Here is a 44,937-nt window from a genome sequence, read left to right as displayed (position 1 = left end):
ATCGGTGTCAGGCGGGCGTTCGGGTGTGTATGCATGGGGGGTGAGGTCTGGGGCTGTTGGGTCGCACCACAACCCTGTCGGCCTCACACCCCTTTGTCAGCCGGAACAACCTGGTGGCACTGCACACCTAGTTGCTCCGCCCAGCCACTGGCGATCGGATCATGCGTGATCAGGCGCAGCGCAGCCGAGGCATCGAGCACCAGCGCCGGTGCCATCAGCGCTCGCGGTCGCTGCGGATCAGGGATTCCGGCGACTCCTCCCACTGCAGCGCCGGTCGCTGCTGCCATCGCTCGGCGATCCTCTCCAGCGCCAGCTGGCGCCGCTGCCTCGGGTCCCCGCCAACGATCGCTTCCAGATCAGCCAGGGCTTGCTGGCTGAGGCTGCGCTTCTGGGCGCTAGCCCGGCGTTGCAACAGTCGATGCAGGGGATCCGGCAGGTCGCGGATCTGCAGGGAAGGCATGGCAGGCTCCGTTCTTCAAGCAGTTTACTTGGAATGCATGCGGATGGCATGCTGCGGAAGCTTGGGCTCCTCCCTCACCCCCCCGCCCCCATCCGCGCCGTCGTTTCGATGCGCTGGGTGCCGCCGCCGGAAGGCTCAAACTCCTGCCGCAGCTGCAGGCGCAGCAGGCCGTCGGGCTCCAGGGCTCCGGCCAGGCCGGGGTCGGCGAGTCCATCCAGCAGCACCCGGTTCTGGGCCGCTCCGGCGCTGGGTTCACCGTGCAGCCCGAAGGCGGGGCCGCAGCGCATCAGCACCCGGCCCCGCCAGATGGCGCTGGGGGCAGCGCCCACCGTGTAGGTGATCGGGCCGGCCGGCGTCTGCAGCTGCAGCACGGGATCCCTGCCGCCCAGGCCGCAGGCGGCCCCGGTGGCCTGGGCGAGGTCCACCCGCTCGGCGCGCAGCAGATCGCCCCGCAGCAGGGCCAGCACCCGCCGCTGCTGGCCCCGCTCCCGCAGCTGGCGCACCATCCGGTCCACCTGACGGCCATCGGCCACCAGCGCCTGCAGCACCACCCCCCACACCAGCAGCCCAAGGCAGGCCGCCACCAGTAGCTCCACCAGCGTGAATCCCGCCCTATTGGGAGCTGGGATCGTCCTGGAACGCTTCAACGCCATGGTTTAACTCCGATGAAAGGGCGGCTCAGGGCCGCGGATCCGGCAGGCAACCGCCCGGCCCCTGCCGGCCCAGGCGGGTCACCCCCAGGGGCAGGGCCACCACCACGCAGCGCACCAGGTCGGTGCCCTCGGTGCTGAGCAGCACGGTGCCGCCATCGATGATCAGCCCGTTGCTGGTGAAGCGCACCGCGGCCGGCAGGTTGTGGCTGAGGCTCACCGCCGGCCCGCCACCGAGGCCCTCACCCAGATCCAGTGCGGCTCCTTCGCAGGGGGGCAGGCTGCTGCCCTGGGGCTCCTGCCAGCCCGTGTCGGTGAGGGACAGGGCGCAGGGTTGGCCCAGACGCAGGGCGGCATCGCGCCCCCGCTCGAGCCCCAGCATCACCCGGCGGCTGGCGCCCTCCAGCCGGGCGGCGGCCAGCTCCGTGCTGGCGGAGGTGAGCCCCAGCTGAGCCAGCAGGCCCACCAGCACCAGGGCCAGCAGGGTTTCGGGCAACGTGAAGCCGCCCGACTCAGGGGTTGCCACCACCGCCTCCCTGCGCCCCTGCGCAGAGCCCCAGCACCGCCGGCACGTAGAGCCGCTGGCGTGGTTCGGTTTCGCCGGCCACCGCCAGGCGCAGCACCACCCCATCGCCGCTGGCCGACACCTCCAGCTGGCGGTCCAGTCCCGGGGCCAGGGGCTGGGCCCCAAGGGCCTGCAGCAGCTGAGTCGTCGCCGCGGTGCAGTCGCCAGCGAAAGGGGCCAGGCCGCGCAGGGAGGTTTCGGCCCGCAACAGGGCGACCTCCGCCTGCTCCATCCGCTCCTGCTGGCGCTGTTCGGCCACGGCCGCCGCGGCCGCTAGACCCCAGAGCTGCAGGGAGGATCCGGCCGAGGCGGCGAAGACCACCGATCCGGTCAGCACTTCGATCAGGTTCATGGCGCCACCCCCTGCAGCCCCACCAGGCGCACGTCGGTGATCTGCGGCTGGGGCTGGGCCGGGGCCAGCTGCACCGCAAAGGCCCCCTGGCGCGCCGGCTGCCCCGCGGCGGCGGCCAGCTCCAGCAGCAGTTCGGCCGGGACCAGCTGCGGGCGCCAGCCCACCAGCCGGTAGGAGCTGCCCAGCACCTGACCGGCCTTGAGGGAGGCGATCGCCTGGGCGGGAGCGCAGGCCAGCCCCTGGGAATCCCAATGCTCCAACGGCAGCGCCAGCAGGCAGGGATGGCTGCGGTGAAGATCGGCCAGCCACTGCTGGCCCGCCGAAGCCAACCGGTCTTCAGCCTGGCGCTGCTGCTGCTCCCGGATCCCTTGCAGGCGCACCTGAAGACTGACGGTATGGGCCGAGAGGCTCCCCAGCAGCAGAACCATGGACGCCCCCATGGCCAGGGGCAGTACGAACCCCGGTGATCGGGGGGGGTAATGGCGGCAAAGCATCGCGGGCATGGCGGTGACAGCAACGTCTGCTCCAGAGTTCCCACCCGAGGACAGCAGCGAAAGTAAGGAATCCTTTTTTCCGGACTCAGCCGGCTGCGTTGATGGTCCTGGCCAAGCGCACCAGCAAAAACCAGCTCACCTTGCCCAAGGCTGTGGTGGAGGCTGTTGGGGTCGCCGATTACTACGACGTGGCCACCGAAAATGGCCGCATCGTGCTCACACCTGTCCATCCGGCTGCTGCCGCCAACGTGCGAGCCCGCCTGACGGAGCTGGGAATCACCGAAGCGGATGTGAGCGACGCCGTGGCCTGGTCTCGCCAGGAGTGACCAGCCGCGTCGTTCTCGACACGAACGTGCTGGTGTCGGCACTGCTGTTCGAGAAGGGCCGCCTGGCCTGGCTGCGCCGGAGCTGGCAGGCAGGCGCGATCAGGCCTGTGCTGGCGGAACCCACCGCCCGCGAACTGATTCGTGTGCTGGCTTACCCCAAGTTTCGGCTCACACGGCCCGCTATCGATCAGCTGCTGGGGGATGTGCTGCCTTGGTGTGAAACGAAGGCGGGCCCCATTGAGCCCTGTCAGCACCAAATACGTGACCCCAAGGATCAGGTGTTTCTCGGTCTGGCCCTGGCTGCTGGCGTGCCGGTGCTCGTCAGCTGAGATGGTGACCTGCTTGCCTTGAAGAACCAGGTGCAGCCCTTGCTGATCCTTACGCCGGATGAGTTTCAGATCTGGCTTGACGCCCCCTGATCAGAACATCGGCAGCGGCTGCAAGCGGATGCCCCGGACCGGGGCCTGCGCCAAAGTTCCCCCCATGACCCACCCCAGGCCCAGGGACAGCCGCGACGAGGTCGACGGCTTCGTGCACCGCCACCAGCTGGACTATTCCGTTGGCCAGTTGCGGCTCGTGGGGCTGCTGCTGCTGGCCCTGGAGCTGAGCACCCTGCTGCTGGCGGGGGTCTTCGCCAGCGCTGAGCCTCCCCTGGCGCGGCTCAGCGGTCTGGTCGGCCTTTCGCCGGCCCTGCCGCTGCTCACCCTGGGCTTTGGTCTCTACCTGCTGGGCGGCGGCCATCGCCGCCACCGACGCGAGCAGCCCTGGACCGGGGCCCTGCATCGCACCCTGCTGCCACTGGGCCTGGTCCTGCTGCTGCTGCTGCCGGCCATCACCATCCATGACGCCGTCAGCCTGGCCAGCCAGGAACAGGGCCTGGGAGCTCTCTCGCCCCTGCACCAGGACCTGCTCAACCCCCTGCGCCTGATCACCACCCTGCTGCTGCAGAGCATCACCGGCGCCGGACTGCTGCTTCTGCGGCGCCAGGGACTGCGCCAGATGCGACGGGTGGGCCTCACCCCGGCCCTGTTCTTCCGCACCGACGCCACCGGACCGGTGCAGCAACAGCGGCGCCGCTCAACGGATGGGGGTTGAACCAGACGGCCGTCAGATGGTTTCCATATCCCGGCCCTTCGGTTCGATGCGATAGAGCCAGGTCACCACGGCGCCAAGCAGGGACGTCAGCACCAGCACTGACAGCAACGTTTCGGTCCCCCAGACCTTGAGGAGCGTGGGGAAGAAAAACGCCGTCAGCACAGCGCCAACCTTGCCACTGGCAGCGGCAAAACCGGCTCCAAGACCTCGGATCTTGGTGGGAAAGAGTTCACCGGCCATGAGATACGTGGTGGCATTGGGGCCCAGATTGGTCATGAACTGAAAGAGCAGGAAACCGGCAACGATCAGGGGCAGATTGTTGGTGGGTCCACTGCTACCAAATCCGGCCAGGGCCAGACCGGCCGCACAACCGATGAAGCCGGTGATCTGGAGCGGGATGCGACCCCAGCGATCCGCAAGCACAATCGCCACGGCGATCCCCACCAGGAAACCCACATCGATCAGTGCCGTGCCGCGCGCAGCAACCACATCGTTCTGAATCAGAGCCGCAACCGTGTTCTCATGGACCTTCGCGCCGAAGGCCAAGGTGATGATCACCGGCGTGAAGATGCCGATGCCATAGGTGGAGAGATCCTGAAGAAACCAGGGCACCGAGGCAAGGATGGTGGAGCGGAGATACTTACCGCGAAACAGCTTCATCACATCATTGCTGCGCTGATCCGCACGGATCTCCTTGAGTCGGTCCACCTTGGCCAGGGTCAGATTCTGGCGGTTGAGAAGCTTGCGCAGCTGTTGCTCCGCCTTCTCCGGGAAGCCCCGGCTGTACAGCCAATGGCTGCTCTCCGGCAGGAACAGCCGGCCCCAGATCACTGCCGCCACCGGCAGAACGGGCACCAGGAAGAAGATCCGCCAGGCCTCCAGAGACGGGCTCGCGCCAAGCACGACTGCGGCGATCGCGGTTCCCAGCACAGCACCGATCGCCTGGAAGCTGAAGGCACCCAACACCAGCCTGCCGCGGATGGCGGAAGGGATGCTTTCGGAGATCACCAGGTGGGCCGTGGGGTAATCGGCCCCCAAAGCCAGTCCAATGACAAACAGACTGCCGATCAGCACCGATTTGTTTGGGGCTGCAGCCGCCACCACCAAGGCAACGAGCAGAAGCACCATCTCACCGATGAAAACCGGTTTGCGCCCCAGTCGATCGGCCAAGCCACCAAGCAGCAGCGCACCGACCAGGATCCCGGCCAATGTGGCTGCCGTCACCAGCCCCTTGTCCAGGTCTGTGAGCGCAAATTCTCTGGCGATCAGGGGCAGGCCGACACCTTGCATGAATACAATCATGCCCTCAAAGAACTTGCCGGCGGTGGCCAGACTCCACAAAAACCACTGCATTCCCGACAGCGGTGGACCGGCGAGTGGCAGACCATCATCCCAGAGAGGCACATCCTCGATGTAGGCCTGGACGGAATGCTTGGCCACAAAGAGGTCGTTCGTTGGGCGCTTGAAATCTACGGCCCTAGGCCATGGCCGCCAGCCCGTCACGGCCTGCAGGTAGAGACACTCCGGAGTCCGCAAAAGACGTGGGCAGAACTGGGCCAGCGCAGCTCTTACCCATTCGATGATCGTGCTGGCAGTAAAGAGTCCCTGCTCACTCAGCAGTCCGCCGAAATGTTCACCGGGTGCGCTTTTCGCGTAGCCGTCGGGATACAGGATGAATCAGATGGCGCATCATCTGGTGCCACAATTGATGCCTGACACCTCGTGGGCTTGGCCGGCCATGCGCACCACCCTGAATCTCGACGACGAACTGCTCTCCGAGGCCCAGCGCCTCAGTGGCATCAGCGAACGGGCGCTGCTGATACGAGAGGCGCTGCGAGCCCTCGTCCAACGGGAAAGTGCCCGCCGCCTAGCGGCTCTTGGCGGCAGCGAGCCCGCACTGGAGGCCGTGCCACGCCGACGCAGCACGCGCCCATGACCCTGGTGGACACGTCGATCTGGATCGAGCACCTCCGCAGCCGTCTCCCGACACTCGCCAAGGCACTCGAGGATGGGACGGTGGCAACCCATCCATGGGTGATCGGCGAACTGGCCTGCGGCCAGCTTCACAACCGCGCAACCCTTCTGGGATTGCTCAACGGCTTACCCCGCGTTTCCGTCGCGGCGGATCATGAGGTGCTGCTCACGATCGAGAACAGACAGCTGTTGGGACGAGGGATCGGCTTCATTGATGCCCATCTGCTTACCTCGGCCATGCTCAGCCAGACCACCATCTGGACAGCAGACCGACGCCTTTCCGCCGTTGCCCACGAGCTCGGGCTGCTTCGTAAGCCAAGTCACTGATTCAGCTTCAGCACTGCCATGAAGGCTTCCTGGGGCACCTCGACACGGCCCATCGCCTTCATGCGTTTCTTGCCCTTGGCCTGCTTCTTGAGCAGCTTCTTCTTGCGGGAGATGTCGCCGCCGTAGCACTTCGCCAGCACATCCTTGCGGATGGCGCTGATGCTTTCGCTGGCGATGATGCGGCTGCCGATCGAGGCCTGGATCGGAATCTTGAACTGTTGCCGGGGAATCAGCTCCTTGAGCTTCTCCACCAGGCTCTTGCCCACGTTGTACGACTTATCGCGATGCACGATCGTGGTGAGCGGATCGGCCCGCTCGCCATTGATCAGCACATCCAGCCGCACCAGCTCGTTGCGGCGATAGCCGATCAGGCTGTACTCCATCGAGGCGTAGCCCTTGGTGCGGCTCTTCATCTGATCGAAGAAGTCGGTCACCACTTCCGCCAGCGGCATCTCGTAGTGCAGCGTCACCCGGTCGGTGGTGATGTACTTCATGTCGATGAACTCACCACGGCGCTCCTGGCACAGCTCCATCAGGGCGCCGTTGTACACATTGGGGGTATAGATCTCCAGCTTCACATAGGGCTCCTCGATCGATTCCCGCTTCTGGGGATCGGGCAGGGTGGCGGGGTTGTCCACCATCAAGGTGCTGCCGTCCACCATGTTCACCTGGTAGATCACCGAGGGAGCGGTGACGATCAGGTCGAGGTCGTACTCCCGCTCCAGCCGCTCCTGCACGATCTCCATGTGCAGCAGGCCGAGGAAACCGCAACGGAAGCCGAAGCCCATGGCGCTGCTGGTCTCCGGCTCGAACTTCAGCGCCGCATCGGAGAGCTGCAACTTGTCGAGCGCCTCGCGCAGATCCGGATATTGGTCGGCATCGGTGGGGAACAGGCCGCAGAACACCATCGGGGTGGCCTCGGCATAGCCGGGCAGCGGCTCAGCCGCCGGATTCGCCGCCAGGGTGATCGTGTCGCCGACGCGGGCATCGGCCACCGCCTTGATCGAGGCGGCCAGATAGCCCACTTCGCCGGCATGCAGGCTGTCCACCTGGCGCTGGTCGGGCGCCATCACGCCCACCTCGTCGAGTTCCACCACCTTGCCGCTGGCCATCAGCAGCACCTTGTCCTTGCGGGCGATCACGCCGCTGATCACCCGGAAGTAGACGATCACACCCCGGTAGGGGTCGTAATAGGAGTCAAAGATCAGGGCCCGCAGCGGTTCATCCGCCTGGTCCGGCGGCGCCGGCACCCGGTCCACCACCGCCTGCAGGATCTCGGGCACCCCCAGGCCGGTTTTGGCGGAGCAATTGATGGCCGTGGAGGTATCCAGGCCGATGATCGCCTCGATCTCCGCCTTGATCCGGTCGGGATCGGCCCCGGGCAGGTCGATCTTGTTGAGCACCGGAATGATCTCCAGATCGTTCTCCAGCGCCAGGTACACATTGGCCAGCGTCTGGGCCTCCACCCCCTGGCTGGCATCCACCACCAGCAAGGCCCCCTCGCAGGCCAGCAGGCTGCGGCTCACCTCATAGGAAAAGTCGACGTGGCCCGGCGTGTCGATCAGGTTGAGGATGTAGGTCTGGCCGTCGGCGGCCTTGTACTCCATGCGAGCGGCCTGGAGCTTGATCGTGATGCCCCGCTCCCGCTCCAGTTCCATGTTGTCCAGGAACTGGGCCTGCATGTCCCGGGCCGCCACGGTGCCGGTGTCCTGCAACAGCCGGTCGGCCAGGGTCGATTTGCCGTGGTCGATGTGGGCGATGATGCAGAAATTACGGATCCGCTGGGCGGGAACGTCGGTCATAAGGAGCAGCGACAGGCGGCCCACAGGGGCCACCGCAAGTTGGGGCGATCCTAGGCAGCGGCGGCAGAGGCGATGCCGAGCCGCCGCAGCACCGGCAGGCGCTCGCTGGAGAAGTTGTCCCAGAACTGCTGCAGCTGTCCCAGGGCCTGCTCCGGATCCTCGATCGGTCGTCCCTCGGGGTCTTTCACAGTGGCGCCGGCCATGCCCATGCCCATCCACACCAGCGGCACGATGTCTTCGGGTGGCAGGTCCGCCTGGGCGACCTGCAGGAAGAAGGCTTCCAGCAGGGTGATGGCGACGGGCTGCAGCAGCACCGGCGAGAGCAGGGCGCCGATCTCCTCACCCGCCGTGATCTGCTCGAGGCAACGTTGATGGAACGCGGCGATGGCAGGCCCTGACGGTTCAGCTCCCTCGCAGACACCCACCCCCACCACTCCCGCACCGGCGAGAACGGCGAGCCGCATCAGCCCGTCCTCGAGGTCCAGCGCGGCCTGATCCAGCAGCCATCCGAAGCTCTCGGGCTGGTCGGCAAGCACATTCTTCAATGTCTGGACGAAGCTGGGATCCACCCCCAGGCGGCCCAGAGACGTGTCGAACGCATCCGCCTCGTCGTCTGATCTTGCGCAGGAATGCAGCAGCAGTTCCGCCAGGGCCTGGCGGCGCCATGGCTTCGATGGCGGGCAGGCCCCCCGGGCGAAGAGATCGCGTCGGAACGTCTGGTTGATCGCCAGATCCAGCAACACCTCGCGCATGGGCAGATCGGCCGCCCCCAGAACCAGGGCACGCCGTTCCGGATCCAGCATCTCGGGGAACATCTCCGGCAGCGTTGCCGAACCAATGTGGGTGAGGCCATGGGCTCCGCAGAGCCGGTGCATGGGGCCCACATAGAGGGGTTGATGGGCCGACTGGTATTCCCCCACCAGGTAGGACTCCGGCATCGGCTGAAGCGCCGTGACCAGGCCGCGGAGCTGCGGCAGTTCCTTGCCGAGGGGCCAGGCGTTGTCCTCCGGGCCCGTGCATCGGGAGAGGGTCTCCGCGGCCCTGCGAATGCCGGCCGTGGAGGTGCTGCCACCGGCGCGCAGGGCCTCCTCCACACTCAGCATCTGCAGGGTGCTTCGCGACAGCCAGCCCGGATAGGTGTTGTAGGAGCAGTAGAAGAGGCCACCCGGCCGCAGCACAGACCCCGCCGCGGCGATCAGGGCCTCCCTCACCTCGGGCCCCACCCAGCTCGCCAGCCCATGGGCCACCACGATGTCGTAGGCCTCCGGCCAGCCGCGGCAGGGGCCGGTGCTGGGCAGGCCGCCAGCGAAGGTCGTCAGATCCGCCAGGGCGAAGTGCACGTTGCCCAGGCCCAGCGCTTCCGCCTTGGCGGTGGCGCCGGCGATGTGGGTGGGGTTCAGGTCGAGCCCGTAGAAGTGGGCCTCGGGGTGGGCGGCGGCGTTGAACAGGAGGTTCAGGCCGTGGCCGCAGCCGAAATCGAGGTAATGGAAGCCCGAGCGGATCAGGCCGGGATCGAGCCGATGGCGGCCGCCCATGAGGGTCGCCAGCACGAGCCAGGACACGGACAGTTCCCGGTGCAGGAAGGCCCCGTAGGTTTTGTCGGTGGGATAGGCGGGCGCGAAATCCATCCCGGCGGTGCAGGCGCAGTGCGCGCAGGATGCCTCAGGAAACGATCTGTGGGAACGCGTCACCCGTCCCCGACCGGCCACCCTGCGCCTCGCCTGAACCGGCCGCGGGCTTACTAAGCTCTTGTCAAGCAATGGAGTACCCATGACCACCGAGACCACCACCGAAACCGGCACCGACCCCCGCGCCCTCACGATCGAGAACGTGGAGCGCACCCTCGATGAGCTGCGCCCCTACCTGATGGCCGATGGCGGCAACGTGGAAGTGGTCGAAATCGACGGGCCAATCGTGAAGGTGCGCCTGCAGGGCGCCTGTGGCTCCTGCCCCAGCAGCACCATGACCCTGAAGATGGGCATCGAGCGCAAGCTGCGCGAAGCGATCCCGGAAGTGAGCGAAGTGGTGCAGGTGCTCTGAAATCCTGCCTTCATCGGTCTGAATGCTCCCTCCTTCTGGAGGGGTTTTTCATGTGGAATTGTCAACCGTTTCTTCCGCAGTAACCAGCGGATTCCGCCCCAGATCTCACGGGTCTGGGCGGATCCAGTGGTGGTCCAGGCCCAGGGCGGCGGCGGTCTGAATCAGCGCCTGGTCAGCCGTGGTGAGGATCAACTGCTCCCGGCTGGCGATGGCCAGGTGGAGGGCGTCGCCACTGCGCAGGGGCAGGCTCCCCACCTCCTGAATCCACTGCCTGGCCAGCAGGAAATCCGTTCCCCGCGGTTCCAGCAATTGCAGGCGCTCGCGGCGGAAGCACTCAAATTCGGCGTGGACGGCCCCGGCGCGATCCGCGCTGAGATCACCCCGGCGCACACACAGAGAGACCACGCCGGCGAATTCCAGCAACACCCAGTGGCTGACCCAGAGAAGCGCATGGCCTTGGTCGAGTAACCACTGCTCCGCCGCAGGAAAGCCGGCGTCGTTCAGAAAAAGGGACAGCACCACGCAGGTGTCCACATACGGAGCCGCCATCGGATTCCGGCGTTGGGGCGTCATCCCCGATCCCGCCGCAGTTCACCAACGAGGGCAACCGCGTTCCCTGCAAAGGGGGGCTGGTTGCCATGAAACCGCCGCAGCCGCTCCGGCCAGGGAAGCGCGGCATCCTTCGATAGCGCCGGGATTTCGCGCACCAGTCGGGCCACCGGTTGGCCGCGGCGGGTGATCACAACCTCATCGCCCAGCTCCACCGCATCCAGCAAGGCGGAGAGCTGCGCTTTCGCCTCCGCCAATCCAACAGATCGCATGGTCAGATGGTCAGATAGTTTTTAGAGCTTAGGGCCGATGCAGCCATGGGCCTCAGCCCCAGCCGCAGCCAGATCTTGAATTCAGGCCTGGAACCCCCGGTCCGTAGGCTGCCCCCAAGACGATGACCCTCCCGTGCTGGATCAGCGCCTGCTGCGCAACGACCCGACGCAGATCACCGCCCCCTTGGCGCGGCGCGGCCTGGCCACCGACCTCTCCGGCCTGCAGCAACTGGCCCTGGAGGCCCGCGACCTGGAGCAGCAGCGCAGTGAGCTGCAGGCGGAGGGCAACCGGATCGGCCGCCAGGTGGGTGAGCGGATCCGGGCCGGCGCCGCCCCCGGCGGCGAGGAGGTGAAGGAGCTGCGCGAGCAGGGCAATCGCATCAAGCAGCAGGTGGCGGAGCTCGAAGAGCAGGAGAAGGGGATCGAGGCCCAGCTGCTGGAGCAGCTGATGGTGCTGCCCAACCTGCCCTCGCCCCTCTGCCCCACGGGCCGCAGCGAGGCCGACAACGTCGAGGTGAAGCGCTGGGGCACGCCACGCCTTCCCACCGGCGGCGAGCAGCTCCAGGAGCACTGGCAGATCGCCGAACGGCTCGGCATCGTCGACACCGAGCGCTCGGTGCGCATCGCCCAGAGCCGCTTCGTGACGCTGCTGGGCCAGGGGGCCCGGCTGGAGCGGGCCCTGATCAGCTTCATGCTCGATCGCCACAGCCAACGGGGGTACACCGAGGTGCTGCCGCCGATCCTGGTGAACACCGCCAGCCTCACCGCCTCGGGCCAGCTGCCCAAGTTCGCCGAGGAGAGCTTCCGCTGCGCCGAGGACGACCTCTGGCTCACCCCCACCGCCGAGGTGCCGGTCACGTCCCTGCACCGCGGCGAGGTGCTGGGCGCCGAGCAGTTGCCGCTGAAGTACGCCGCCTACACCCCCTGCTTCCGCCGCGAGGCCGGCTCCTACGGCCGCGACACCCGCGGCCTGATCCGCCTGCACCAGTTCAACAAGGTGGAGCTCTACTGGTTCTGCCGCCCCGAAGACTCGGAAGCCGCCCACGAGCAGCTCACCGCTGATGCCGAGGCGATTCTCGAGGCCCTGGAGCTGCCCTACCGCCGCATCGAGCTGTGCACGGGCGATCTGGGCTTCTCCGCCGCCCGCACCTACGACCTGGAGGTGTGGCTGGCGGGTGCCGGCACCTACCGGGAGATCTCCAGCTGCAGCACCTGCGGCGACTTCCAGGCCCGGCGGGCCTCGATCCGCTGCCGCGACGGCAAGACCACCCGCCTGCTGCACACCCTCAACGGCAGTGGCCTGGCGGTGGGCCGCACCATGGCCGCCCTGCTGGAGGCGGGCCAGCAGGCCGATGGCAGTGTGAAGCTGCCGGCGGCGCTGGTGCCTTACTTCGGAGCGGAGGCGATCAGCGCCGCTTCGGTTTAGGCAGGCCCCCCAGGCGCTGCAGCAGGGGCAGCCGTTGCTCGCAGAAATCGGCGATGAGGGCCGTCAGACGCGTCAGCTGCGCCTCGGGGTCGTTGATCGGGCTCTTGTCGGAAGCCAGCAGGTGAACGCCCAGCTGCTCCATACCCATCAGCACGCAGGTGCCGAGCATCGGCTCCTCCAGCCCCTGGGACCTGGCCTGGTGGATCAGCACATCGACGACGCTGACCGGGAGGGCCGTCCCCACCTCCGGAAGCATCAGCGAGGCATAGGGCCGGCCCCCAGCGATCAGCTCCATCAGCACGCCATTGCAGCGCTGCACCTGGGCCGCCAGCTTGCCGGCATTGGCCAGGCGGGCGCGATCGAAGCCGATCCAGCCGGCATCGAGAAACAGCGCCAGGATCATCAGCAGTTCCGCGGCCGATCGGCCGCTGTGCTCCTGCAGCTCGGCCACCGTGCAGGCTCCGGCCGCCAGGCGGTCGGCCACCGGGCCGTACACAGCAGGGTCCCCCTGGACCTGGCCGAAGCTGGTGCTGAAGCTGAACGACTCCTCCCCCCAGGCGGTCACCGGGGGGAACTGCAGGGGCCGCAGGCCCAGAACGCCGATCCGCAGCTCCGCATCCTGCAGGGTGAGCGGGTCGAGCCCCTTGACGAAGACATCGCGGCGAAACGCCTTGTTGGTGGCCAGGTCGATCATGGTCTGGCGGATCAGGGGATTGGCCTCCGCGAAGATCGGGCCCTGCAGGGACGGGGCCAGCAACTGCTCGAAAGCCTCAGGCAGGGTGGCCGTGCCGAGGGGATGCAGCTTGTGGGCCTGACACCGCTGGTGCAGGTCGGCCACGTAGAGCGGTTGCCAGCCGTCGTTGGCGAACTCCCCGCACAGGTAATCGAAATGGTCGGGATTGAGGCCGGCGAGATCCTCCCCCAGCTGGGGTATGGCATGCCGCAGGGCCGAGGGCTGGTCGTCGCTGCCGAGCAGGGACTGCATGGCGGCGATGGCCCGACGCAACGGGGCACGGGGATCGGCGGGATCGGCCCGGCGGCGCTCCAGGGAGTAGAGCGTCTGGAAGGTGGTGCGCCCCAGCCAGCCCGGATGGGTGTTGTAGGAGCAGTAGAACAGACCGGCCGGCCGCAGGGCCGCGGACGCCACGGCGAACAGGGCCTGCTGCACCGGCTCGCTCACCCAGGTGGCGATGCCGTGCGCGGCCACGTAGTGGTAGCCACCGCCGTCGGCCCGGCCGGGCCCCAGCAGGTGGGGATCGTCCGCCAGGGAGAGGAAATCGGCTTCAACGAAGCGCACGTTGGTGAGCGCCAGCCGGCGGCGCAGCCCCTCGGCATGGCTGATGTGGGAGGGATTGAAGTCGATGCCGAGAAACGTGCCCTCCGGGTGGAGCGCCGCCAGCAGGCAGAGGCCGAAACCCATGCCGCAGCCCAGTTCGAGGTACTGAAACGGCTGGCCCTCGTCGCTGCGGGGGGGGGAATGGCCCTTGAGCAGGGCGGCGAAATCCAGCCAGCCGGGAGTCAGTTCCCGGAAGAAGCCGCTGGTGTAGGTGGAGTGGGAGTAATAGCCGTGGTCCCAGGCCATGCCGGGGCTCTAAGAGAACATCCGCACACCGGTGGTGAGCGTGATCGACTCCAGGGGGGTGGTGCCGCCGTTGTTGGGGACGTCGAAGCTGAGCTGCAGGGTCACGGTGCGGCAATCGGGCGAGACGGTGGCCGTGAAGGTGTTGACCCCGTCCACCAGCACCGATCCGGTCAGGTTGGTGGTCTGATTGAGCTGGCCAGTGGCGGTGATCGCAGGCCCGTCGCGACGCAGCTCGGTGAGGCCGGTGGTGCCATTCACCGCCGTGTAGAAACGGATCACCCGCGGGGTCGGAGCTGCGTTCACGCCGGTGTTGAACGGGACCAGCAGCCGCACTTCGTTGGCCGCTCCGGTGGTGCAGGCCGTGGTGCAGGGCGAGGGGGTGGGCATCGGCGAGGTGGCCCAGTTCGCCGGGGCCGCCGCACCTGCGGAGAAGGCGCAGGCCTCGCGGGATTCCACCGCCAGAAAGGAATTGATCTTGGCGATGTCGCGCTGCACCTGGGTGTTCCAGGTGACCCGGCTGGTGGTGCGGATGTGGCTCACCGCCACGCTGGCGATCGAAGCCAGGGCGATGCCGCCCAGGACCACCCCCACCAGGAGTTCCACCAGGGTGAACCCGGCGGCGGCGACGTGGGGGCGATGGAGAGGCTTCATGCGCGGTTGAACTGGCTGGCGTCGCAGGCGGTGCCCACGTTGCCGGTGGTGTTGTTGTTCCCCAGCCGCAGCAGCCCCAGCAGGCCGGAGACCTGAACGCAGCGCAGGGGCAGCTGGCCGTCGACGCTGATGCGCACCTGGATGGGGCCTGCGGTGGAAACGGCCCCCCGCGGGGTGAAGGTGATGGTGGTGGACGAAGCCCCCACGTGGTAGGTGGAGGCCCCCAGCACCGTCGCCGGCAGATTGAGCGTGCTCTCGGGGGCACAGGCGACACCGGAGGGGTTCGAAACCACGGTTGCCAGGAGGGCCCCCGCGGCCCGGTTGGTGCCGGTGGTGACGGTGACGGTGCAGCTGGCGCCGGTCTGGTCGGGGGTGCGGGCGATCACCTCCAGCCAGGAGGTGAGCTCGAGGGCGGCCGCATTGACCCGCTCCCGCCGCCACTGCACCTGGTTGGCGGGCACCACCACGGCCGCCACCACCCCGAGCACCGCCACGGTGACCATGATCTCCATGGTGGTGAAGCCTTGGGCCCAGGGCCGGGATCGCGCTGGCGGGAAGGGAACCGTCATGTGCAGAAGTTGGCCATCGGCGGGACGATGCTGATCAGCCGCAGATCCCTGGTGGTGGGCACGGTCTCCCGGTAGATCACCCGCAGCACCTTGTTCGGCTGAATGCTGGCAACCCGGGTGATGTTCTGGGCCGCCAGGGGATTGGGCAGGGCGTTGACGGCCGTCAGCAGTGGGGTCATCACCGGCGAGGTGGTGGTGTTGTTGGCACAGAACTCGGTCACCGCATCCGGCTCCCGGGCCGATGTGGAACCCGGGATGGGGGATGCGGTGGAGAGGTCGTCGCGGGTGGGGAAGAAGAAGGCGCTGCTGCGCGGATTGTTGGTGGCGCAGGAGGAGGTGGCGGTGCCCGAATCCACGGAGGGGAAGGTGGCCAGGCCCGTGGCGGCGTTGAGGGTGGCCACCAGGCAGGTGCCGGAGCAGCAGGTGAGGCGGTCGGCCACGCCACGAACGGTGGCGATGTCCGATTCGATGTCCTCGTTGATCTTGATCTGCAGCCGGGCATTCACCGAGCTGCGATTGATGCTGTCGATCAGCACGGAGGTGCCGGAACTCACGATCAGCAGCATCACCAGCAGGATCAGGGGTTCGACGATGGTGAATCCGCCGGCAGCCGTGGGACGGGAGCGCCTCACGGGCCGTAGTTGCGGGCATTGGTGACGCTGCGGGCCACCCAGTCTTCACCCACCCAGGGAACGAAACTGATGTCGTCAAGCAAGGAACTGGCCGCGACAACAGCACCCAGGTTGTTGGCCGAAGAGGGTGGGACGCGGATGTGGATATCTCCGCAGGGCTTGAACGATTGGGTCCAGATGCGGCCGTTGAAGATCCAGGAATCATCCGCACTGATGCCGGGAGCTGTGCCGGGGGGGTTATAGCCAGCACAACCATAGGATTTGAGCTCGAAATAACCCACAGGCATGTAGAACCAAGCGCCTGAAATACGGCCAAATCCAGATGCGGTGCTGATCACACCGAAATTGACGATCTGCAAGCTGCCGCTGTCGCGCCCGAAGATATTGAGATTATCGGGATCGCCCACCAGGGCCACGTCTGTTTCCGGTACGGCCGTGGTGCAATTGTTGACGGGAGCGCCAGCGCACTTCACCAGCCGCAGGAAGCCCCCATTGCCCACGGAAACCAACGGGTTGGAATCCACGGTGGGGTTCACATCCGTGAAGGAACTGCCGCGCAGGTCATCGGTGCGGGTGTAGTAGAAGGAGAGCGGCCCGCCGACGGTGTCGATATACACCTGTCCACCGGCGACCGTGCCGGTCCAGAGTGAGGTATCAACCGACAGATTGAAGTGGGGACCGAGACAATGAAAACCCGGCGCGGCGGAGGCCGGCGAGCTGGCGGAGTACTCGCACCAGTCACTCAGCCGCAGGTTGACATCGTCGATGGCGTGGGTTTCGTCGATGGCGTGGGTTTCATTGTTGGCGGTTGCCGTGCCGTTGATGATCCGGATCCGAGTATCGGCATTCTGGTAATCGCCCAGGCTGACGACACGGGTCACTTCGTTGGTCTTGATGCCTCCATTCACACCGGGGAACTTGGCAACCGTGACCCAGTTGGTGGTGATGTTGGTGCCGGTGGTGCCGGTGCACTGGGTGGTGGTTGAAGCCGCACCCGTTCGCACCTGAACCCATAGTTGATCGGCGGCATCAACATTGGAGTTGCCCGACTGCTTGAAGGAGAGGGTGGCTCGACCGAGATTGCCGCTGAGATTGGCGGGCCGGCAGATGGCATTCTGAAGCGCGGTCATGGTGCCGCCAACGCCGAGCTGGATGTGACTGTTCCCACTGGTGGAGGCCAGCCGAACACGGCCCCCACCGGCATTGGTGTCGTTTTTGTTCTGATCCATGGCATACCACTGCCAGTTGCTCACGTTCACCCAGTTCGGGTGGGCGATGGGCGTGGTGATGTTGGTGTAGGCCGATTTGTAACGGGTGCTGGCGGTGCTCCCCCCGGTCATTCCCTGGAAGTTCTCCAGATTTTCCACCGTGCCGGCCGTGCCGCTGATCGCACGCCAGGACGTGTTGGTGCAGGGCCCGGTGCCGCCGATGGTGTCGGGAGACTCATTGCACACCTCGACGCGGGGCGGTGAGGTGTCATCGCGGGTGCGGAACCGGAATTTGTAACCGCTGGCACCGGGAGGATTGAGGGTGGCGTATTCCTTTTGACTCGCTAGACGGGTGCTGGGACCACTGCCGCTGGTCCAGGTGAAATTATATTTGCCCGTTGTGATCTGACTACCGATAGCAGGCAGGGTGATCGCCGAAGGAATGATGGGGATTCCGGAAACCGAGCGCCCGAGGATATCGTCCTGAGTGCCGTAGAAAGCACCGGGTTTGGCATTCTTAAGCCCGCCGGGCCAGGTGGAGCTGCAACCTGGCGAACTGCCGATCCAGCGCGCCGGATCGCAGACATCGGGAACCGCCGTGGAGAACTGGTTGGGCACCACCCGATTGGAGGCCCGATCAAACGGATCACCATCTTTGGCGACGACGCCGAGCGCGTTGGAGATGTCGGTGATCTTGGTGCTGGAGACCCGCTTGGTGAAGCGGTCGTTGGCGGCATTGCTCCAGATCGTGCCTCCATTGAGGCCCACGATCATGCCGAACTCCACCCCGCAGAAGCGGCTCTCGCCGCCAAGAGATTGGCTGGGGTCGGATCCCTTGGATGCCACCACCCCACCGGAACCGCCGGAACCGAGGGAAGCCCCGCAGCATTTGGGCAACACTTCAAATTCGCGCGTCACCGTGGCCGTCGATTGCACCACACCGTTTCTGATCACCTGGCCTTCCACCGTCAGGGTGATGTATCCCTTGTTGAAGCCGGGCAGCTTGGTGGAGGGGGTGTCCGCGGGATCCTGCAGGTTGATCAGGTCGCTGCTGAAGGTTCCCTTGTTGACCGTGGTGCCCGAACCGGCCGTCGTGGTGATCGAGTCGCTGCGGCGATCGGCGGCGCCGGGCTGGCCCGCCGCGAATGTCACCGACTTGAGGGCAAACCGACGATCCCCCGTGTTCGCCACCAGGGTATCCAGATTGCGGAACTGGCCATCACCGAGACTGCGGGCCGTGGCCGAGGGAAGGCCGGGGGGATTGTTGGTCTTGTCGCGGCAGGGGCTGGTGAAATCGGCCGAGGACCACTGGGTCATCTTCTGGCCGGACACCAGCATCTTGCGGTTTTCCACCTGGTTGAGCACCGCAATGATCTGGTCGGCGCCGGCTTCGGCAACCGAGAGAGCGTCACTGCGCGTGTCCTGCTTGCGGCTGGCCAGCAGATTGTTGGCGGTGAGTGTGGTGAGCCCCACCGTTCCCGCCACCAGGGCCAGCAGGATCAGGATGCCGGCCAACATCGAAAATCCCGACTCACCACGGCGCCCCCTGGAACGGGCCGCGAGCAGTTGCAGCAGAATTTGAGGTGTCACGGCACGAACCAGCAGCAGACCCTGTGGAAATTCAGTGTTACGACACCACGGGCCCAGGAATCAAGCCTAGATCATTCCCCAGCGATGGCTACAGGTGCCGGGTGGTCACAGCAGCCTTGCGCAAGCCTCGCAGGGCATGGCCGCCTCAACCCTCCACGGAACCGCGGGCCTTCAGGGTCTGGTCGAAGTATTGATCCAGCATCGTGCCCGGCAGCAGGGGCCCCTCAGTGAAGACCAGCCCCACCAGGGTGTTGTAGCTGCGGGTGTTGACCCACTGCACCCGGGCCGCCAGGGAGATGTTCTGGTGCTGCTCGTAATCGCTGATGTCGAGGAGAACGGCTTCGTTGGCCACCACCTCCAGCGAGCCACGCCGGATCACGCAGGCCCCCGTGCGGCTGATGTCACCCACCGTCACGTAGACCGTGCGACCGGTGGACAGCCGGATGCTGGCGGAGACCCCCGGGGGCAGGACATGGCGCAGCGCCGTGCGCATCTCTTCCAGCTGTCCTTGGCCTTCGGCCTCTTCTGGTGACATCCAGGCAGCTGTCAACATCGACACAGTCATGTTATCCGCCGGTCCCGGTGGTGCCATGGCCCAGGCCCCTGGCACGGCGGCGGGGCGGTTCCCGCAGAATGGGACCAACGGAGCCGGGCGACGGAATGGGTGTACTGACGGCGTTGGCGATCCTGGCGGGCCTGATCCTGGTGCACGAAGCCGGCCACTTCTTCGCCGCCACCTGGCAGGGCATCCGGGTCAGCGGCTTCTCGATCGGCTTCGGTCCGGCCCTGATCCAGTGGCGGCGGCGCGGCGTGCTGTTCGCCCTGCGGGCCATTCCCCTGGGGGGGTTCGTGTCCTTCCCCGACGACGAGGAGGACAGCACCATCCCCGCCGATGATCCCGACCTGATGCGCAACCGGCCCCTGGCCCAGCGGGCCCTGGTGATCGCCGCCGGCGTGATCGCCAACCTGCTGCTGGCCTGGAGTGTGCTGCTGGCCCAGGGGCTGGTGCTCGGCATCCCCTCCGGCTTCAGCACCATCCCCGGCGTGGTGGTGGCCGCCGTGCAGCCCGGCCAGGCGGCCGCCGGCTCCGGCCTCCAGCCCGGCGACCGCATCGTGGCGGTGGACGGCACCCCCCTGGCCGGCGGGCAGGAGGCGGTGCTGGCCCTGGTGGGCCGCATCAAGGACGCCCCCGGCCGCACCCTGCGCCTGCAGGCCGACCGCAACGGCACAACAGTCACCCTGCCCCTCACCCCAACCGACAACGGCGGCATCGGCCGCATCGGCGCCCAGCTGCAGCCCAACGGCAGCGAATCCTTCCGCACCCCCACCAGCCCCCTGGAGCCGGTCCTGCAGGCCAACCACGACGTCGTCGCCCTCACCCGCCGCACCGTGGAAGGCTTCGGCACCCTGCTCACCCACTTCGGCGAAACCGCCCCCCAGGTGTCGGGGCCGGTGAAGATCGTCGAGATGGGGGCCTCCCTGGCCAGCCAGGGGGGCAGCAGCCTGTTCCTGTTCACCGCCCTGATCTCGATCAACCTGGCGGTGCTCAACGCCCTGCCCCTGCCCCTGCTCGACGGCGGCCAGTTCGCCCTGCTGCTGCTGGAGGGGGCGCGGGGCCGCCCCCTCTCCGACCGCTACCAGATGGCCTTCATGCAGTCGGGCTTTGTGTTCCTGGTGGGCCTCTCGCTGGTGCTGATCGTCAAGGACACCAGCCAGCTGCCCGCCATCCAGCAGCTGCTCAGCCGCTGAGGTGCCCCGCTTCCCCAGCCCCCGCACCCGGGCGCCGCTGATCCTGGAGCGGCTCGGCATGCTCTACCCCGACGCCACCTGCTCCCTCGACTGGCGCACGCCCTGGGAACTGCTGGTGGCCACGATGTTGTCGGCCCAGTGCACCGACGAGCGGGTCAACAAGGTCACCCCGGCCCTGTTCGAGCGCTTCCCCGATGCCGCCGCCGCCGCCGCCGTTGAGAGCGAGGCGGTGGAGCCCTACGTGCAGTCCACCGGCTTCTACCGCAACAAGGCCAAGCACATCGTGGCCGCCTCCCGCCTGCTGATGGAGCGCCACGGCGGCGCCGTGCCCGCTTCGATGGAGGAGTTGCTGCCCCTGCCGGGGGTGGCCCGCAAGACCGCCAACGTGGTGCTGGCCCACGCCTTCGGCATCAACGCCGGCGTCACGGTGGACACCCACGTGAAACGGCTGGCCAACCGGCTCGGGCTCACCCGCCACAGCGACCCAAAGAAGATCGAACCCGACCTGATGAAGCTGGTGCCCAGACCCGAATGGGAGAACCTCTCGATCCGGCTGATCTTCCACGGCCGGGCCGTCTGCGTCGCCCGCAAGCCCCGTTGCCAGGGCTGCGGTCTGGCCGATCTCTGCCCCAGCCATCCGGCCTCCTGATCAGGGACGGCCAGCCCACGCGGTATGGTGGCAGGCTGAAGTTTCTCCCTCCTCCGGCCGCATGGCGAAGAAGTCGATGATCGCGCGTGACGTCAAGCGCCGCAAGATCGTGGAGCGTTTCGCGACGCGCCGTGCCTCCCTCAAGGAGGCCTTCGATGCGGCCGGCGATCCGATGGAGCGCCTGGAGATCCACCGCAAGCTGCAGTCGCTGCCCCGCAACAGCGCCCCCAACCGCATCCGCAACCGCTGCTGGGCCACCGGCAAGCCCCGCGGCTTCTACCGCGATTTCGGTCTCTGCCGCAACCAGCTGCGCGAGCGGGCCCACAAGGGTGAGCTCCCCGGCGTGGTCAAGTCGAGCTGGTGAGCGGCGGGGCAACCGCCCTGTCCCGCAACGGCTCTCGGCTGCAGCAGGCGCCCCTTGGGGGCGCCTTCTTCATGGCCGGGCGGGGGTGGATGCGAGAATGCCGGGCGACAACAAAACGGACATAACGCCCAGTGCAAGGACACACTCAGTCGATCTCCTTCGATGGTCGGGAGATCCGGCTGACCAGCGGCCGATTTGCGCCCCAGGCCGGGGGCTCGGTGATGGTGGAATGCGGCGATACGTCGATCCTGGTCACCGCCACCCGCTCGAAAGGCCGCGAAGGCATCGATTTCCTGCCCCTGATCTGCGATTACGAAGAACGCCTCTACGCCGCCGGCCGCATCCCCGGCAGTTTCTTCCGTCGTGAGGCCCGCCCCCCCGAGCGGGCCATCCTCACCTGTCGCCTGATCGACCGGCCGATGCGGCCCCTGTTCCCGGGCTGGCTGCGCGACGACCTCCAGATCGTCGCCACCTGCATGTCCCTCGATGAGCGGGTGCCGCCCGATGTGCTCGCCGTCACCGGGGCCTCGATGGCCACCCTGCTGGCGAAAATCCCCTTCATGGGCCCGATGGCCGCCGTGCGCGTCGGCCTGCTGGGTGACGACTTCGTGCTCAACCCCAGCTTCCGCGAGATCGAGCGCAGCGAACTGGATCTGGTCGTCGCCGGCTCGCCGGCCGGCGTGGTGATGGTGGAAGCGGGCGCCAACCAGCTCCCCGAGCAGGACGTGATCGAGGCCATCGATTTCGGCTACGAAGCCGTGGGCGAACTGCTTAGGGCCCAGCTCGAGCTGCTCAAGGAACTCGGCATCGAGCAGGTGCTCCCCGAAGAGCGCAGCGAAGATCCCGCCCTGCCCTCGTTCCTGGAGCAGGAATGCTCCGGTGGCATCGGTGAGGTGCTCAAGCAGTTCAGCCAGACCAAAGGCGAGCGCGACGAGAAGCTCGACGCCATCAAGGCCGAAGTCAGCCACAAGATCGCCGCCCTCAAGGAGGACGATCCGATCCGGGTGGCGGTGAGCAGCAACGGCAAGGTGCTGGGCAACACCTACAAGGGCCTCACCAAGAAGCTGATGCGGCAGCAGATCATCACCGAAGGCAAGCGGGTCGATGGCCGGAGCCTCGACGAGGTGCGCCCGATCCAGGCGGCCGTGGGCGTGCTGCCCAAGCGCGTACATGGCTCGGGCCTGTTCCAGCGTGGGCTCACCCAGGTGCTCTCCTGCGCCACCCTCGGCACCCCGAGCGACGCCCAGGAGATGGACGATCTCAACCCGATCAGCGAGAAGACCTACCTCCACCACTACAACTTCCCCCCCTACTCGGTGGCGGAGACGCGCCCGATGCGCTCCCCCGGTCGCCGCGAGATCGGCCACGGCGCCCTGGCCGAGCGGGCCCTGATTCCCGTGCTGCCCTCCAAGGAGAGCTTCCCCTACGTGCTGCGGGTGGTGTCGGAGTGCCTCAGCTCCAACGGCTCCACCTCAATGGGTTCGGTGTGCGGCAGCACCCTGGCCCTGATGGATGCCGGCGTGCCCCTGGCGGCCCCCGTCAGCGGCGCCGCCATGGGTCTGATCAAGGAGGGCGAGGAAGTGCGGATCCTCACCGACATCCAGGGCATCGAGGACTTCCTCGGTGACATGGACTTCAAGGTGGCCGGCACTGAGAAGGGCATCACCGCCCTGCAGATGGACATGAAGATCTCCGGCCTGGCGGTGAAGACCGTCGCCGAAGCGATCAACCAGGCCCGCCCGGCCCGGCTGCACATCCTCGGCAAGATGCTCGAAGCCATCGACAAGCCCCGCGACGTCCTCTCCCCCCATGCCCCGCGCCTGCTCAGCTTCCGCATCGATCCGGAACTGATCGGCACGGTGATCGGCCCCGGCGGTCGCACCATCAAGGGCATCACCGAGCGCACCAACACCAAGATCGACATCGAGGACGGCGGCATCGTCACGATCGCCAGCCATGACGGCGCCGCCGCCGAGGAGGCCCAGCGCATCATCGAGGGCCTCACCCGTCGCGTCAGCGAAGGGGAAGTGTTCAACGGCTCGGTCACCCGAGTGATCCCGATCGGGGCCTTCGTGGAGATCCTGCCGGGCAAGGAGGGGATGATCCACATCTCCCAGCTGTCCGAATCGCGGGTCGAGAAGGTCGAGGACGTCGTCAACGTCGGCGACCAGGTGACGGTGCGGGTGCGGGAGATCGACAACCGCGGCCGCATCAACCTCACCCTGCGGGGCGTGGAGCAGCAGGAGCCGGCGGCGGTCTGATTGTCACGGGGCCTGGCCGCGCGGCTGGGCCCTCACCCCTAAACTGGTTGACGACTGGTTGGAATGGGGCGATGAAGACGGTCGGTGCCTTCGAAGCCAAGACCCACCTCTCCAGCCTGCTGGAAGAGGTGGCCGGCGGCGAGGAGATTCTGATCACGCGCCACGGCAAACCGTTGGCGCGGCTTGTTCCGATCGCCTCCGATGGGCGCGAGCGACGCCTGGAGGCCATTGACCATCTTCGCAGCTTCGCAACGGGCCGTCGCCTCCATGGCCTCTCCATGAGGGAGTTGCGGGACGAAGGCCGCAGGTGCTGAGCTTCGTCCCTGACGTTTCTGCGGTGTGCGCCTGGTGCTTCGAGGACGAGCGCACGGCGGCTTCGGAGGCGCTCCTGGGCCGATTACCGGAGTGCGAACTCTTCGTTCCAGCGCTGTTTCTGTGGGAGTTGGGGAACGTGCTGCTGATGGCCGAACGGCGCGGCCGGATCACCGCGGCGGATCGGAGCCGCTTCCTTGCCCTGGTGGTTCAGCTCGACCTGCAGATCGATCCTGCGGATCCGCACGTCATCTGGCACGACGTCCTGAGCCTGGCGGCGCAGCATCGCCTCACCAGCTACGACGCGGCCTATCTGGAACTGGCGATGCGTGGAGGACTCCCCCTGGCCAGTCGCGACAACGCGCTTCTGGCGGCCGCAAAGAGCTGCGGGCTGGAGCTGCTCGCCTGCTGATTCAGCCGGCCCTTACTCACACCGCGAAGCCGGGATCGATCCTCGCCATCGCTTCAGCGGCACGGCGGCAGAGTTCGGCATGGGCCGGGCCGTTGCTGGCGATCAGGCAGCCCGCCTGGCGCACGTCGCCGGTGTTGTAGAGCAGCGGCCGGCCATCGGCATGGTCGAACCCGCCCCCGGCGGCGCGCAGCACCGCTTCCGGGGCCGCCATGTCCCAGTCCTTGGGGGCGCTGCGGCCCGACAGCGAGATGTAGAGGTCGGCCTCCCCCCGCAGGATCGTGGCCACCTTGCCGCCGACACTGCCGATCGCCCGGCTGCGGGCGGGCCGCAGCTCAGCCAGCAGCTGCTCCAGGCGGTCGTCGCGGTGGTTGCGGCTGGCCACCAGCACCAGGTCCTCCCTGCGGCCGCTCAGGGCCGGGGCGAAACACTCACCGGCCCGGTTCTCCCGCCAGGCCTCCCCCGCCCCGGTGCCGGCCCCGCCGGCGCCCAGCAACCCGAACCAGAGCTCCTCCGGCTCCGGCAGCAGCACCACCCCCAGCACCGGCCGCTGACCGTGCACCAGGGCCAGATGGACGGCGTACTCGCCGGTGCCCTGCAGGAAATCCTTGGTGCCATCGAGGGGATCGAGGATCCACAGCCATTCGGCGTCCAGGGGCTGGCCCGGCACCAGCACCTCGGCGGCGGTCTCCTCGCTCAGCAGGGTCCAGCCGGCGGCCGGGAAGGCCGCGGCCAGGCCATCGAGCAGCCAGCGGTTCACCGCCAGATCCGCCGCCGACACGGGCCCCTCGCCTCCATGGTCGACGCTCAGGGCCGGCGGGAAGCCATAGGGGGGCTGCTCACCACGGGCGTAGGCCCGCAGGATGTCGGCCGCCCCCCAGGCCAGCCGGCGCAACTCCGCCAGCAGGGGCTCGAGGCCGACGCCGTCGGGCAGGGCGAAGGGAGACGGCATCATGGGGACCGAAAAACGGCATTGTGCAGGACCCGGTGCAGGAGCACGAACCCGCCGCCGGCGTCCTCTATCTGGTGGGCACCCCCATCGGCAACCTCGACGACCTCTCCCCCCGGGCCCGGCGCGTGCTGGCGGGGGCCAGCCGGGTCGCCTGCGAGGACACCCGCCGCAGCGGCCTGCTGCTGCACCACCTCGGCCTGCGGGTGCCCCTGCTGAGCTTCCACCAGCACAACCAGACGGCCCGCATCCCCCAGCTGCTGGCGGCCCTGGAGGCGGGCGAAGCGATCGCCCTGATCAGTGATGCCGGCCTGCCGGGGGTGTCGGATCCCGGCCAGGAGCTGGCGGCCGCCGCCCGCGCCGCCGGCCGCCAGGTGATCTGCATCCCCGGCCCCAGCGCCGTGACCACGGCCCTGGTGAGCAGCGGCCTGCCCACGGGCCGCTTCTGCTTCGAGGGGTTCCTGCCGCCGAAGGGCGGGCCCCGGCGCCAGCGGCTCGAGGCCCTGGCCGGCGAGGAGCGCACGATGGTGCTGTTCGAAGCCCCCCACCGGCTGCTGGCCCTGCTCGAGGACCTGCTGGCGGTGCTGGGGGACCGGCCCCTGCAGGTGGCCCGGGAGCTCACCAAGCGCCACGAGGAACAGGTGGGCCCCAGCGTGGCGGCGGCCCTTGAGCACTTCCGCCGCACCCCGCCCCAGGGGGAATGCACCCTGGTGCTCGGCGGTGCCCCCCCGGCAGCGGCCCCCGTCTGGGACGAAACCGCCCTGCGGCGCGCCCTCGATGAGCTGGTGGCGGGCGGCCTCAGCAACCGGGAGGCCGCCCGCAGCCTGGCTGAGCGGAGCGGCCACAGCCGCCGGGACCTCTATGCCCTGCTGCACCGCGAGCCGTCAGACTGAGGGCCCGGTCCCGCGACGCCCCGATGCTTCTGCGCCTGCGCCTCCTGTGCGGCAGCCTGCTGGGCGGCACCCTGCTGCTGACCCTGCTCTGCCTCGGGGCCCAGAACCTGGAGGAGCGGCCCCAGCTGCGCTTCGGCTTCGCCCGCAGCGCCCCGCTGCCCGCGGGCTTCATCGTGGGGGTGGCCCTGGTGCTGGGGGTGATCAGCGGCGGCGCCACCGCGGCCCTGCTGCTGCCCGGAAACACCCCCGTCGACGAGGGCTGAGGCCTCAGCTGCCGGGCAGGGCGTAGAGGGCACCCTCGATCACCACCCGGCTGATGCCCTGGGCCAGCAGATAGGGGGCCGTGAGTTCGAACACCTTGAGGTCGGGCACCTTGATCACCCGCTGGGTGCGGCCGCACTGGCGCTTGGCCTGGCGGGGGTTGAGGAACACCACCAGCGCCTGGCGCTCCAGCTCCGCGTCGGGGAGCCGGCCCAGCTCGGGAAACTCGCTCAGGGGCCGGGCCTGCAGCTCCACCGTCTTGTCGACCAGCATGTAGGCGCTGGAGGGCAGTGCGGCGGCCACCAGGGGCTGGAGCTGGCCCTCACCACCGGCCGCTGCGCCGTCGTCGAGCCGGACCACAGGGATCACCTGGAACGGGTTGAACTCCCCGTCGGCACCGTCATCGCTGTCGTCGTCGTCACTGGTCAGCAGATCGTCGTCATCGGCGCCGAAGTCGTCGGCATCCTCGATGGCGAGCACCGCGGGGCCGTCCTCCGCCACCGCCTCGGCCCTCACCGGTGCCGCCACGCTCAGCCGGCGGGGGGGATCGGGCAACACCTTGCGGGGGGGCGCGGGCTCAAGCTCAGGCTCGGGCTCCTCGGGAGTGAAGGCCTCGGTGGGCTCCGGGATGAACACCAGGGCTGGCGGTGCTGGGGCTGGCGGTGCTGGGGCTGCCGGTTCCGGAGCGGCTTCGAGGCTGGAGTCGTCGGTGCTGCTGATCGCCAGGGCCGTCTGCAGGGCTTCCGGGGGGGCGGCCCCATCCATTGGCGGCCGGCTGCGGCGACGGGAGCGCTCGGACTTGACACGCTCGTAGGCCTCTTCCCCCAGCTCCGTGCGCACCACCCGGATGACCGTGTTGGGGCTGCAGCCGTAGGTCTCCGCCAGTTCCTGGCTGCTGGAACCCTCCCGGAAGCGCCCAACCAGCTCGGTTTTCTGGCTGTCGCTGAGCCGGGTGGCGGCCATGGAACGGTTCAAGCGCGGTCGCCCACTGTACGGCTGGCTACCGGAGTGGCCTGACCACCGAACGCTGTCACAATGCGCTCCGTGCTCCCTTAGCTCAGCTGGATAGAGCAGCTGCCTTCTAAGCAGCCGGTCGATGGTTCGAATCCATCAGGGGGCGTTGGTGGAAACGGGTGCGGGTCTGGGGTCTGAGTCCATCCGGACAGGCTCAGCCGAGGCGGTCAGCATCCACTCCGCCAGATCCGGCATCGGTTGCAGCGGCCCTAGCTGGGTGCTGCCGCCAATAGGACACGGGGGTAGCTGGCAGTGGGTCGTGGTCACGGCGCTGGTGACGGAGTTCCTGCAGAGCCTGAGCCGTCCAGCCGAGGCGGCAATCAAGCTGCTGCGGCCGCCTGCGATTGAAACGACGTTGCCGCGGGTGATACATCTGGGCGGCCAGCGAGGCGAGCGAACAACCTCGGCTCCCACGGTGGAACAGCCAACGTTTAACAGTGGCGCCTTCCAAAAAGGCCATCCAGCGCAGAGGAGGCTGGCTCATGGCGAAGGTTGGAGGAAAAGCGAGCCATTGAGATAAAGCTTGGGGAAGCTGCCGGTGTTGAAGCTGAAGGAGCGAGGCTTGACAGCCCCCACCTGGCTGGCGTTGTTGCCTTGGCCCGTGACGAAGAAGCTGGAGACTGGGATGCCGGGGTTGTTGATCAGGTCGATATTGAGCAGGCCGTCTGTGCTGCCACTGAAGCCGTTGCCCGACAGGGTGAATTCAGCAAATCCAGGCTGATTGTTGCTGACCGTGTTAGTGAAGCCGAGGTCGATAGCCTCGTCACTAACATCATTAATCTTGTTGTCGGCGATGGTGACCCTGGCATCGGCTTTGCCGCGGATGTCGAAGGTAATGCCATTGTCTCCACCCCTGCTGCCGCCGAGGGTCAAAATAGTGTTTCCGGAGACATTGGCACGCAGGATACTGTTGCTACCAATGTTGAAGTCGATTCCGTCGGCGTCTTGCTTGATGCCGCCGGAGATGGAAGGCAAGCCGATGGTATTGCCGATGACAGAGACATTCATCGTGGTGGGTCCACTGCAATTGCCCGAAAAGTTCGGATCGGCATACAGGTCTTGAGCACGTGGGTAGTTGGCACTTCCGCGGCAAAGGCCAATCTCAATCGGGTCAATGTTATTGAGCTTCAGGTCTCTGGCTGAGGCTACGGCGACACCATTCTGATTGGGGGATGCGACAATCGGATAAACACCAGGGCTGTTGTTACTGATCGAGTTGTTGCTGATGGTCACAGTGCTGGTGCCCCGATTCTGGCCAATGATGATGGCCGTGCCGATGTTGCTATCAGGGCCCATCCGCATGTTGGAGATGGTATTTCTGTCAATCAGCAAGGTGCCTGAGGGATTGTTGATTCGGAAGGCTTCATCGAGAGCACCGATCACCGTATTTCCTGAGATGACGGCATTCGTGCTGTTGTTGAGCCGGATGGCGTTACCGCTGAGACAAAGGCCACTGGTGTTGGCTCCGTTCTGATTGCAGACTGGAGCCATACCGACGCCACCAAGCGTTCCCAGCTGTGATTGGTAGGTCTGAACCTGTGGATAGAGGAAGGTATTGTTGGAGATCACGAGGTTGTCAACACCGTCCAGTTGAATGGCTGGCAGCGCATTGGCTGACACGTTGATGGCGCCAAAGGCCTGGGCCGTTGCCAGGTCTGTCGGCCTGTCGGTGTAGGAGCCTGTAAAGGTGTTGTCGGCGATCAGCACATTGCTGGTGCTGTAATTAGTAATTGAGCTGTTGGTGAAGCTCAAACCTGCAATGGTGGTATTGCTGCCAATGTTGATGATGCCGTTACCGACGGAGGCCTGCGCCCCCACCCTCGCACCGAACACCGGATTAAGATTCACAGGGCCGAATTGCGTGGTCAGGGTGGGCGCATGGCCGCTGCCGGTGAGGCTGGTTCCCGCTGCGAGGCGCAGAGTTCATCCGCCTAGGTCGGAACTGGCGCCACCGCCCACCAACAGCACATCTCCGGGCCCGGCGGCCGCCAGCAGCGCATCGAGACTTGGATTGACGCAGCTCACTTGAGCCGTGCCGGTGTTGGTGGTAGTGCCGGAGCAGCGCACGACCCAGCTCGCGTCGAAATTGCCGGGATTGGTGGCCACGCTATCGGGCAAGTCCTGCTGTGCCGAAACCAGGCGCAGGGATGTCTCCCGTTGCATCGGCAACCCGCGCAAGGCCAAGAAGTTGCGCTCGGCAGCATCCACCGCGTCAGTCGCGCTACCCGCCAATGGTTTGGCGCCATAGCGCAGATACCCCGTGGCCTGGGTCTTGAAGATCGAGTCGTAGGAAATCGTGGCGCCTAGGGCCAGTTGATTGCCGATGCGCAGTTCACCGCGCCCGCGGACCCCTGAACTGGCATTCACATAGTTGCCGTTAAGGTAGTAATAGGAGGCGTAGAGCCAGAGGCTGTCTTTCTTCCAGCGGGCCACCGGGATGCCGGCCTCAAGATTCACTCCACCCAGCGACACCACATAGCGATTCCAGCCATCGATGATCAACTGGTTGTTGCGCAACGAAGCATTGCTGTAACCGGTCTGGTACTGATCGGCTTGGTTGGAGAAGGGGATGTAGCCGTTGAACCGCAATTCCACGTTGCGGCTAAGGGCCTCGGCTCCAACGCCCGCCTGAAAGGCATAGTCGTTAAATGCCTGGCGTGTGTCCACACCGGCGCTGAAACCATACATCCAGCGTTGATCACCACTGAGCCAGCGATAGCCAAGGCGCGTGCTGAAGCCAGCGGAAACATCGGAACCTGGCCCAAGCGCTCCGCCAAGGTTCATGTTTGCCGCCACATCCAAAAACAACACTTGGCCTCGCTCCCCCTGGCTCAGGGGCGCAAAGAGGTAGGCCGTGACGGTGTTGGGGGTGCCACCGCCCTGGCTCTGGAACACCAGACCTCCGGTGGCTTCCACCCGCGGGATGGGCGTCATCGGCTTTGCCAAGCCCTCGCCACTGGCCGCCAGCACAGCCAGTACCACGCCGCTCATCAAAGCGGAAGCCCTTATGGCTCGTGACCGGTGGGTCTTAGCCTGTAGTGGTGGCATGATGATCAACAAACATAGTTTAGATATAGTCGATCCCAGCTCATTACCAAGGTCATTAACGATTCCTATAACGTTGGAATCAACACGACGGTTGTTGCCCAGGCTGTCTCTTGGCCCGGTTCTGATTTGTAACCTGCTTGCACAGCCCTTCCAGCGCGCGGATGGTATAGGCAAGGCACACCACAGGGGCGTGAGCTGTGCCACCGCTGTCGCTGGGCCGATCAAGGCCTATTGGCGTTGATCTTCGGCTTTCAATCCTTGAGCAAGATCCAATAGTTGAAGAGCTCGTCGATGCGGCCTTGGGCCCTTTCGCGGGAGAGCCAGCCGTTAAGGTAGCGGCGAAGGGTGGCATCCTGACCACCGATCAAGAGCACCAATTCGCTGCTCAGATCATCGCTAAAGGGAGTCATCAATGATGTGCGGGGATACAACACCGCCCAGGCTGCTCCCGACTCAGCCGTCGTGAGCAGACCATCAAACTTCTTTTGGCCTGCTGCTGAAAAGAATTCTTGCTTTGATTCGATTGGGATCAACTCCACCTTGGCGCGCTGATGACCGTCACCGAGATACTTTGCGATTTGGGCCTGCAGACCGGGGCTGATCATGGCGGCATCACGCACGGCCAGGGTCACTGTGTGCTCCTGGGGGTTTGCCAATCCGCGCTGCAGTTCCTTGACCTTTGCGTCAGCCACAACCAGGGCCAAGTGCACCGGTAGGTTACCGAGGCTGAGCTCGTGGCGAATCGCGTGGCGTGGGCTGGTCTGAATGCCACCGGCTACGAGATCAATCCTTTCATCCGCGAGCCATTGCTCCAGTTGGGCCATCGGTGCCACCTGCACCTGTAGTCGCACGCCCAGGTTGGAGGCCAGGCTTTTGAGCAGGTCCACGTCAAAGCCCACAATCGTGCCGTCCTGGTTGCGAAAGGCCCAGGGCAGGCCGTCCTGGCGCAAGCCCACCCGCAAAAGACCGCGGGCCCGGATCGCCTCCAAGCTGACGCGTTGGGCTGGCTGTACTCCCTGCAGCTCCTGGGGCTGACCGCCGCTACGCGCCGTGGTGAGAGCCAGCAGGCGGTCGTCATTTCGGTACGAATTCTGCAGGGCCGCCGCCAGGCTGAGCCGGCTGCCCAAGCCCAGGCCAAAGGCCAGGGCCAAGGCCGCACTGAAACTGGCCAGCACCAGCAGCGGCCGCGGTCTCCAAGCCCCTACGCCCCGGGCATAAACGAGCACCGCCAGTACCACCAGGCCCTCGAGTGAGAGCACCTTCTCGATCCGATAAAGCCATTCACCATTGATGTACACCAGCTGCAGCAGGTCTATCGGCAGGCCGAGATGGAGCAATTCCTGCCGGATCACCGCCTTGAGCCCCGAGACCGAAGCTGGAATCGCGCTCAGCAACATGCGGGCGGTGGTGGCGGGCTCCAGGGCCCGGTCCACATACCAGGCGGAGAAAGGAATGAAGATCAAGCTCGCGACCTGGCCCAGGTTGGGCAGGGCAAAGCCAAGCGAAACCAACGGTGCCAGCTCATCACGCATTTCAGCGGCCAGATTCGACCGGGCAGGCGGATTCAGCTGGGCGGGTAACTGCTCCTGCAGGTTGTTCACCAGCATCGGCAGCGAGATCAGCAGGTTGGCACTGCTGGCGGTAAGGACCAAGGGGCCCCGCACGATCCGCCAGAGGACCAAGGGGCTCAAGGGCGTCAAGGCCAATACCGCCATGGCACAGCCGAAACTCAATACCAAGAACGAGATCAGGCTGATGAGAAAGAAACCCTGAATCCGGATCAGCTGCTGCAAATCTAACCTGGATATATTGAGTGCGATGAGTGCAAAGATACCGAAGGGGATCAGACGGACCACAAGCTTATTAAGCTTGCCGAACACCGTGCGCATCACCGCCAGGGGGTTGAGCAGATCATCGCGGCGATCAACCCCCTGCAACAGGATTCCAAGCAGGCAACTGAATAACACCACCGCGGGAAAGTTGTCAGCCGCTAGGGCTCCAAAAATGTTGTCGGGCAGATAGGTGGTGAGCAGATCAGCGGTCTCGCTGGTTTCAAACAGACCGGCGTGGAAGAACTCGGAGGTCACCAGGGGCGGCAGAAACAGGGGCAACCCCACCACCAGCAGCGAGGCGGCCAGCCAGAGCCCCAGGAGCACCACCCCGCCCCTGCTCGCCAGCTCGCTGAGCGATCCTTCGCGCAGCCGCCCAAACCCGACGATCAGCTCGCAGATCAGAAATGGCATCACCACGATCTGTGAGGCCTGCAAAAAGACTGTCGCCAGCGGTTGCAGCCAGGGGGTCTGGGCCGGCGCAAGCAGACCAAACAGGATGCCTGCGGCCATCATCAACAGGCATTGGTTGCCGATTTGCCTGGGCCAGAGACGACCCAAGAAGGCTGGAGCGGACGGTATCAAGGCCAGGGAATGCAATCACTGCCATTCTCCTCTCTGTCCTTGCGGGGTAGCCGTTGAATCTATCTTTGGCGCGCACGGATGAGGTGCGGCTCAGCCAGCCGCAGCAGGATGAATGCAGCCCTGCGAAACCGGGCCATCGCGCCAGCACCGTCGCCCCCTTACGGATTGGCGTCCTCATGGAGCTGGATGCCTGGAGCCCGCGCGAGTCTTCAGTGCTCGAGACCCAGGTCCTGCTCAATCTCTGACACCATTATCCAGCCGCTACTGGACATGACCAATGCCCCCTTGAAGATCGAGAGCCCGTGGATGCCGGTTCCGGTCATCTGATCCAATTTGCTTGGTTTTTGTGCCGTTGTCTCGGCGCTTGATCGACTTCTGGCCGCCCTGATGGGGAGCGGTTCACTCGTTGATGGCGGAGCGACGCCGGGCCTGAATGGTGTGCGCGACATGGGTGTGATGCTGAGGCCCTGAATGGAGCAGAGCCTGAAATGGCCACACCTGAAGGAGTTGCTGAAAATGTCACCGATGGCTGGAGGTATGCACAGCCGTGCTGGTCCTGCCTTCTCTGGGGGTGGTCACCGCCTACCTCGCTGCCAATGAGAATGGCGCCCCGTGGTGTCGGGAGCTCTACGGCTTCGAGAAGCCAAGGGCTCGAGCCGGCTGCAGGGTCCCGGCTCACGCTGGCCTGGTCGTGGGCTTCGATTCATTCATGGGTCCGCTTGCCTTGCTTCTCAGTACGGCAAGCCGAAAGCGGCGCTGAGGGCCCCAACGGCAAAGACGGCCCGTTCAACACTGCAGAAGCAGGGCGCCCTGCACGTCTTGCGCTTGTCGGCCCAGAGTGTCTGGGCCTCGGCTCGGCTCGGCTCTCAGCGTGGTTTCAGCAACGGGATCTCCGGATCGGGACGCCACTCGCCGGTGGTGATCAGCTGCCTTTCATTGGTACGCTCCCAACGGTGTGGGCAAAAGCGCAGCACCTGCCGGTCATGTGGTCGGTCCAACCCTGGCAGCGGCGAGTGAGTACCGGGCTGCAGTTCGCTCCGGTGGGATCAAGAAACCAGTCGCCCGTCAGGCAGACCTTGCTACTTTGGCTGGCCACCAGCACCTCCTGATCGAGAACAGGGCACCTCGGGATGGGCAACTCCACCGATCCGCCGCCTTCCGTGGATCGCGACATCCCCACAAGGGGTGAGTCTTGGGGGGGCGCTACCGGGAACCGGGCCAGCCGTTGATGGACGCGCCCACCATGGCCATGCTGTAAAACACAACCGCAGGGCGCCTGATCGGCCGTCGCGGCCCGGCAGTCACCCGGACGGTCTCAGAGTTGGACCAGCAATACAGCGCAGGCTTCAGGCCCATTGCGGATGCATGGATGGACTTTAATGCTTCTTTAGGGCTTCTTTAGTTCAAGTGAGGCTTTGGTTGCTGTACGGTGAGCGCCGGACAAGAAAAAACTCATGACTAAAGTTTTTAACGGGTTCAGATCTCCTCTGAGCAAGGCATCCAGCCCTTTTGGCGTCCTCGCCTGCATGGCGGTGTCCGCCGGGTCAGCCCTCGCCGTTGGGCTTGCCCCAGCTCCAGTGCAAGCTCAGGTCGTTCTTGACAAAACGACTGGGTCCTGGAGCAACCCTGTTGGCCCAACTACCGCAATTAACACTGTCGAGTATCAAACAGTTGCTGGCCAAAACCAGATCCGTTGGGGTTCCCCTACTAATGTCAACTCCAAGAGTGGCTTGGGGTTCACGGGAGAAGACTATAATCCAAATTTGACAATCCTTCCAGGGACAACAGACTTCCTGATTGGCACACTCCAGCATTTCAATAATCCTATTAGCGCTGGCACGGCTCTGACTTCTGCGCAATTAACTATTGATACATTATTTGAAAACACAAACCCTCTAAGTATTGATTTTATATATACCACCAGCATTGATGAAACTCCCAATTCCACACCCTGCGCTTACCCGAGCACTCCCGGCAACCCTTGCGCTGACAAGATAAGCATCAGCACTATTCCCGCCCAAACGTTCACCTTTGAGGGTCGACAACTAACACTGGCTTCCTTCTTCCTCGATTCCAACAAGAATCCAACGAATTCCTTGATTTCCCAAGAAGGTGGGACCACCACCGCCGAACTCTGGGGGAGACTTACGGACCCCGGGGACAACCCCGTGACAGGCCCTGGGGATGCCGTCCCCGGACCCCTGCCCGTTCTCGGTATTGCTGCAGCTTTCGGATACAGCCGCAAGCTCAGGAAACGTATTCAAGGCAACTGATGCGCGCAGCAACTCAGTCACCTGCAGTGGCTTGAGAGATACCTAGCACTTTTCTTCCCAACAAGCCCCTATGCCTTATTGACATAGGGGCCTTTTTTTACCCTTGATCCCCGGCGTGCCTGCATTTCCTGCCTTCACCGATCATGACTGTCAGCCCTGATTCCTCGCTCGCCGCCAGCCCTTACCTCTCCCGTCTTCTGGCCACCCTGTCGCCTGTGCTGCTGGTGGTTTTCCTCGCCGCCGTAGCCACGGTTGCGCTGCCACCAAGGCTCCTTAATCCCTCGTGGCAGCTGGCCCTCATCGCAACGATCATCACGAACGCCTCCCTGGCGTTGATGGGCACTCTGCTGCTGCCCCTGGCCCTCGGCTTCGATCCCACCAACCATCGGCTAAGGGCCCGCTGGGACGCCTTCCGCCGCTGGGCCCTGCCTGCCGCCCTCGGTTTTCTGTTGCTGATTCCCCTGCAGGGCTATGCCGCCTGGAAGTTCCAGAGAACTGCCACCGTCGCCCAAGAGCAGCAGACCACCCAAACCAGTAAGCAGCTTTTTGAACTGCGCCAGGCCATCAATTCCGCCACCACCCACGCTGAGCTACAGGCCAAGCTGAAGAAGCTGATCGGCCGGAACGCCGGCCTCTCGCCATCTGAATTCCGCATGCCCATCAACGAACTGCGCAACATGCTGCGCGCACGGGCCGAGCTGGCTTCCACCCGGATGATGCAGCAGGTTGAGGCCCAAGCTGCCATGAAACCGACTCTGCCGCTCAAGGAAACCATCCGTATCGCCATCTCCGCCCTGGCCTATGCGATCGGCTTCGCCTTCCTCGCCGGGGTCCTGCCTCGGACTCAAGTGTCGGGTGGGGGTAATCGCGGCGTCGATCAGGACTATTTCGAGACGCTCGCAGAGTGAACAACGCTTCAGCGGATATCGATTAAACCTGTCCACAAAAGCCAGTCTCATCAGCCTGGGGCGCTTGATCTCCTGCCTTGAAGCCAGCTGAGACTGCCGTCTGCTACTGGCTGGAGCTCGCCCGCCTGATCGCCCCGACTCAGCGCCGCACCGGCACCACCTGCATCCCGATCGGGGCCAGGGCGATCAGGGCGAGCTTGATGTGCTGGAGGCCGAAGGGGATGCCGATGATCGTCACGAAACAGGCCACCGCCGCGCTGAGATGGCCGATGGCCAGCCACCAGCCGGCCAGCAGGAACCAGATCACATTGCCGATCAGCCCCAGCGGACCGGTGCCGAAGTCCATGCGGCCGGTCAGCTCCCGGCGGCTGACAGCCTCATAGCCGAACGGCCAGAAGGAAAAGTTGCCGATCACGAAACAGGCCCGGGCCCAGGGAATCCCCACGATCGTGATCGCCGCCACCAGGCCGGCCAGCCACCAGCCCAGGCCCATCACCAACCCCCCGAGCACAAACCAGAGGACGTTGAGCAGGAAACGCAGCATGGGGGGAGGTCCGGTGCTGTTTCCAGCATGGCGGCAGTGAGCCCCCCTGCCCGTTCGTTCAGGACACGGCTGCCGGAAACAGGCGCCGGTTGCGGTTGGCGATCGCCACCAGAGACAGCATCACCGGAACCTCCACCAGCACTCCAACCACGGTGGCCAGGGCCGCTCCGGAGTGGAGGCCGAACAGGCTGATGGCCACGGCCACGGCCAGCTCAAAGAAATTGGAGGCGCCGATCATGGCGCCGGGGGCGGCGATGGCGTGGGGCTGGTGCCAGAAGCGCATCCACAGGGCCGTGATCCAGAAGATCAGGTAGGTCTGCAGGGTCAGGGGGATGGCGATCAGGACGATCGCCAGCGGGTTGGAGAGGATGGCCTGGGCCTGCACCATGAACAGCAGCAGCACCGTGACGATCAGGCTCACGATCGCCACCGGCTTGAGCCGCTGCTCCAGGCGTTCGATCCGGGTGGGGGAACGCAGCAGCACCCTGGTGAGCCAACCGGCCGCCAGGGGCACCACCACAAACAGTCCCACCGCCGTCACCAGGGTGTCCCAGGGCACGAGCACATTGCTCACCCCCAGCAGCAGCGCGGCGATCGGCGCGAAGGCGAACACCATGATCAGGTCGTTGATCGCCACCTGGGCCAGGGTGTAGTTGGGATCACCGTTGCTGAGCCGGCTCCACACGAACACCATGGCGGTGCAGGGCGCCACCCCCAGAAGGATCATGCCGGCGATGTACTGATCACCCACGGCTGCCGGAATCCAGGCGCCGAACAGGCCGCGGATGAACAGCCAGGCGATGGCCGTCATCGTCAGCGGCTTGATCAGCCAGTTCACGACCACCGTCACCACCAATCCCCTGGGCTGGCGCCGCAGGCCGGCGATGGAACCGAAATCCACCGCCAGCATCATCGGGAAGATCATTCCCCACACCAACAGGGCGATCAGCAGATTGATGCGGGCGAATTCAAACGCCGCCACAGCCTCGGAAAGCTGGGGCACCAAGGCGCCAAGGGCCACACCGGCCACGATCGCCAAGGCGACCCACAGGCTCAGAAAGCGCTCGAAGATTCCCATCGGGACTCACTTGGTGGGGGGATCAGGAGCAGGGTGAGGCCGGGGCGGTGCAGCTGGCCGCCAGGGTGGCGAGCCAGGCCCGCAGGCGCTCCAGGGCGGCGGGCTGCAGGCGGTAGTACACCCAGCGGCCGCTCTGACGGTCGGCCAGCAGGCCCGTCTCCTTGAGCACCTTGAGGTGGAACGACAGCTTCGACTGGGCCAGGCCCAGCTCGCTGGTGAGGTCGCAGACGCAGCGCTCGCCATCGCCCAGGGCCTCGATCACCTGCAGCCGAATCGGATCAGCCAGGGCCCGCAGCAGCAGTCGCGCCTGCTCGGGCTGCAGGGGAGCCGGCTCGCAGAGAGCCGAAGGAGCAGGGGCCATCCTTAACCCGGCCATAAATCCATCAACAGCAGCTGATGTGACGATAGGTCCATGTTGCGGCAGGCGCTTTGAAGATCGGCATCAACGGTTTCGGACGCATCGGCCGCCTGGTCTTCCGCGCCCTCTGGGGGCGGCCCGGCATCGAGCTGGTGCACGTCAACGACAGTGCCGGTGACGCCGCCACCGCCGCCCACCTGCTGGAGTTCGACTCGGTGCATGGTCGGTGGAGCCGGCCGGTGCTGGCCGATGGCGATGGCTTCGCGGTCGAGGAACGCCGGGTGGGTTGGTCGACGTTCAGCCATCCGGCCGAGGTGCCCTGGCAGGCAGCCGGGGTGGAGCTGGTGCTCGAGTGCAGCGGCAAGTTCAAGACCCCCGAGACCCTCGCCCCCTACCTGCAGCAGGCCGGTGTGCGGCGGGTGATCGTGGCCTGTCCCGTGAAAGGGGAACTGGACGGCGTCGCCGTGCCCAACATCGTCTTCGGCATCAACCACGGCACCTACGTGCCCGAACGCCACCGGATCCTCACCGCCGCCTCCTGCACCACCAACTGCCTGGCGCCGGTGGTGAAGGTGGTGCAGGAGAGCTTCGGCATCCGCCATGGCTCGATCACCACCCTGCACAACATCACCAACACCCAGGTGGTGATCGACAGTTTCAAGAGCGATCTGCGCCGGGCCCGGTCCTGCATGCAGAGCCTGATTCCCACCACCACCGGCTCAGCCAAGGCCATCGGCCTGATCTTCCCGGAGCTGCAGGGCAAGCTCAACGGCCACGCCGTGCGCGTGCCCCTGCTCAATGCCTCCATCACCGACGCGGTGTTCGAGCTGGAGCGCCCCGTCACCGTGGAGGAGGTGAATGGGGCCTTCGCCGCGGCGGCGGCAGGCCCCCTGCTGGGCATCCTCGGCTATGAGGAGCGGCCCCTGGTGTCGGTCGACTACCTCAACGACAGCCGCAGTTCGATCGTGGATGCCCTCTCCACGATGGTGACGGGCGGCACCCAGCTGAAGGTGTTCGCCTGGTACGACAACGAATGGGGCTACAGCTGCCGGATGGCTGATCTGGCCTGCCATGTGGCCAGCCTGGAGGCGACGTGATGCGCACGCTGTCCCCCCTGCAGCAGTACGCGATCATCACGGCCAACAACTGGGCGTTCACGGTGACCGATGGGGCACTGCGCATGCTCGTGGTGTTCCACTTCCTGCAGCTGGGTTACACCACGCTGGAGATCGCCTTCCTGTTCATCTTCTATGAGTTCTTCGGGATTCTCACCAACCTCTACGGCGGCTGGCTGGGGGCTCGCTTCGGCCTGAAGCTCACCCTCTGGATCGGCACCTTGCTGCAGATCGCCGCCCTGCTCCTGCTGGTGCCGGTGGCCGACACCTGGCCCAAGGCGTTGTCGGTGGGGTGGGTGATGGGGGCCCAGGCGATCAGCGGCATCGCCAAGGACCTGGAGAAGATGAGCGCCAAGAGCGCCATCCGGGTGGTGGTGCCGGAAACTCCGGAGGATCAGGCCAAGGGGGAGCAGCAGCTGTTCCGCTGGGTGGCCATCCTTACCGGCGCCAAGAATGGCCTCAAGGGCCTGGGCTTCTTCGTGGGGGGCCTGCTGCTCTACACGGTGGGGTTCAACAAAGCCGTGATCGTGATGGCGGCCTGGCTGGCGCTGGCTTTTCTGGTGACGCTGCTGTTGCCACAGGACATCGGCAGGATGAAGACCAAGCCGGCCTTCAAGGCGCTGTTCTCCAAGAGCGAGGGCATCAACGTGCTCTCCCTGGCCCGCTTTTTCCTGTTCGGCGCCCGCGACGTCTGGTTCGTGGTGGCCCTGCCCGTGTTCCTGCAATCCAGCCTGGGCTGGCGCTTCTGGGAGGTGGGCGGCTTCATGGGCCTGTGGGTGATCGGCTACGGCATCGTGCAGGGGTCGGCGCCGAGCCTGCGCCAGGCCTGGGGTCAGACGCGGCCGCCGGGGCCCAGCGCCGTGCAGTTCTGGGCCGCCCTGCTCACGGCCATCCCCGCCCTGATGGCGATCACCCTCTGGCGCGAGGTGGGCAACCCCGCGCTCACGGTGGTGGTGGGTCTGGCCGTGTTCGGGGTGGTGTTCGCCATGAATTCCTCGATCCACAGCTACATGGTGCTGGCCTACACCGATGCCGATGCGGTGAGCCTCAACGTGGGCTTCTACTACATGGCCAACGCCGCCGGCCGCCTGGTGGGCACCCTGCTTTCGGGCGCCCTGTTCCTGGTGGGCGGGATCCAGGCCTGCCTCTGGGCCTCGGCCCTGCTGGTGGGACTGGCCTGGCTGGTGAGCACCCGCCTACCGGCGCCGCCAAGGCAGCAACCCCAAACCCTGGTGCCCTCCTTGGGGGGGTGAGCACGTCGTTGGGCCGATCACCGCTGCGATGGCCCCGCGTCAACACGCCTGGCGGTCGGAATTAAACGTGCTGTGAACGAAAACACCCAGAGGATGAGAGGGTGATTAGATTTTGCTGATTTTCCTGGTTGCTCACCAGCCGATGCCGACGCGAACCGGCTGATTCTGCCGTCGTTCGTGGCTGCCGTTGGCCGATGAGCGAAGAGCTCTGCCATGCCAAAGCCACAATCAGCTCAGAAGTTGAGGAAACGCACGATCAAGCGGCGCTACCGGCTGTTCACGCTCGCCGAAGCCAGCCATCCTTTGTACACGATTTCCGGAACGGAGATCCTTGGGGTGGTGCTACTAATCCTCATCGTGGCCTATTTGGTCTGAAGGTTGACGCTTGTCTCCTCGTCCACGGCCCTGAGCAGATTCAGCCCAACCCCTGGTCATCACCTGATCAGCCTCGGGGGCACGAACGTTGTCGCCATGCTGGAGGGCCTTACCTGGCCTGCCATGCCGTTGAGTGCCCCACCCCGCCAGAGGTTGCTCGAGGTGAATGGCGGCTGCTGGGAGGGCCTGTTCGTTCGCCTGGGTCCCGATGGCCGCGAGATCGAACGGTTCCCCACCCGCCTGCTCGTCACCGACCAGGACGGCAGCATCGAAGCCGCCCTCACCTACCTCAACTCCGGGCGCACCGTACCGATGCGTTTCCATGAGCCGCCGGCGGCCATGCAGATCAGCGCCGCCGGTCACTGGAGCCTTGGCATCGATCGGACCGGTCCCTGGCCCTGGATCGCCGAGTTGTGCGTCGCCCACGGCGACCGCCGCCGCCGGATCGTGCTGCGCCATGGTGTCGACGCCCTGGAGAACCTCACCTACGCCAGGGAATGGCGGCCCGGCGTCACCGAAGCAGGCCCCGCCACCCCGTTGGTCGCCAGCCTGCAGACCACTGAAGCGGGCAGCGCAGCAGCCACCCGCTGGTGCCTGGACGACAACGTTGAGGTGGTGATCGTTCATCCCCCCACCCCGCCGGGGCCCGTGCAGGTATCGCTCACCTGGCAGGTCGACGCCGATGTCCGCTGTCGGATCGAACGCCACTACTCCCCCTACGGCCTGCTGGAGCCCCTTCCTGCGGACGGGTGACGCGCCTACTGCGCGCCAACTGGTCACGTCCGGTCACAGATCCCCTCCACCCCGGTCAGCGGTGAGTCATCCGGAGGCGTTTGTCTGATGGGGCAACGGAACTTCCACCATGATCAGCCGATCCTCCCGACTGCTCCATGCCGCCCTGGTGGTGGGCTGTGGCGCTGGCATCGTCTACGCACCGGTCCAGGCCCAGACCTCCCTGAGCCTGCAGCTGGGCCAACCCGGCTACCTCGGACAGATCAACCTCGGCAATCAGGGCCCGCCGCCGGTGTATGGCTACCGGCCGGTGATCGTCCGGCCGCCGTCCCAGGGACGAAACCGCTGGACTCAGGCCTCCAGCCAACCGGTGTACCTGCGGGTGCCCCCGAACCAGATTCGTGACTGGGGTCGCTACTGCGGTCTCTATCAGGCCTGCCATGTGCCCGTTCAGTTCGTCCGAGACGACTGGTACCGCCATGTTTACGCGCCGCGTCTGCGGGCCGCCCAGGCCAAGCGCGACACATGGGTGCTGGTGACACCCGCCGGGCGCGCCTACGGGCTGGAGAAGCGCCGCCGCTGGGACGACGACGATTGAGAACCCCAACAAGTGAGGGCCAGCCGAGAGAGGGTGCGTCAGCGACGGCCGAGCAGGTCCTCCCAGGTGAGGGGGTGCTGGCCAGGGTCGTGGCGCGGTGGCCTGGCCACCAGCAGGCAACTGGGATAGGCAGTGCCCCTGCCGGCGACGGCGGGGGACGAACTGGGACGTGTCGAGGGCGACGGACGCCTGGAAAGGGTGTTCATGGAAAATGAAAACAAGGGGATATGGATCTCGCACCGGGAGGCTGCCGTTCCCACGCGGGGAATCGCACACGGCAGTCATTGCTGGACCTGGTGGACCGTCCCCAGGAAGCGCGGGGCGGCTCGGTGCTGGCTCCGGCGAAGGCGAACACCAGGTCCGCCGGCTTCTGCCGGATGTAACAACCATAGCCGATCCTTGGGCTGCTCCACCCGCAGGGAGCAAAAAATGACAGAAAGCGGGGGATGTCCAAGCGAAAAAGCAGACCTACCATGATGCGATTCCCCGCCAGATCGCTCCAGTGCGATGGCTGTAGCGCCATTCATGTCCCAAGACCTGCACCCAGAGGAGCAACGCCGCAGCCCACGGCTCCTTGTCCCCGTCGGCGTCTCCGTCAGCCTCAGGTTGGCCTCGAAGCAATCGGTGTTCGTCAACCTCCGTAACGTCAGTGAGAAGGGGGCCTGCGTGGTGCGTCAGGGGAGTCTTGACATCAACGAGGACGACAACGTCGTCATCCTCGTCCTGGAATACGACTCCGCTGCCAAGATCACCCTCCCCTGCAAGGTGTGCTGGGTGAGGAACACCGGATTCAACACCTACGTGGGCCTTTCTTTCGTCAATTCCACTCTGTCCCAGGACGCCCTGACCAGACTTATCGCCTGAGGCTGAAGCCTTCTAACCGTTGGCGACGTCTGCACCGTTTTGGCTCGGAAGTCTGCCGTCACAGCGTGTCTGGTTCAGTTCAGCCTCCCGGAAATTGGCCCCATCGATATTGGCTCCTCGGAGATCCGCCAGGCTCAGCTTGGCGCCCACGAAGCTGGCGGCCCGAAGATCGGCACCACTGAGATCGGCGCCGGTGAGATCGGCATGGCTGAAATCAGCCCTGGCCAGATCAGCGCCATGGAGATCGGCTTGGCACAGCAGCGTGTTGGTGAAGTTTGCCCCCCGCCAACGGCTGAATGGGATTCTTAGACCCTCAAGATTGGCCCCCTGCAGATCGAAATCGTCCTGCCAGAGTCCGGCGGCAGAGAGATTTTCCAGAGCCCTCAGCCGGCCAAGGCTGTTGGACGTTCTTGCCTCGCGCTGGGCGAGCAGGAGTTCGAACATTTCATGGTGCTCCCGCTCTTTCCTTTTGGAGGCTTCGAGCAGGTAAACAATTGCGGCCGTGACAATACTGAACGACTCGACATTGCCGATGCTGATGATGTCCAGAAAGTCGGTGGTCAGGCAGTCGGGCCCCGACGAGGGATCGTGGCAGTTCTCGAAACGGTTGACAGCGGCGAGCAAGCCAAAGGAGAGGGCGGCTGCGATCACAACCCGGAACCCGAAGGAGCTCTCCAGCAGACGAAAGAAGGGCGAGGCGCGCCGCTGCCGCTGGCGCTCGTACCAGGTGGAAGGGGGGGGACGCCTGATCATCGAAGGGTCACGGCTTGGCAGGGGAAGCGGGAAACACCTGGCTCCAGTCACGGCGAAGGCTGACCAGGCTCCAGCCATTCTGCGCTGCCAGCTCCAGCCCCCGATCCAGCCGGCCGAAGCGGGAGTTCCTGTCATAGGCCACCTCCCGCTCGGCATCATCGTGGTGCAACAGCAACCCCAGCCGCCGCCCCGGACCGGAGGTGGTCCAGCGAAGCAGTGCCAGGTCGCCATCGGAATTGCCAAAAGCCGCGATCGGGCGGCGACCGATGGCCCGCTGCACGCCCACCGGTTTGCCGTCGCCATCGTTGATGAAGTCGACCACGGGCTCGCGCCACAGGGTGGGCTGGTCGTTCTCGTCGGCGTAGCGCAACCGCAAGGTCGAGCCGATCACCTGATCCGGGGGAATGCCGTAGATCTCTTCGGCGAAAAGCCGCACGAATTCGACACCACCGCCGGTCACGATCCAGTTGCTGAACTCCCTGGCCCGCAGGTAAGCCAGCAGCTCCAGCATCGGCTGGTACACAAGCCAGGTGTAGGGCACACCCCGTTGCGGATGGCGGGCGTCGCGCAACCAGTCGCGGGCCAGGTCCGCGAACGCCGCAGTGGTCATCCCGGCATGGGTGTGAGCCACCAACTCCAGCAGGCCCCGCATGCCCTGGCCCATCAGGGTGTCCATGTCTTCGGCCGCCGCCGCGGCCACCAGCGGATCACGGGCCAGATCGCTGCGCTCCGCCACCAACTGGCGGGCCCGATCCAGGGCAAAGGCCATCTGCACATACATCGGCTGCTCGGACCAGAGCGTGCCGTCGTTGTCGAACACGGCGATCCGCTCCTGCGGCGCCACGAAGTCGGGGCTGCCTGGGCCACTGACGCTCTCGACGAAGTCGAGCAGGTTGGTCTTGAGTGCGCCCTCCCGCCAGGAGGGCAAGGGGTCATGGCCAGCGTCAGCAGTCATGGCAGGCAAGGTGTGCATGGCTCGATTCTGCAGAGGCAGCACGTGATGGATGCGGCGGACAACCATCAAAAAACCCCCTGCCGAAGCAGGGGGTCATGGGCTCGTGGAGAGCAGGATCGGATCAGCCGATGGCCGGGGCGGTCAGGGCCACAGGAGTGGCGCTGGCGGCCGCCAGGTCGAGCGGGAAGTTGTGCGCATTGCGCTCGTGCATCACTTCCATGCCGAGGCCGGCACGGTTGAGCAC

51 protein-coding genes, 1 tRNA gene and 1 pseudogene are annotated in these 44,937 nt (G+C 65.8%); 24 read left to right on the top strand and 29 right to left on the bottom strand.

The window, feature by feature from the left end; all coding sequences use genetic code 11:
• Positions 1-83: 83 nt before the first annotated feature.
• The 6 genes from KBY95_RS14900 to KBY95_RS14875 form a co-directional block, all read right to left on the bottom strand.
• Complete coding sequence (locus tag KBY95_RS14900) at positions 84-215, bottom strand: hypothetical protein (RefSeq protein WP_254966060.1); 132 nt, start codon at positions 213-215, stop codon at positions 84-86.
• Entirely contained in the window at positions 215-460 is a 246-nt protein-coding gene (locus KBY95_RS14895; RefSeq protein WP_254966056.1) for a FitA-like ribbon-helix-helix domain-containing protein, read from the bottom strand. Before KBY95_RS14895 ends, KBY95_RS14900 begins: the two co-directional genes overlap by 1 nt.
• A gap of 74 nt (positions 461-534) precedes the next feature.
• A complete protein-coding gene (locus tag KBY95_RS14890) occupies positions 535-1,113 on the bottom strand; it encodes a PilW family protein (RefSeq protein WP_254966055.1) in 579 nt (192 codons plus the stop codon).
• A gap of 25 nt (positions 1,114-1,138) precedes the next feature.
• Complete coding sequence (locus tag KBY95_RS14885) at positions 1,139-1,639, bottom strand: GspH/FimT family protein (RefSeq protein ID WP_254966054.1); 501 nt, start codon at positions 1,637-1,639, stop codon at positions 1,139-1,141.
• A complete protein-coding gene (locus KBY95_RS14880) occupies positions 1,623-2,027 on the bottom strand; it encodes a hypothetical protein (RefSeq protein ID WP_254966052.1) in 405 nt (134 codons plus the stop codon). The genes KBY95_RS14885 and KBY95_RS14880 overlap by 17 nt, the downstream gene beginning before the upstream one ends.
• Positions 2,024-2,530, bottom strand: coding sequence for a hypothetical protein (locus tag KBY95_RS14875; RefSeq protein WP_254966050.1), 507 nt, complete (start codon positions 2,528-2,530; stop codon positions 2,024-2,026). Before KBY95_RS14875 ends, KBY95_RS14880 begins: the two co-directional genes overlap by 4 nt.
• Positions 2,531-2,622: 92 nt before the next feature.
• On the opposite strand from KBY95_RS14875, the gene KBY95_RS14870 reads away from it, so the two are divergent.
• The 3 genes from KBY95_RS14870 to KBY95_RS14860 all read left to right on the top strand — a co-directional run bounded on the left by KBY95_RS14870 (position 2,623) and on the right by KBY95_RS14860 (position 3,942).
• A complete protein-coding gene (locus KBY95_RS14870) occupies positions 2,623-2,847 on the top strand; it encodes an AbrB/MazE/SpoVT family DNA-binding domain-containing protein (RefSeq protein WP_254966048.1) in 225 nt (74 codons plus the stop codon).
• Positions 2,844-3,176, top strand: coding sequence for a putative toxin-antitoxin system toxin component, PIN family (locus KBY95_RS14865; protein WP_254966034.1), 333 nt, complete (start codon positions 2,844-2,846; stop codon positions 3,174-3,176). The genes KBY95_RS14870 and KBY95_RS14865 overlap by 4 nt, the downstream gene beginning before the upstream one ends.
• A 154-nt stretch (positions 3,177-3,330) precedes the next feature.
• A complete protein-coding gene (locus tag KBY95_RS14860) occupies positions 3,331-3,942 on the top strand; it encodes a hypothetical protein (RefSeq protein ID WP_254966033.1) in 612 nt (203 codons plus the stop codon).
• 12 nt (positions 3,943-3,954) lie between these two features.
• Here KBY95_RS14860 and KBY95_RS14855 read toward each other — a convergent pair whose 3' ends face one another.
• Entirely contained in the window at positions 3,955-5,295 is a 1,341-nt protein-coding gene (locus KBY95_RS14855; protein ID WP_254966032.1) for an MFS transporter, read from the bottom strand.
• A gap of 385 nt (positions 5,296-5,680) precedes the next feature.
• Here KBY95_RS14855 and KBY95_RS14850 point away from each other — a divergent pair, with 385 nt between their 5' ends.
• Positions 5,681-5,878 carry a type II toxin-antitoxin system VapB family antitoxin gene (locus tag KBY95_RS14850; RefSeq protein ID WP_254966030.1) on the top strand — a complete coding sequence of 66 codons (198 nt, stop codon included), beginning with the start codon at positions 5,681-5,683 and terminating at the stop codon, positions 5,876-5,878.
• Positions 5,875-6,243 (top strand): type II toxin-antitoxin system VapC family toxin, encoded by a 369-nt coding sequence (locus KBY95_RS14845; RefSeq protein ID WP_254966028.1) that lies wholly within the window; start codon positions 5,875-5,877, stop codon positions 6,241-6,243. The genes KBY95_RS14850 and KBY95_RS14845 overlap by 4 nt, the downstream gene beginning before the upstream one ends.
• On the opposite strand, the gene lepA is transcribed toward KBY95_RS14845, so the two are convergent.
• Positions 6,237-8,045 (bottom strand): translation elongation factor 4, encoded by a 1,809-nt coding sequence (gene lepA / locus KBY95_RS14840; RefSeq protein ID WP_254966026.1) that lies wholly within the window; start codon positions 8,043-8,045, stop codon positions 6,237-6,239. The genes KBY95_RS14845 and lepA overlap by 7 nt on opposite strands.
• 50 nt (positions 8,046-8,095) lie before the next feature.
• Positions 8,096-9,673 carry a class I SAM-dependent methyltransferase gene (locus KBY95_RS14835; RefSeq protein ID WP_254966021.1) on the bottom strand — a complete coding sequence of 526 codons (1,578 nt, stop codon included), beginning with the start codon at positions 9,671-9,673 and terminating at the stop codon, positions 8,096-8,098.
• 142 nt (positions 9,674-9,815) lie between these two features.
• Here KBY95_RS14835 and KBY95_RS14830 point away from each other — a divergent pair, with 142 nt between their 5' ends.
• Positions 9,816-10,085, top strand: a complete 270-nt coding sequence (locus KBY95_RS14830; RefSeq protein ID WP_254966020.1) for a NifU family protein — start codon at positions 9,816-9,818, stop codon at positions 10,083-10,085.
• Between the two features lie 105 nt (positions 10,086-10,190).
• Here KBY95_RS14830 and KBY95_RS14825 read toward each other — a convergent pair whose 3' ends face one another.
• Entirely contained in the window at positions 10,191-10,634 is a 444-nt protein-coding gene (locus KBY95_RS14825) for a type II toxin-antitoxin system VapC family toxin (RefSeq protein ID WP_254966018.1), read from the bottom strand.
• A gap of 20 nt (positions 10,635-10,654) precedes the next feature.
• Positions 10,655-10,906: a type II toxin-antitoxin system Phd/YefM family antitoxin gene (locus KBY95_RS14820; protein WP_254966016.1), complete on the bottom strand. Its 252-nt coding sequence runs from the start codon at positions 10,904-10,906 to the stop codon at positions 10,655-10,657.
• Between the two features lie 133 nt (positions 10,907-11,039).
• On the opposite strand from KBY95_RS14820, the gene serS reads away from it, so the two are divergent.
• A complete protein-coding gene (gene serS, locus KBY95_RS14815; RefSeq protein WP_254966014.1) occupies positions 11,040-12,332 on the top strand; it encodes a serine--tRNA ligase in 1,293 nt (430 codons plus the stop codon).
• On the opposite strand, the gene KBY95_RS14810 is transcribed toward serS, so the two are convergent.
• The 6 genes from KBY95_RS14810 to KBY95_RS14785 form a co-directional block, all read right to left on the bottom strand.
• Positions 12,313-13,914, bottom strand: a complete 1,602-nt coding sequence (locus tag KBY95_RS14810) for a class I SAM-dependent methyltransferase (RefSeq protein ID WP_254966012.1) — start codon at positions 13,912-13,914, stop codon at positions 12,313-12,315. The two genes, serS and KBY95_RS14810, sit on opposite strands and share 20 nt — an antisense overlap.
• A 9-nt stretch (positions 13,915-13,923) precedes the next feature.
• Positions 13,924-14,565 carry a prepilin-type N-terminal cleavage/methylation domain-containing protein gene (locus KBY95_RS14805; RefSeq protein WP_254966004.1) on the bottom strand — a complete coding sequence of 214 codons (642 nt, stop codon included), beginning with the start codon at positions 14,563-14,565 and terminating at the stop codon, positions 13,924-13,926.
• Positions 14,562-15,134 carry a prepilin-type N-terminal cleavage/methylation domain-containing protein gene (locus KBY95_RS14800; protein WP_254966000.1) on the bottom strand — a complete coding sequence of 191 codons (573 nt, stop codon included), beginning with the start codon at positions 15,132-15,134 and terminating at the stop codon, positions 14,562-14,564. Before KBY95_RS14800 ends, KBY95_RS14805 begins: the two co-directional genes overlap by 4 nt.
• Entirely contained in the window at positions 15,131-15,766 is a 636-nt protein-coding gene (locus KBY95_RS14795; protein WP_254965998.1) for a hypothetical protein, read from the bottom strand. The genes KBY95_RS14800 and KBY95_RS14795 overlap by 4 nt, the downstream gene beginning before the upstream one ends.
• Complete coding sequence (locus tag KBY95_RS14790) at positions 15,763-18,339, bottom strand: hypothetical protein (protein ID WP_254965996.1); 2,577 nt, start codon at positions 18,337-18,339, stop codon at positions 15,763-15,765. The genes KBY95_RS14795 and KBY95_RS14790 overlap by 4 nt, the downstream gene beginning before the upstream one ends.
• A gap of 370 nt (positions 18,340-18,709) precedes the next feature.
• The gene (locus KBY95_RS14785; protein WP_254965994.1) at positions 18,710-19,099 is read right to left on the bottom strand and encodes a PilZ domain-containing protein; all 390 of its coding nucleotides are present in this window, start codon (positions 19,097-19,099) and stop codon (positions 18,710-18,712) included.
• A 125-nt stretch (positions 19,100-19,224) separates the two neighbouring features.
• Here KBY95_RS14785 and rseP point away from each other — a divergent pair, with 125 nt between their 5' ends.
• From rseP to KBY95_RS14755, 6 genes are all read left to right on the top strand, one after another.
• Positions 19,225-20,313 carry an RIP metalloprotease RseP gene (gene rseP, locus KBY95_RS14780; RefSeq protein WP_254965993.1) on the top strand — a complete coding sequence of 363 codons (1,089 nt, stop codon included), beginning with the start codon at positions 19,225-19,227 and terminating at the stop codon, positions 20,311-20,313.
• 1 nt (position 20,314) lies between these two features.
• Positions 20,315-20,962, top strand: a complete 648-nt coding sequence (nth, locus tag KBY95_RS14775) for an endonuclease III (protein WP_254965989.1) — start codon at positions 20,315-20,317, stop codon at positions 20,960-20,962.
• 61 nt (positions 20,963-21,023) lie between these two features.
• Positions 21,024-21,326 carry a 30S ribosomal protein S14 gene (rpsN, locus tag KBY95_RS14770; RefSeq protein WP_254965987.1) on the top strand — a complete coding sequence of 101 codons (303 nt, stop codon included), beginning with the start codon at positions 21,024-21,026 and terminating at the stop codon, positions 21,324-21,326.
• Between the two features lie 131 nt (positions 21,327-21,457).
• Positions 21,458-23,587 (top strand): polyribonucleotide nucleotidyltransferase, encoded by a 2,130-nt coding sequence (locus KBY95_RS14765; RefSeq protein WP_254965985.1) that lies wholly within the window; start codon positions 21,458-21,460, stop codon positions 23,585-23,587.
• Positions 23,588-23,658: 71 nt separating this feature from the next.
• Positions 23,659-23,901 (top strand): type II toxin-antitoxin system Phd/YefM family antitoxin, encoded by a 243-nt coding sequence (locus KBY95_RS14760; RefSeq protein WP_254965983.1) that lies wholly within the window; start codon positions 23,659-23,661, stop codon positions 23,899-23,901.
• Positions 23,895-24,311 carry a type II toxin-antitoxin system VapC family toxin gene (locus KBY95_RS14755; RefSeq protein ID WP_254965981.1) on the top strand — a complete coding sequence of 139 codons (417 nt, stop codon included), beginning with the start codon at positions 23,895-23,897 and terminating at the stop codon, positions 24,309-24,311. Before KBY95_RS14760 ends, KBY95_RS14755 begins: the two co-directional genes overlap by 7 nt.
• Positions 24,312-24,327: 16 nt before the next feature.
• Here the strand turns inward: KBY95_RS14755 and KBY95_RS14750 are convergent, their stop codons facing one another.
• Entirely contained in the window at positions 24,328-25,263 is a 936-nt protein-coding gene (locus KBY95_RS14750; protein WP_254965980.1) for a 3'(2'),5'-bisphosphate nucleotidase CysQ, read from the bottom strand.
• 32 nt (positions 25,264-25,295) lie between these two features.
• Here KBY95_RS14750 and rsmI point away from each other — a divergent pair, with 32 nt between their 5' ends.
• Positions 25,296-26,150 (top strand): 16S rRNA (cytidine(1402)-2'-O)-methyltransferase, encoded by an 855-nt coding sequence (gene rsmI, locus KBY95_RS14745; protein WP_254965978.1) that lies wholly within the window; start codon positions 25,296-25,298, stop codon positions 26,148-26,150.
• Between the two features lie 23 nt (positions 26,151-26,173).
• A complete protein-coding gene (locus tag KBY95_RS14740; RefSeq protein ID WP_254965976.1) occupies positions 26,174-26,413 on the top strand; it encodes a hypothetical protein in 240 nt (79 codons plus the stop codon).
• A 4-nt stretch (positions 26,414-26,417) separates the two neighbouring features.
• On the opposite strand, the gene KBY95_RS14735 is transcribed toward KBY95_RS14740, so the two are convergent.
• Positions 26,418-27,374, bottom strand: a complete 957-nt coding sequence (locus KBY95_RS14735; RefSeq protein WP_254965974.1) for a hypothetical protein — start codon at positions 27,372-27,374, stop codon at positions 26,418-26,420.
• Between the two features lie 83 nt (positions 27,375-27,457).
• Here KBY95_RS14735 and KBY95_RS14730 point away from each other — a divergent pair.
• A tRNA-Arg gene (locus tag KBY95_RS14730) sits at positions 27,458-27,531 on the top strand.
• A gap of 374 nt (positions 27,532-27,905) precedes the next feature.
• On the opposite strand, the gene KBY95_RS14725 is transcribed toward KBY95_RS14730, so the two are convergent.
• The 3 genes from KBY95_RS14725 to KBY95_RS14715 all read right to left on the bottom strand — a co-directional run bounded on the left by KBY95_RS14725 (position 27,906) and on the right by KBY95_RS14715 (position 32,818).
• Entirely contained in the window at positions 27,906-29,273 is a 1,368-nt protein-coding gene (locus KBY95_RS14725; RefSeq protein WP_254965973.1) for a right-handed parallel beta-helix repeat-containing protein, read from the bottom strand.
• Positions 29,274-29,348: 75 nt separating this feature from the next.
• Positions 29,349-30,416 carry an inverse autotransporter beta domain-containing protein gene (locus tag KBY95_RS14720; protein WP_254965971.1) on the bottom strand — a complete coding sequence of 356 codons (1,068 nt, stop codon included), beginning with the start codon at positions 30,414-30,416 and terminating at the stop codon, positions 29,349-29,351.
• Positions 30,417-30,724: 308 nt separating this feature from the next.
• Positions 30,725-32,818 (bottom strand): cation:dicarboxylate symporter family transporter, encoded by a 2,094-nt coding sequence (locus KBY95_RS14715; protein WP_254965970.1) that lies wholly within the window; start codon positions 32,816-32,818, stop codon positions 30,725-30,727.
• 1,595 nt (positions 32,819-34,413) lie between these two features.
• Between KBY95_RS14715 and KBY95_RS14710 the strand changes: the two genes are divergently transcribed.
• Positions 34,414-35,160: a THxN family PEP-CTERM protein gene (locus KBY95_RS14710; RefSeq protein WP_254965968.1), complete on the top strand. Its 747-nt coding sequence runs from the start codon at positions 34,414-34,416 to the stop codon at positions 35,158-35,160.
• Between the two features lie 143 nt (positions 35,161-35,303).
• Positions 35,304-36,068, top strand: coding sequence for an HpsJ family protein (locus tag KBY95_RS14705; RefSeq protein WP_254965966.1), 765 nt, complete (start codon positions 35,304-35,306; stop codon positions 36,066-36,068).
• A 139-nt stretch (positions 36,069-36,207) separates the two neighbouring features.
• Here the strand turns inward: KBY95_RS14705 and KBY95_RS14700 are convergent, their stop codons facing one another.
• Genes KBY95_RS14700 through KBY95_RS14690 form a run of 3 tightly spaced genes read right to left on the bottom strand, consistent with a single transcriptional unit; the run spans position 36,208 to position 38,051 of the window.
• Complete coding sequence (locus KBY95_RS14700) at positions 36,208-36,612, bottom strand: YccF domain-containing protein (protein ID WP_254965964.1); 405 nt, start codon at positions 36,610-36,612, stop codon at positions 36,208-36,210.
• Between the two features lie 58 nt (positions 36,613-36,670).
• Positions 36,671-37,690: an ACR3 family arsenite efflux transporter gene (arsB, locus tag KBY95_RS14695; RefSeq protein ID WP_254965962.1), complete on the bottom strand. Its 1,020-nt coding sequence runs from the start codon at positions 37,688-37,690 to the stop codon at positions 36,671-36,673.
• Positions 37,691-37,712: 22 nt separating this feature from the next.
• Complete coding sequence (locus tag KBY95_RS14690; RefSeq protein WP_254965959.1) at positions 37,713-38,051, bottom strand: helix-turn-helix transcriptional regulator; 339 nt, start codon at positions 38,049-38,051, stop codon at positions 37,713-37,715.
• A gap of 68 nt (positions 38,052-38,119) precedes the next feature.
• Between KBY95_RS14690 and KBY95_RS14685 the strand changes: the two genes are divergently transcribed.
• From KBY95_RS14685 to KBY95_RS14665, 5 genes are all read left to right on the top strand, one after another.
• Positions 38,120-39,145 (top strand): ArsJ-associated glyceraldehyde-3-phosphate dehydrogenase, encoded by a 1,026-nt coding sequence (locus tag KBY95_RS14685; RefSeq protein WP_254965956.1) that lies wholly within the window; start codon positions 38,120-38,122, stop codon positions 39,143-39,145.
• Complete coding sequence (arsJ, locus tag KBY95_RS14680; RefSeq protein WP_254965955.1) at positions 39,145-40,416, top strand: organoarsenical effux MFS transporter ArsJ; 1,272 nt, start codon at positions 39,145-39,147, stop codon at positions 40,414-40,416. Before KBY95_RS14685 ends, arsJ begins: the two co-directional genes overlap by 1 nt.
• Positions 40,417-40,629: 213 nt before the next feature.
• Positions 40,630-40,791: a hypothetical protein gene (locus tag KBY95_RS14675; RefSeq protein WP_254965948.1), complete on the top strand. Its 162-nt coding sequence runs from the start codon at positions 40,630-40,632 to the stop codon at positions 40,789-40,791.
• A 123-nt stretch (positions 40,792-40,914) separates the two neighbouring features.
• A complete protein-coding gene (locus KBY95_RS14670) occupies positions 40,915-41,544 on the top strand; it encodes a DUF3598 family protein (protein ID WP_254965946.1) in 630 nt (209 codons plus the stop codon).
• Between the two features lie 109 nt (positions 41,545-41,653).
• On the top strand, positions 41,654-42,121 hold the full coding sequence (locus KBY95_RS14665; protein ID WP_254965945.1) for a hypothetical protein: 468 nt from the start codon (positions 41,654-41,656) through the stop codon (positions 42,119-42,121).
• 38 nt (positions 42,122-42,159) lie between these two features.
• Here the strand turns inward: KBY95_RS14665 and KBY95_RS14660 are convergent, their stop codons facing one another.
• A complete protein-coding gene (locus KBY95_RS14660; RefSeq protein WP_254965942.1) occupies positions 42,160-42,327 on the bottom strand; it encodes a hypothetical protein in 168 nt (55 codons plus the stop codon).
• 319 nt (positions 42,328-42,646) lie between these two features.
• Between KBY95_RS14660 and KBY95_RS14655 the strand changes: the two genes are divergently transcribed.
• Complete coding sequence (locus KBY95_RS14655) at positions 42,647-42,985, top strand: PilZ domain-containing protein (RefSeq protein WP_254965940.1); 339 nt, start codon at positions 42,647-42,649, stop codon at positions 42,983-42,985.
• A gap of 12 nt (positions 42,986-42,997) precedes the next feature.
• Here the strand turns inward: KBY95_RS14655 and KBY95_RS14650 are convergent, their stop codons facing one another.
• The 3 genes and pseudogenes from KBY95_RS14650 to KBY95_RS14640 all read right to left on the bottom strand — a co-directional run.
• Positions 42,998-43,636 carry a pentapeptide repeat-containing protein gene (locus KBY95_RS14650; protein ID WP_254965938.1) on the bottom strand — a complete coding sequence of 213 codons (639 nt, stop codon included), beginning with the start codon at positions 43,634-43,636 and terminating at the stop codon, positions 42,998-43,000.
• Between the two features lie 109 nt (positions 43,637-43,745).
• Entirely contained in the window at positions 43,746-44,693 is a 948-nt protein-coding gene (locus tag KBY95_RS14645) for an HAD family phosphatase (protein ID WP_254965929.1), read from the bottom strand.
• 121 nt (positions 44,694-44,814) lie between these two features.
• Positions 44,815-44,937 (bottom strand): annotated as a pseudogene (locus KBY95_RS14640) (photosystem II q(b) protein); the annotation flags it as partial.

The sequence above is a fragment of the Cyanobium sp. Aljojuca 7A6 genome (genome assembly GCF_024346455.1).
Lineage (GTDB): Bacteria > Cyanobacteriota > Cyanobacteriia > PCC-6307 > Cyanobiaceae > Cyanobium.
This window is presented reverse-complemented; position numbering and strand designations above follow the sequence as displayed.

What these genes read in the sequence shown, in the direction of transcription:
- KBY95_RS14860 (WP_254966033.1), top strand. Translation starts at nt 3,331, where the DNA reads ATGACCCACCCCAGGCCCAGGGACAGCCGCGACGAGGTCGACGGCTTC.
- KBY95_RS14875 (WP_254966050.1), bottom strand. Translation starts at nt 2,530, where the DNA reads ATGCCCGCGATGCTTTGCCGCCATTACCCCCCCCGATCACCGGGGTTC.
- KBY95_RS14850 (WP_254966030.1), top strand. Translation starts at nt 5,681, where the DNA reads ATGCGCACCACCCTGAATCTCGACGACGAACTGCTCTCCGAGGCCCAG.
- KBY95_RS14710 (WP_254965968.1), top strand. Translation starts at nt 34,414, where the DNA reads ATGGCGGTGTCCGCCGGGTCAGCCCTCGCCGTTGGGCTTGCCCCAGCT.
- KBY95_RS14645 (WP_254965929.1), bottom strand. Translation starts at nt 44,693, where the DNA reads ATGACTGCTGACGCTGGCCATGACCCCTTGCCCTCCTGGCGGGAGGGC.
- arsJ (WP_254965955.1), top strand. Translation starts at nt 39,145, where the DNA reads ATGCGCACGCTGTCCCCCCTGCAGCAGTACGCGATCATCACGGCCAAC.
- KBY95_RS14705 (WP_254965966.1), top strand. Translation starts at nt 35,304, where the DNA reads ATGACTGTCAGCCCTGATTCCTCGCTCGCCGCCAGCCCTTACCTCTCC.
- KBY95_RS14835 (WP_254966021.1), bottom strand. Translation starts at nt 9,673, where the DNA reads ATGGATTTCGCGCCCGCCTATCCCACCGACAAAACCTACGGGGCCTTC.
- KBY95_RS14805 (WP_254966004.1), bottom strand. Translation starts at nt 14,565, where the DNA reads ATGAAGCCTCTCCATCGCCCCCACGTCGCCGCCGCCGGGTTCACCCTG.
- KBY95_RS14715 (WP_254965970.1), bottom strand. Translation starts at nt 32,818, where the DNA reads ATGATGGCCGCAGGCATCCTGTTTGGTCTGCTTGCGCCGGCCCAGACC.
- KBY95_RS14720 (WP_254965971.1), bottom strand. Translation starts at nt 30,416, where the DNA reads ATGAGCGGCGTGGTACTGGCTGTGCTGGCGGCCAGTGGCGAGGGCTTG.
- rseP (WP_254965993.1), top strand. Translation starts at nt 19,225, where the DNA reads ATGGGTGTACTGACGGCGTTGGCGATCCTGGCGGGCCTGATCCTGGTG.
- KBY95_RS14750 (WP_254965980.1), bottom strand. Translation starts at nt 25,263, where the DNA reads ATGATGCCGTCTCCCTTCGCCCTGCCCGACGGCGTCGGCCTCGAGCCC.
- KBY95_RS14655 (WP_254965940.1), top strand. Translation starts at nt 42,647, where the DNA reads ATGTCCCAAGACCTGCACCCAGAGGAGCAACGCCGCAGCCCACGGCTC.
- KBY95_RS14880 (WP_254966052.1), bottom strand. Translation starts at nt 2,027, where the DNA reads ATGAACCTGATCGAAGTGCTGACCGGATCGGTGGTCTTCGCCGCCTCG.
- KBY95_RS14890 (WP_254966055.1), bottom strand. Translation starts at nt 1,113, where the DNA reads ATGGCGTTGAAGCGTTCCAGGACGATCCCAGCTCCCAATAGGGCGGGA.
- KBY95_RS14810 (WP_254966012.1), bottom strand. Translation starts at nt 13,914, where the DNA reads ATGGCCTGGGACCACGGCTATTACTCCCACTCCACCTACACCAGCGGC.
- KBY95_RS14670 (WP_254965946.1), top strand. Translation starts at nt 40,915, where the DNA reads ATGCCGTTGAGTGCCCCACCCCGCCAGAGGTTGCTCGAGGTGAATGGC.
- KBY95_RS14845 (WP_254966028.1), top strand. Translation starts at nt 5,875, where the DNA reads ATGACCCTGGTGGACACGTCGATCTGGATCGAGCACCTCCGCAGCCGT.
- KBY95_RS14735 (WP_254965974.1), bottom strand. Translation starts at nt 27,374, where the DNA reads ATGGCCGCCACCCGGCTCAGCGACAGCCAGAAAACCGAGCTGGTTGGG.
- KBY95_RS14675 (WP_254965948.1), top strand. Translation starts at nt 40,630, where the DNA reads ATGCCAAAGCCACAATCAGCTCAGAAGTTGAGGAAACGCACGATCAAG.
- KBY95_RS14825 (WP_254966018.1), bottom strand. Translation starts at nt 10,634, where the DNA reads ATGGCGGCTCCGTATGTGGACACCTGCGTGGTGCTGTCCCTTTTTCTG.
- rpsN (WP_254965987.1), top strand. Translation starts at nt 21,024, where the DNA reads ATGGCGAAGAAGTCGATGATCGCGCGTGACGTCAAGCGCCGCAAGATC.
- KBY95_RS14895 (WP_254966056.1), bottom strand. Translation starts at nt 460, where the DNA reads ATGCCTTCCCTGCAGATCCGCGACCTGCCGGATCCCCTGCATCGACTG.
- KBY95_RS14660 (WP_254965942.1), bottom strand. Translation starts at nt 42,327, where the DNA reads ATGAACACCCTTTCCAGGCGTCCGTCGCCCTCGACACGTCCCAGTTCG.
- KBY95_RS14855 (WP_254966032.1), bottom strand. Translation starts at nt 5,295, where the DNA reads ATGCAGTGGTTTTTGTGGAGTCTGGCCACCGCCGGCAAGTTCTTTGAG.
- KBY95_RS14665 (WP_254965945.1), top strand. Translation starts at nt 41,654, where the DNA reads ATGATCAGCCGATCCTCCCGACTGCTCCATGCCGCCCTGGTGGTGGGC.
- KBY95_RS14785 (WP_254965994.1), bottom strand. Translation starts at nt 19,099, where the DNA reads ATGTCACCAGAAGAGGCCGAAGGCCAAGGACAGCTGGAAGAGATGCGC.
- KBY95_RS14740 (WP_254965976.1), top strand. Translation starts at nt 26,174, where the DNA reads ATGCTTCTGCGCCTGCGCCTCCTGTGCGGCAGCCTGCTGGGCGGCACC.
- KBY95_RS14820 (WP_254966016.1), bottom strand. Translation starts at nt 10,906, where the DNA reads ATGCGATCTGTTGGATTGGCGGAGGCGAAAGCGCAGCTCTCCGCCTTG.
- KBY95_RS14870 (WP_254966048.1), top strand. Translation starts at nt 2,623, where the DNA reads ATGGTCCTGGCCAAGCGCACCAGCAAAAACCAGCTCACCTTGCCCAAG.
- KBY95_RS14900 (WP_254966060.1), bottom strand. Translation starts at nt 215, where the DNA reads ATGGCACCGGCGCTGGTGCTCGATGCCTCGGCTGCGCTGCGCCTGATC.
- KBY95_RS14800 (WP_254966000.1), bottom strand. Translation starts at nt 15,134, where the DNA reads ATGACGGTTCCCTTCCCGCCAGCGCGATCCCGGCCCTGGGCCCAAGGC.
- arsB (WP_254965962.1), bottom strand. Translation starts at nt 37,690, where the DNA reads ATGGGAATCTTCGAGCGCTTTCTGAGCCTGTGGGTCGCCTTGGCGATC.
- KBY95_RS14830 (WP_254966020.1), top strand. Translation starts at nt 9,816, where the DNA reads ATGACCACCGAGACCACCACCGAAACCGGCACCGACCCCCGCGCCCTC.
- KBY95_RS14700 (WP_254965964.1), bottom strand. Translation starts at nt 36,612, where the DNA reads ATGCTGCGTTTCCTGCTCAACGTCCTCTGGTTTGTGCTCGGGGGGTTG.
- KBY95_RS14690 (WP_254965959.1), bottom strand. Translation starts at nt 38,051, where the DNA reads ATGGCCCCTGCTCCTTCGGCTCTCTGCGAGCCGGCTCCCCTGCAGCCC.
- KBY95_RS14760 (WP_254965983.1), top strand. Translation starts at nt 23,659, where the DNA reads ATGAAGACGGTCGGTGCCTTCGAAGCCAAGACCCACCTCTCCAGCCTG.
- lepA (WP_254966026.1), bottom strand. Translation starts at nt 8,045, where the DNA reads ATGACCGACGTTCCCGCCCAGCGGATCCGTAATTTCTGCATCATCGCC.